Below are 57,671 nucleotides of genomic sequence, written 5' to 3' on the forward strand. Positions count from 1 at the left end.
CTATATATTATAATATTTATTTAAGGAGTTAATTGTAAAAAATAGTAAATATTATGATAAAATCGTTACTTAAGTTCATGAATCATAAAAAATTATAAAAAACCGCCGTCTAAATCCCGTCTAATTGAATAAATTTTGCTTTAGTTTGCGGTAATTATATAAAAACAACAAAAAAATGGAATTTCAAGATATTTGTAGATTACAGCAAGCCAAATGGCAGCAAAAGCAAGTATATAGCGACTTTGGGGTGGTAGGGGTCGCAGGTTCAAATCCTGTCGTTCCGATTCTTTTTTAAGCTTCCATCAGATTAATTTTTTTTAAATAAAGCTCTTGAACCAATACACAAATAGAAGCCGCGAGAGCCGGTGACAAAATTATTCCAAATAGACCTAACGTGCTTCCCGCTATTAAAATAGCTGAAATTATAATTATAGGATGGAGTTCAAGGAATTTACCAAGAATTAAAGGCATTAATAAAACATTTTCAACACGATGTATTACAAAATATGCAACTACTACATATAAAGCGAGCCATGGATTATCAGCAAGAGCTACTATAATTGCAGGAAGGGTAGCTATTATGGGTCCGACAATCGGTACTATTTCCAGAAGTCCCGCTATTAAACCTAATAAAAAGGCAAATTTGATACCCACAATCGCCAAACTAAGAGATGAAAGTACACCGACAGCCAACATAAGCAAAAGCTCCCCTCTTACATAACCGCCAACTTTTTTTGAAATTGTAGCAATTATAAATTCGGTTTTTTCTCTGTAGTTAAATGGGAAAAACCTTAAAACACCCGTTTTTATTTCTTCTTTATCAAGAAGAAGGAATAATACCAGTACTGCAAGTGTAAATGTCATTATAATTCCGGCAAAAATATTGACTGTAAGACTTATTGATTGATTTACTATATCTTTGCTAAAAGCAGTTATATTTGTAAATGCCTGCGAATAATCAGGAATATAGCCGGTACTTTCTATTAAAACTTCTCCTTTATCAATTAAAAATTGAACATGCGTCCAATATTTAGGGAAATCTTTAACGAATTCTTGTGTTTGATCCGTTAAAATTGCAAAAAACGGTACTGAAAGAATAGATAAAATCGTTAGTCCAACAAGATAAATTATTCCAACTGCAATGCCTCGTTTCATTCTTTTGCTCATCCAGTCAACAGTGGGATAAAGAGCGCTTGCAATTACAAAAGACGCAAATAAAAGCAAAATAACATCTTTTGTGTGGTAAATAAAAATAACCAGAAGAGTAAACGCTATTAAAGCTGCGATGCTTTTAGGAGAAATTATTATCTTTAAAGAACTCATAATGTCTTTCCTTTTTGATAATCACTCTATCACTTTAATTATTAAATCCGGTATTTGAGGCTTTTCAAAAGAAATTTCGTAAGCCTGATTTAAAAGTTCCTTTGCATTTTGACCTGATTCTTCAGAATTTGCGTAAATTTTAGCTAAAGGCTCACCTTTAGTTATCGGATCACCTGTTTTTTTGTATAAACGTACGCCCGCTGTGTAATCTATGGGATCTTCTTTCTTTTCTCTTCCTGTTCCAAGAGCTTTGCTGGCTTTTGCTACGGTAAGCGCATCAAGTCTGTTTATATATCCTGAAGACTCAGAAACAAGCTCATATTCAAACTTTGTTCTGATTAAAATATCAGGATCTTCCAAATATGAAACATCTCCATTTTGAGCTTTAATAATTTGTTTGAATTTTTCAAAAGCACTGCCATCTTTAAGTTTTTGGGCTAATAATTCTTTTCCTTCTTCTATAGTTTTAACTTTGCCTGCTTTGATAAGACTAATGGCTCCAAGATATAAGCAAAGTTCGGTTAAATCAGAAGGACCTTTGTTTTGAAGAGTTTTAACAGATTCGTAAACTTCAATACCGTTTCCTACTGTGTTTCCAAGAGGCTGCTCCATTGATGTAATTACGCATATAACAGGTTTCTCCGCTCTTTTGCCTATTTCTGTCATTGTAACGGAAAGTTTTTCGGCTTCCTCAAGAGTTTTCATAAAAGCGCCGCTTCCGCATTTTACATCAAGAACTATAATATTTGAGCCTGCAGCAAACTTTTTAGATACTACAGAAGCTGCTATTAAAGGAATACTGTCAATGGTAGAAGTAACATCCCTTAATTCATAGATTTTTTTGTCAGCAGGAGTGAGATTAGCAGTCTGAGAAACAATTGCAGCTCCGACATTTTTTACCTGATTTATAAATTCTTCGTTAGAAAGCGAAGCTCTAAACCCTTTTATTGATTCAAGTTTATCAATAGTGCCACCTGTAAAACCAAGCCCTCTTCCGGAAATCTTAGCAACGGGGATACCGGCAGCTGCTAGAAGTGCAGCTAAAATAAGAGTTGTTTTATCACCGACACCACCTGTACTGTGTTTGTCAACAATAACATCTCCCAAATCACTTAAATCAATGATATCTCCTGAATTTACGATAGCTTGAGTAAGCATATAGCTTTCATCGAAATTCATGCCTTTTAAGCAAACAGCCATGAGCCACGCAGAAAGCTGGTAATCAGGAACAGTACCATCAAGGATTCCTTTTGTAATAAAATTTATTTCTTCTTGAGAATTAGCATTTCCGCTTTTTTTTATAGCTATAATGTCTACCATTCTCATAATACAGATTTATTCCTGTTTTATCTTTCCGAAGAATTTTATTATACTCTTATTTTATTAACTGTAAAAGCTTTATTTGTATTTAAACTTAGTCTGTTTGCCAAATTAATTGCTTCCAGCATGCTTTGATAATTTGCCTTATTTTGTCCTGCAATATCATATGCCGTCCCATGACTGGGAGAAGTCCTCAGTACAGTAAGGTTTATCGTGGTATTTACGGCTTTATCCATTGCAAGCATTTTAACAGGAATCAAACCTTGATCATGATAGCAAGCTATATAAGCATCATAAGGCAAAGCTTCCCCTCTCAGGTACGAATTTGCTGCTTTTGCCCATAAAGTATCTGCCGGAAAAGAACCTTCTATGGATATTTTATGTTCGTTTTTAAGATTATTTAGTGCAGGTTTAATTAAACAATTTTCTTCATTTCCCAATAAACCGTTCTCGCCTGCATGAGGATTTAATCCGCAAATCGCAATTCTCGGGTTAGTTAATTTAAAATCTTTAATTAAAGAATTATTTAAAGCTAAAATTGATTTTATAATGCCTTTTGTAGTTAATGAAGAAGCAATAGCATCAAGCTTAATATGTCGTGTAAGCAGCATTACCCTTAAATTTTCTGCAACAAAAAGCATTTCAGGGCTTGCATCCGGGTCAGTTCCTAAAAATTTTTCTAAAATTTCTGTTTGACCTGTGTAATGATAACCGGCATTGTTAATCGCCTCTTTTGATAAAGGAGCTGTAACTATAGCCTTAATCTTTTCTTTATTTGCAAGTTCGCACGCTGTTTTAAGAGAAAGAAAAGAATGTTCTCCTGCTTCTACAGTTGGTTTTCCGATTATAATTTTTGAAACATCAAGCGGAATATTAAAAAATTCAATTTCATCAGGTAAATTAAAACCCAATTCGGCGGCAGTGTTAAAAAGTAAATTTGTATTTCCTATAAGTATAATTTCATCCGGACTCACAGAAAGATTCGGGGAATTAAGCGCCTTAATTATTATTTCAGGACCAATCCCGCCCACATCGCCTATTGTTATTGCTATTTTTTTGCTGCGTTCCATTATTTCCTCAAGATGACAAAAAAGAAAACCTAGGGCTGATGCTGCTTAAAGTATTTAAGAATGCTTACCAGCGTGTTTGGCATTCCAAAGTTGCCTGATTTTGTAACAATCCATTGAGCATCCAGGTCAAGACAAAGAGGAATTGCAGGTTCAACTTCGTCAATAAGTTGTAATTGCTTGCTTCCTATAGCATTGCAGCACTTATATGACGTTTCTCCTCCAATGGTAAGAAAGATAAGGTTTTGTTTTTTAATGACTTTATTGCTTAAATTTGCCAGATAGTCAGTAATAATTCTGGAAATCTTTTCTTTTTCCATACCCAATTCTTTAAGTTTTTCTTCTTCATCTTCATCAGAAACATTAATATGCACTGCAACGATTTTTTCTGTTTCAAGATGCTCTAAAATTCTTTTTACAAGCTCTTCAGAAGGTTCTAAAAGTACGTCTTCCAACGAAAGCTCGAGTACATAAGAGTCAAACTCGTCAGATTCCGCGAGTTTTTTAATCTGTGTCTTGGAAAGACTTGCCATACTTCCTGAAACAATAAGAACAGGAAGCTTTGGAATGACTTTAGGGATATGCTGGTATTTTGTATCGGGAAGCCATGATTTTGTAAGTACTTGTGCAAGACCGGCAGAACCGCAAGGAAGAAGGTTATAGTTTGATTTTTCAATAGCGAGGGCTATTTGTTCCATATCTGTTGTAGAAACGGCATCAACAACAATGAGTTTTTTCCCTTCTTTGACAAGCCTGTTAAGTTCTAACAGCACGGGACCTGCACCTTTCATAACCGTTATTAGCTGAATATGACCGATGATTTCATCATTATCCGCCTGTTGTTTTAAAAGAGTCGGTATATGCGACTGAAATATAGGAGAATGCGGATCTCTGGCAACTTCAGTTCTTTCAAGAGGAACCCCTTTTAAAAGATGATAACCTCCTACGGTTGTTCTTCCTTCAGCGGGGAAAGCAGGAACTATAACAGCAGCATCGCCTTTCATTGTGTTTAACACAGCCAAAGTTTCTTTTGCCACATTACCTCTTAATGTTGAATCTATTTTTTTATAGATATATTCTGCATTAAAATTATTTATAAGTTTTTGAGTTGCATCAGTAACTACTTCACAAGCTTCTTTGGCAGGTTTATTTCTTGTTTCAGTACTTATAGACCATGCCTGAGTGTTGGATTTTCCTGAAGGTTCTATAGTGTAATCAAGCAAAATCTGGATATTACAGCCTTTTAAGTGAAATTGCAAAGCAGTATCATTTGCACCGGTTAAATCATCGGCAATTATACCGATAGTTTTACTTTTTAAAGTCAATTATTTTCTCCTTAATAGAATTATTCATTCACAAAGGATGATTCGCCCTTGCCACCAAGAAGACGCAGATTGGTACCTCTTACAAAGTATCTTTCTCTTTTGTTTCCTTCGTTATCTGTCCATCCGCTTACGTCAAGACGACCTTCTATTGCAACAAGACGACCTTTTTTAACATATTCACCGGCTATTTCAGCGCTTTTATCCCATAATTCTATGTTAAACCAGTCAGTTTTATCGCCTTCTTTGGTCCATCTGTTTACGGCAACAGAAAAAGCAGTTTTAACTTTACCGGATTCAAAATATTTCATTTCCGGATCTTGACCGACTCTCCCTACAAGAACAACAGAATTTATCATATAATATCCTCTTTTTTTGGACTTTATTTTTCAACACTAACCATTAATCGATTACATTATACCAAAAACAAAAATAATAAAATTGCATGTGAATTATCTTCATTGTATTGTCATTGCGTAGAATAAAACATACTGTCTTCGCGAACTTGTTTCTGTAGGACAAAGGAAAATTATAAATAAAAAAAGTATAAAAATATAAGGAAATAAACATGACAAACAAAATCAAAGTAGCGGTAAGCGGTGCTTGCGGAAAAATGGGTCAGGCAGTCATAAAAGCAGTTAATGCAGAGGCTGATTTGGAGCTTGTTTCGGCTATAGATGTTATAAATACAGGAAAAGACATCGGTGAAATTGTCGAAAATAAAACCTGCGGGGTTTTAATAGAAAATTCCCTTGAGCATGCTTTAAAAACAAAAAAAATTGATGTTGTTGTTGACTTTACAAATCCTGATCTGGTGTTTGAAAACTCAAAACTGATTCTTGAAAACGGCGCAAGACCTGTAATTGGCACAACAGGACTTACTGTAAGCCAGCTTGAAGAACTTAAAAAATTGTCTGAACAGAAAGAATTGGGGGCTTTAGTTGCACCAAATTTTGCAGTAGGTGCAGTTTTAATGATGATGTTTTCTCAGAAAGCTTCAAAATATTTTTCTAACGCAGAAATTATCGAACTTCATCACAATAACAAAAAAGATGCTCCGTCAGGAACTGCAATAAAAACAGCCCAACTTATGACGCAGGAACGTGCTGAATTCGGAAAAGATAATTGCCCTGAAGTTGAAACCTACAAAGGTTCACGAGGAGGAGTTACAGAATCAAATATTCATATTCACAGTGTGAGGCTTCCCGGATTTATTGCACATCAGGAAGTTATTTTCGGCTCGGCAGGACAGGCTTTTACACTCAGACATGATTCTTTTGACAGAATTAGTTTCATGCCGGGCGTTGTGCTTGGTATCAGGCATGTTGTGAATAACAAAGATTTTGTTTACGGACTTGAAAATATTCTTTAGACAAAATTTATTTGATTGATTCTTTTTGTTTTTCTTGAGGTGCCTTTACTGAAACGCTTTTGGTGAAATAATTGACAACAGCCATTAATCCTCCGCCAATTACAGCTCCTCCAACTATTCTTGAAACATGCTTGAGAAGTGTGGCTTTTTTTAAAAATTGATGTCCTGTTGATAATAATGCCCCGGTAATGATTCCAATACCAATACCAATACGGTTGTGACGGTTGTTTGCGAGTTTTCTTTGTTTCAAAGCTTCTTCTTTAGTTTGTTCTGGAATCACAGGCGGCAGTTCAGCCTCTACATTATCTTCTTTGGGACTTTCTTGAATAACTGTCTGCGGTTCTAAGTTAACAATATCTTCTTTAGGAGGTTCTGGAACAACCGGCGGTTCTTCTGCCTTTACTTCTTCTTTGGGGGATTCAGGAATAACTTGTGATTGCTTTGACTTTACAAAAGCATCTTTTATTTGTTCTTCAAAATCTTTTGGTTGCGATGCTTCAGTGTTTTCTTTTTCTGCCGCAAATCCTACCCTGTTTAAATTTGCTGCTCTATTCTGCAAAAATTGTATTGATGAAACCATAAATTCTTTCCCCTTTTTGTCTTATTAAAGTAAGTTAACATCTAAAAGTTTAAAAACAAAACCTGAAAAATAATTGACGCTTTTATCCACATGCTTTTACAAAACTTTACAAAAAATTTCTCTGAACTTGTTGTTTATAATAAACTTAGTATCATGTAATAAAATTAGAGGCGCAAAGAAAAATGACTGAAGTAAATATTGCAATATTGGGAGCAACGGGAGTTGTAGGAGGAGAAATCCTTAAAATTCTTGAAGAAAGAAGTTTTCCGTATACAGGAATAAAATTTCTTGCAAGTGCAAGAAGCGCAGGAAAAGAAATTGAATTTAAAGGAAAAAAATATACTATAGAAGAAGCAAGACCGGAAGCTTTCGAAGGAATAGATATAGTGCTTGCTTCGGCAGGAGCTTCTACAAGCAAAGCTTTAGCGAATGAAATAGTTAAAAGAGGGGCTATACTTGTTGATAATTCAAGTGCTTTCAGGATGGACAAAGATGTTCCTCTTGTTATTGCAGGGGTTAACGATGAAGATTTAAGGCTCAACAAAGGTATAGTAGCTAATCCAAACTGCTCTACTTCTCAATTAATGCTTGTATTAAAACCTCTTCACGATTATGCAAAAATCAAACGTCTTATAGTAAGCACCTATCAATCAGTCAGCGGCGGCGGTAAAGAAGCCATTGACGACCTTTATGAAGGTACAAAAGCGGCTATAAACGAAGAGCAATATAACTATAAAAAATTCATAACAAAGCCAATCGCCTTTAATTTAATTCCGCAAATAGATGTTTTTTGCGAAAACGGCTACACAAAAGAAGAAATGAAAGTATCGGAAGAAACAAAAAAAATTCTTCACCTTGCTGATGATACCCCTATTTCTTGTACAGCCGTTAGAGTACCGGTATTTATAAGCCATAGTGAAGCTGTAAGTGTTGAATTTGAAACAGAAATCACTCCTGAAAAAGCAACAGAACTTCTATCAAATGCTTATGGTGTTACAGTTATAGATAATCCTGCAAGATCAGAGTATCCTACCCCTCTGGAAGCCGCAGGGAAAGACCCGGTTTATGTAGGAAGAATAAGAAAAGAACTTGCTCTTGATAACGGGCTTGCTTTATGGGTTGTTGCCGATAATTTGAGAATCGGTGCAGCTCTAAACACAGTAAGACTTGCTGAAAAACTTGTAGAAATGAATTTACTTTAGGCAACTATAGATTGCCACTTCAGAGCTAAAACTCTTCCTCGCAATGACAATAAAATGATAAAAAAGGAGAAATTAGTATGCGCATAAACGTAGGTGAAGTAGTTACCGCAATGGTGACCCCGTTTAATGAAAATTTTGAAGTAGATTATAATACAGTTGAAAAACTGGCAGATTATCTTATAAATAATGGTTCTGATGCTATTCTTGTGGCAGGAACAACAGGAGAATCACCAACTTTAACCCATGAAGAAGAACTCGAAATTTTAAAAGTCGTAAAAAATGTTGTAGGAAACAAAGCCAAAGTTGTAATGGGTGCAGGTTCAAACAGCACAAAAACAGCTGTTGAAACTTCTACAAAGGTTGAAAAAGCAGGAGCTGACGCAATTTTATCGGTTGTTCCTTATTACAATAAACCTTCTCAAGCAGGTTTGTTAGAGCATTTCGGGCAAATTGCAAAAGCGACAAGCCTTCCGATAATTTTGTATAATATCCCCGGAAGAACAGGCATAAACATGGAGCCTGAAACAATTTCGAAACTTGCGCAAAACCATAAAAATATTGCGGCAGTGAAACAGAGCAATCCTAATATTGATCTGGTTACCGAAATCAGAATACAAACGCCTGATGATTTTGTTATTTATAGCGGGGATGACAGTTTAACTCTTCCGATGTTAGCAATTGGAGCTTACGGAGTGATTAGTGTTGCTTCTCATATCATTGGAAAAGATATTAAGCAAATAATTACCGAATTTAAATCAGGAAATATTGCAAAAGCAAAAGAAATTCATTTAAAATCATATCCAATGTTCAAAGCAATATTCACTTCCCCCAATCCTATTCCTGTAAAAGCCGTGTTAGCAAAACAAGGACTTCTTGAAGAAACTGTAAGATCACCTCTTGTTAAACTTACAGCTTCTGAAAAGGAAAAACTTTATAATTCAATTGCTGCTTATAGCATTTAATCAAATAAATAATATTCTTAAAAAGCCGACATTTATTGTCGGCTTTTTGTCTTAGCAGAGAAAGCGTTGCAGCGTCTAATAAAATACTTGGTGATTTATCAAGTAAATAATTTTGATAAAAATAAAGAAACAGGGCGGTAACACCGCCCTGTTTCTTGTTATAGAACTAATTTCTAGTATTTTTCTAAATAAGCATCGATTTCCCATGGGCTTACAGCAGTTCTGTAAGAATCCCATTCTCTTCTCTTGGCTGAAATAAATTCATTAAAAATGTGTTCTCCAAGAGCTTCTTTAGCAACTGTGCTTTTTTCAACCAAATCAAGAGCTTCTTCTAAACTGCCGGGTAAAGAATCTATTCTTAATTTTTTTCTTTCTTTTTCGGTCAAGTGGTAGATGTTTGTTTCAGCAGGAGCCGGCGGATCAATTTTGTTTTGAATACCGTCTAAAGCGGCAGTTAAAATCGCAGCAAATGCCATATATGGGTTGCAGCTTGGATCCGGTGATCTTAACTCAACTCTTGTAGCAGGACCGCGTTTTGCAGGGACTCTTAATAAAGCGCTTCTATTAGCAGCTGACCATGCAAGATAAACAGGTGCTTCGTACCCTGGAACTAAACGTTTGTAACTATTAACCGTAGGGTTAGTAATAGCAGCAATACCTCTAATGTTTCTAAGAACTCCACCAATTGCCCAGAGAGCTTCCTGGCTAAGTTGATATGGTTTTGACTCATCAAGGAACGCATTTTTGCCGTCTTTATTAAGAGAGAAGTTGCAATGCATACCTGAACCGTTAACACCAAAGATTGGTTTTGGCATGAATGTTGCATGTAAGCCGTATTTAGCCGCGATTGATTTGACAGCAACTTTGAAAGTTACAACATTATCAGCAGTTGTTAAAGCATCACCATATTTAAAATCAATTTCGTGCTGACCTTCAGCAACTTCGTGGTGGCTTGCTTCAATATCAAAGCCCATTTTTTGAAGGGTGGTAACCATCTCAGCTCTAAGATCTTCTCCGAGATCATCAGGACCGACATCATAATAACCTGCAGCATCATGAGCTACAGCAGTAGGTCTTCCATTTTCATCTTTTTTGAAAAGGAAAAATTCGCATTCAGGTCCAAAATTAATTGTATAACCAAGTTTTCTTGCTTCTTCAAGAACTTTTTTCAGGTTTGTTCTTGGACAGCCTTCAAAAGGTGTTCCATCAGGATTATAAATATCACAAATCAATCTTGCAACATTTGAAGCCTCTTTGCCTCTCCAAGGAAGAATACAGAAGGTTTTTCTGTCCGGATAGAAATACATATCTGATGTTTCAATGCTTCTGAAACCTTTAATTGAAGATCCGTCAAGCATAATTTCGTTATTGAGAATCTTATCAATCTGTTCTGCGGGAACAGCCATGTTTTTAACCTGACCGTTAATATCAACAAACTGTAGTCTGATAAACTTAACGTTGTTTTCTGTTATCAATGATTTGATTTCTTCTTTTGATAACTCTTGTCCTCTTGGTATAAATGCTGAATTCACCATATTTGCCTCCTTAACATGTTTTAATCTAAGCTTTTGAGCTTATATTACTATTTAAACAAAAATATTTCAAATTATTTAATCTGTTTTAATAAATACATACATACCATATATGTTTATATAACATTAATTACTGGTCAAGTACTGATATAATTTGGTAATATCGGAAATTAATCAATATTTTAGTTTTTTTCTAAAAATACATTAAAAACCATGTTTTTTTGAGTCAAAAAACAAATTTGCCTTTAATAAATCTGTTTTTTGACTTTTTTAAACTATTAATTTGGTTTTTAGAAGTTTAAAATTAATTTAAAAAACCTTAACATTTCTTTTTAAACCTTTTTTAACAGTCTTTCCAAACAGGAACTCGCTTTTCAATGAAGCTGTTTGTTCCTTCGGCGTAGTCATGAAGTTTTAGCAGTTCCTCGAGGAAGACTTTTTCTGCAAATTCGATTTTTTCCTTTAAACCGGCATAATTGATTTTTTTATAAGTATTAAGGGTTGTTCTTATTACGCTTGAGCTGTTTTGGATTATGGAATTTATAAATTCATCAGTTTTTTTGTCGAATTCTTCTTCTGAAAAAACATGATTAACAAGTCCTGCGGCTAGAGCGTCTTTAGATAACAGTTTTTCTCCCGTTAAAATAAGCTCCAGTGCTTTTTTGTTCCCTGTTAAATAAGTCAAATGAGTTATTGATAAAGGAGGAAAGCAGGCAAGTTTAATTTCAGGCTGAGCAAAAAAAGCATTTTCTGAAGCGAGAACAAAGTCGCAAAATAAAGCAAATTCGCTTCCTCCTCCAAAACAACCTGATTTTACAAGTGCCAGCGTTGGTATTTCCAAATCTATCATGGTAAAAATCAACTTATGAAAGGCTTTAATTAATTCGGGAGCTTTTTCAGGCAAATGATCCGCTATATCGACTCCTGCTGAAAATATTTGTTGGTCGGACTCAAAAATAATCATTCGTAATGTTTTCTGATTTTTCAATTCTTGTAAGGTTTTATCAAGAAAAATCAGGTCTTCAATGCTGAAAATATTTAACGGAGGCTTTGAAAAAGTTATTTTTGCCCAAGAATCAGTTATTTTTATATTAATATTGTTCATTTCTTAAATTCTAGTCTTTTTTTACCTGCTTGGAATTCATTTTTTTTTCAAGAATAAATTCGGCAAGAATTTTGTCTTCACCAAGAACGTGCTTTCTTATCCAATCTATGAGCTGTACGTTAAAATCAAGATTGAAATCGGATGAAAAGCCTTCTTTTTTAAACAATTTTTCGAGTTTCAAATAATCTTCCGCAAAAGCTGCATGGTCATTCAAATGCTGTTCATAATGAGGATAATTAAGCTTAAGCATGCAATTTTCTTCTGTTGCGAAGTGTTCATTTATGTAATGTTTAATATACTCAAATGTTTCTAGAAGTTTCTCAGTATCTATCCCTTTTAAATAAGACTCATGAAGTGTTTTTATTCTGGAGATAAGTTCCATGTGCTGAGTATCTATTTCTTCGACTTCCGTAAGAAGTTCTTCAGGAAAATCATTAAGCATAAAAAATCCTTTTCATATATATTTAGTTATGATAACGCAGAGTCTTTTTATAAAAAACCTTTTAATACTTAATGTAAAGAAGATCCGCACTTGCCGCAGAAATGAAATTCTTCAGGCAAGTATTTAGTTTTACAGGTTTTGCACTCTTTTAAATTTGCACCCCAGAGTGTTTCAGAGGATTGGTTATTTTTAGCTTTTTCTCTTATTTTTAAGTAATCAGGATTTCTTTTTTCAACAAAGCCTTGCATTCCTTCATGAACTTCAAGAGATGAAAAATGAAGGCTTAGCCAATCTTTTGCATGTCCTATAGTACTATGCCATGCGAAATCTTTCCAAAAATTAAGCTGCTGTTTAGTATATCTGGTGCATTCAGGGAATTTATTTATAAGTTTTTGGGTTAGTTCATTAATTTTTGAATCAAGTTCTTCATAAGGCACAACATAGTTTACAAGTCCCCACTCAAGGGCTTTTTGTGCATTTATAGATTCATTTAATAAAAGAATTTCTCTTGCCCGTCTGTCTCCGACAATAATAGGCAAAAATTGAGTTGCTCCTCCTGCTGCGACGCTTCCTATGCTTGTTCCTACATGTTTTATAGTAACGTGTTCAGCGGCTACCGCCAAATCGCAAGACATGTTAATTTCGTTTCCCCCACCGACAACCATCCCGTTGAGTCTTGCTATTGTGGGTTTTCCGCAATTTCTCAATAAGTCATGAAATTGGTTAAAAACGCCCATCCATTTGTAAAAATCACGCGGTCGGTTTATAAATTCAGAAGCGTATTCTTTTACGTCACCGCCTGTGCAAAAAGCTTTTTCTCCTGCTCCTGTTATTATAATTACTGCAATCCCGTCATCCCATGAGGCATCCTGAAGGGCGGTAATCATTTCTTGAAGGGTAATTATGCTGTAGGCATTGTAAACTTCGGGTCTATTTATTGTGATAGTGCCAACCCAGTCGGATTTTTTATATAGAATTTCTGAAAAATTAAATTCTTCAGGAATTTTAGGTGTAAATTGTTTCATATTTTTCTCCGATTAGCCTTAGTATATCATACAAAACAGGATATTTTAGCCTACCGGAAAGAAAAGAGCTAAACCGCACTTGATGAGGATGATGCTTTTGCGATTTAACATTTAAATATTTAAGAATTAACCTTCGTTGTTAATTTCGTATAGGTTTCTAAAATCCATTTTTTTGTCGCATCAGCGCTTTTAAATATAGGATTAGTTACTTTTTCACCGATTGAAGTAGAATCAAAAAGCTGCTGAATACCGCCAAGCGAGAGAGAAAAGTAAGAGGCAGGAGTTTCCTTTGGTCGATCGACCCCGGATCGATAAAAAACATCGGAATTTGCAGGAACAAAATTTAAATTTAAAGAATCTTTAATTCCGTTGTTAGCCAGTTCGGTTTTTGCTGCATTTGCGCCTGCAATAAATTTTTCAAAGAGTTTGTTTTCTTTTTGAATATTAATCTTTAATTTAGTCCCAAAAGCAATGTTTGATTGTTGAATTTTCATTTTTAGTTACTTCCTTTTGTTACTTAATTAATTAAATTTTGTATCTGCTAATTATAATAATCCTAAAAATAAAAGTTGATAGTTTTATCCATTCGTTTTTACAAATCTTTACAAAAAGTTTTTGTAAGAAAGAGAGAAAGGCATTAAAATTTGCTTAATTTCGGATAATTTTACTGGAACCTTTTTCAGTATTATATTCTATGGTAATTATATTGTCTATTTCATTTTTTATGTCTTCAATATGAGTAATTAAAATTACCTGCTCGAAGTTATTTATGAGATTTCTCAATAAATTTACTACGTTATTCCTCCTATTTTCGTCAAGAGAACCGAATATTTCATCCAAAATTAATAAAGACAGAGTTTTACCTGATCGTTGTGCAATTATTTGAGAAATAGCAAGCCTTACACAAAGATTAACAAGGTCTTCTTCTCCTCCTGAGATAACCGGCTTGATTTCACCGTCATCATGAAGGCATATTTCATATTTTTCGTTTAATTCAAGCTCTGAATATCTTCCATCAGTGAGATCTACAAGAAATTTGCTTGCAAGTTCCGAAATCTCAGGACGTGCCTGATTGTTTAATTTTTCCCAGAATTGACCGTAAAATCTTTCTAATTCGATAAGCAGGTCTAATCGTCCTTGTTTTTCTTTTATATAATTGAGTTTTTCCTTGTTGGAATCTTCCTGTTTTTTAATCCATTCAAGCTTATCTTTTTTATTTATTTCTTGCTCTTCAATTTTACCAAGTTCATTTTTTAAATTATAAAAAGACTCTTTTGTTAATTGAAAAGCCTTTTCGATTTTTAAAAAGCTGTCTTCTGAATAATTAAATTCTTTTAATTCTTTGTCAGCTTGCTTTTTTTTTGTTTCTATTTCTTGTTTCACTCCTATTGAGTCTTGAAGCTCATTTTTAATTTTGTCAAAGTCAGCTAACTCGGCATTTAACGTTAAAATTTGTTCGTAATTATTTCTAAGAGGAAGAATTTTTTCTCTTAAGTTGTTTAAAGTCTTATTATCAAATCCTTCCGGTATTTTTACCAGTTCTTCCTTGATTTTTATTTTTTCAAGAGTTTTAGTTTCAATTTCATTTTTTATAATTAAAAATCGTCTTTTTTCTTCCTCATACTGACCCTGAAAGTTCATTAACTCAGCGTATTCTTTTTCTTTTTGTTCTTTTTTCTTTTTAAATTCAGTTAATTCAGCCGAATTAACATTCAATTTTTCGTATTCTGTCTTTAAAATTTGTATTTCTTTTTCTAAAGTCTTTATCTGGTCTTTAAAATTACCTGTAACTTTCTCAAATTCTCCTTTTAAGGTCCTTTCACAGGTAGGACAAATCCCTTCTTCACCTTTGTTCTTAATCAAAGAAAGTTGTTTTTGCGTTTTTTCCACTTCTTTCTGCTTTTGAGAAATTAAAACTTCGTTTTCTTTTTTACATGCAGTGATTTTCGTTTCAATTTCCTTGATTTTTTCAATTAAATCGGAAATTTCTTCCTTAATAAAAGGTATTTTATCTACAATAAGACGTTTTTCTTTCCCTGACTTAATAACTTCTTCCTGTTGAAGAGTTTTTTCTTTAATTTCTTTGTCTAAACCCTCAATTTTAGAAAGATAAGTTTGCCGTAATGCTTCTTTTTCCTGTAATTTCTCTAATTCCTTGATTTTGAAGTCTGTTTCTTTGTACTCTGTCTCAAATTTACTTATTTCTGCAAGAATTTTTGATTTTTCTTCCAGATTTTCAAATTTTTCCTTTAAAGAAACAATATTTTTTTCCATAAAAGCACTTTTTTCTGTCAAAAATTCGATTTCTCGAGTATTTTTGTCAAATTTTTCCTTAATTTCTTTAATTTTTTCCCATTCAGGTTCAATTTTAGCAATTTCATCGGTGCATTTGTTAAATTCTTTTTGCTTCGCGACTAAATTGTTATTAATTTCTTCCAATTCGGCTCGGGCAATCTTTTTTTCTTCTTTAAGAGAATCCAAATCAGCAATACCTTGCTTTAATCCTGTTATTTCATAGTTAATACTATTTTTATCAGTTCTTATCTGCTCTTGAATTTCTCTTATCTTTTCATAGTTCAAAACTTTGGAAATAAATTTCCTTCTTTCAAGCGGTTTCTGGTTTCCTAGAAAATTTAGCTCTTTCTGACCTGTAAAATAAGTATTAAAAAACTCATCTTTTGTCATTCCCAGTTTGTCTGTCAGGTATTTAGTAACTTCCTGCTGTGTTGTAACAATCGGAGCCTGATTGTCTCCCAAATAAAGCTCTGCTTTGTCCAGAAATCTTTCAATTCTGAAAACCTCGTCATCAAGGTAAAAAATAAGTTCAACCCTGACTTTTGCTCTTGCTTTAGCCTTATTAAACTTTATTGTGTCCTTATTTCCTCTAGCAGCATCAGTTCCATATATTGACCATGTTATTGCTTCAAGAATAGTACTTTTTCCGGCACCATTAGTGCCGTTAATTATAGTAATGCCGTCTGTAAACTCTATAAAAGAGTCTTCATGCTGCCTGAAATTCTCAAGTTTTAATGATTTAAGCTTCATAAAAAATATCTTATCATATACTTACAGCCTTTAAATAATCTTTTGCCAGATTGTTAAACATTTCCTGATTCAACCCCTGCGCCAATTCAAAAACATTTAACTCTGCATCAAGTGCTTCATGAAGGTTTTTTCGTTTTTCGACAGGGTTTCCTTCCTTGTCAAAAGTCAGATTCACGTCCTTTTTTATGAAATTAAGCATGAAATGAACTGCTTTTTTTCTGTATTCCCTGATTTTAGTGTAATTTAGATTTCTTATCGCCAGAGGGTCTATGTTATCAAGGGTTATTCTAACTATAGAATTTTCAAAATCATTTATTTTTGCTACTTCTTCATCAATATAGGCGTTAATTTCCTCTGCGGTGAGAGTATCCGCATTAATTTTTTTTATATCAACCACTGTTCTTGGTGTTTGGAGCGGATGAAACGTTATTTTTTTTGTTTCAAGGTTATATTCAATGAAACCTTTAGGGTCTTTGGCTTCTTGCCAAATATTTGAGCTGGTTCTTTCTATCGCTCCAGAGTAATATATGTTTTCTTCAAGCTCTGTATATTTGTGATAGTGCCCCAGAGCTACATAATCCCACTCTGAACCGTTAATCTTCTCTGAATCAACAAGTTCTTCGGAGCTATGTTTGGATAATTCAGGGCATTTTACGCTGTTATAAGAACAATGCATAGTCAAAACATTGTATTTATAACCTCTATCAGGAGTTAAAGTTGTTTTATTGAGTTCATACAAAGCATTATGCGGAATGCATAAAATGCTTGCATTTAAATTCTCGAAGACAACCTGTTCAATTTGCCCATCTACAACTTTAACATTTGGAATGGTAGTTTCAAGAAGTTTTAGAATACTTCCTGATTCCACCGACTTTGAAGACTCATGGTTGCCTGAAATTAGAACTATAGGAGCATTGCAGTTTTTTCTGAAATTATTAAGAAGCTTAATCGTCAAATAAATTGTGGAATTGCTCGGTCTTGGCTTGTGAAAAATATCTCCCGCCATCAAAACAAGGTCAGGTTTAAGTTCTGAAACCTTATCAAGTGCTTCTTTAAATGTTTTGACAACATCTTTTTCCCGAATATTCAAGCCTTCAGGACTTAATTTATTATATGACCTGTAGCCCAGATGCAAATCGGCAAGATGAATAATTTTCATAGTGTTTTACTCTTTTAACCAGTCGTCAATATCTGTATTGCCTACCGATGGAGAAAGTTTTTCTTCAAAGCTTTCTCTTTGAGGCTTTTTTCGCAATATATTTTTAAAATATTCGAGAGGATTGTCTTTGCCTTTCCTCTCGGTTTCATTGAAAGCCCTTTTTACTTCTTCTTTATCGACATCGCAAATAGCGTTTTTAATATCATTCGCTTTGATTTTATGGTCAAGGCGTTTGAAATTAATAATCATTGCATCTTCAAAATTTCTTTCCGCTACGGGAGGAAACTTTTTAGAGCCGTCCTGACTTGTCATAAAAGGCGGGCGCGGGAATCTTACAAAGATATACTGATTAAAATGCGGATGCCTGATGAGAAGTTTCCCTTTTTCAAGTACTGTTAATTCGGCTTTAATACTTGAAGGCATGACACTGTAGCCCTGAGAAGCCAGTTCGTCCATGTCCATACGTCCGTAAATACTTGTTCCGCAGTTTCCGACAATTCTTTTGTGAACCTGTGATTTAAACTGCTGTGCAGAAAAGAGGATTAAGCCCAAGTATCTTCCTCTTTCGGAAATTTCCAGCAGGGTTTGTTTGAGATAAGAATTTCCAGAGTCGCCGGAAGCGTATTTATTAAGCTCATCCACAAAAATTATGACCTTATCAACGCCAAGTTTCTTGTTTTCAAGCTGTTCTTTCAGTTTTTCAACAGTTCTGGTAAACACCAAATCCTGAGCAATAGGAATCATTCCTGCTATATCTACAACATAAACCCCTTTGTCTTTAAATTCTCCCCATGGTAAGTCATGCATGGAAGAATCATTAGTCACAAGTCCTTTGCAGCGGGTTTTTATGTTCATAAGCCTGTTATAAATTTTTCTTATTGTAGGGATTGCATGCCCTCTCCACTGTTGTTTCCCTTCGCCGTTGCCTTTTTCTTCATCTCCTGCTTCTGCGAAAATCCTCTGAAACCATTCTTCAAGGTCGTTAAAATTCTTTATTTTCTTATGTACGCAATAATGAGAATCCGGTTTATCTTGATTTATCACTTTTTCTTTCATGAAAGAAAGAAAAGCATCCGCCTTTGCATCGATATCATCATTGTTTAAAAGCACCTGCACATGGTCAAAAATCTCTTCCAAACCCCAGCTTAATGGATTTACGTTGTGCATAAGGTGATCATTTGTTCTTAAGGTGTTTAAATTTACTCCGTCATCCTTATAAGGAGCGTAATATTCAACATTTTCAAAAGCATTTACTTCCATACCAAGCTTTTTATACATTTCTTTTTCTTCTTCAGAAAGATTTTCCGCAGGCTGGTCAAGAAACAAAAGGTCATAACCTTTTACATTAAAAAGAACCGTAGCAATTTTTTCATTGTTATCGCTCTGATACTTTTGAAAAATGCTGCTCAAAAGGAATTCTATAATGCTGGTCTTTGTTGCAAGCCCTGAAACTCCTGTAACATTCAAATGTGCGGCTTCCGGCCCTAAAAGGAAATTAGAATCAAGATAAACAGGAGATTGGTTTTCCCCGTTTACGTAAAGCCCGACAGGGATTTGGGAATCTTCAAATTTATCCATTCTCAGGGATTTTTTTACGTCAGCATCCTCCGCCAGAAAGACATTTCCGATCGGGACAGGCTGAATAGGTTCTTCAGGTTCCATTTTTAAGACAGATGCCGTGTAATACCTTATTTCCGGTCTTTCTGTCTGGGCAAGGCGGTTTTCTTGAGGCTCCCTATCGGCACTTATGTAATCATGCATCGGTGATTCCAGGTCGGTGTAGCTTATGCCTTCATTTACAATTCCGTAAATCGTTCTTTTGTATTCCGCATTTTTTTTATCGGAATAAACCCTGTCGCTCTCAATCTTGACAATGGTTCCAATTCCTACAGGAGAGTCAAGATTTGTCCAAAAACTGAAAGTCTGTGCAGTATTAGGCTTTTTTTCAGTTGCAACAACTCTTCCTATAACTTTATTTTCTGTTTCGTTCATATTAAAACCTTATTTTTATACTTATAATAATACTTTAACAATATAAATTTTGTTATAAAAAAATCAAGAAAGACTTTCAATCATTGTCCAACCGGGAGCTTTTGCTTTCAAATAGTCTTCGCAGTATTTAATGGGATAAATCATCCTATCCCAACGTGAAGCAGGAAATCCGACTGGTTTTGTTTCCAGCAAAATCCATGAACTTATCTCATCAACTCTGCTAATAAGTTCTTTTTTAGCTGGAATTTCTACTCTTACAATCCCAAAATCGTTTACACCATTGCGTTTGTCATGGTGCAGTCTTAAATACCATGTAAAAATATCTTTTTTCTTCCCTGTTTTATCATATGGTTGAAAAACGCTTGAACGTTGACCTTTCTCCATAGAATAAAGTTCACACATCTTTTCAAAAGGGAAATAATAAACTCCGTGAGATTTGACTATTCCTGCAATATTTGAACTTTCCAGAATATTTTGGCTTTTAGTATTCAAAGTCCCGTCCACAAAAAGCCAGCCGTCTTTAAATTTTGAGTCCAGCCATTTATTTGTCAGTTTATCTTCAATTTTTCTTCTTTTTTCCTGTATTTCACTGTGAGCCTGTTGGATAAATTCATCGGGGAATACGGGATAGGCTTTTCTTTTTCCCTGATTTGGAATTATGCCGACATTTTTATAATTATTTTTTATTTTTTCGATTTCTTTAAGCTCAAAATAGTGTGAAGGGCAATTATTATTTTCTTTCACAGGAATATAAAAAATTCCCTCCCCTATTTCTAAGTCTGTAGAATGCAAAGTTTTATCAGTCCTTTTTAAAACTGCCGCTCCGACATAACCGTAAATAACAGGGATAGTCCGAAGATAGCAAAGTATTTTTTTTCTTTCAATTCCGTCAAGAAAATAAGAAAACCCTGAAGCAGCTGTTTTTATTTGAATTTTTTTAAATTTTAATTCTCCGCAGGGTTCATCTTCTTTTATAATGTCTGCTTTTCTTTGTTCAAAATCATTTTCAGGTTTGGAAAAGTTATCATTTTCGGAATTAAAAAAAGTTTTGGGGATTTTTATATCTTCCCCGTTAAGTTTTTTTTCTTTTATAAAACCCTGAAAAATTTTTAATTCTAAAGTCATTTAAAACCCTTCTCTTTTGAATTAATTTTAAGGCTTATTATAAAATTTTGAAAGATATTTTTTAAATGAACTTCGCCGATATTTTATTATTTGTAATGACAAAAATATTTTGATTTTAAAATAATATAAAAATTTGCAAAAAAAATGCCGCTCTTTTTGGGGCGGCTACTAGACTCGGGGGAGGAGGTTTGGGTAGGGTCTTTATGACCTTACTTTTACTATATCGGTATTTTATTTTAAAACTTTAATGTTTTTTTAAAATAAAAAGGGAAATTTTTATTCCTGTTATTGAGCAAAAAAAATGCCGCTCTTTTGGGGCGGCTACTAGACTCGGGGGAGGAGGTTTGGGTATGGTCGATTAGGACCTTACATTATTTGTTTCGACATTCTTTTATAAAAACTTTAATGATTTCCTGCTTTTGTTACAACATCTTTACAAAAAAACTCAACTTAAAATAATATTTTAATTAAAAATTTTTTAAAAAAAATACTGAAATTAAAAGAATTTTTAGACCCGATTAATGCCCGACCGTTTAAATTAATAACTCTTCAAAATAACATTATTTTTGAATATTAGACAGGCAGGTTATATAAAATTTTTGAATATTAAACAAAAATTAAACAGTATAAACAGTCGTTTAGTTTACCGTTTAAATACATGAGTATATTTTTGTAGGGAGGAAAAATGAGTAACATTGCGGATGGTTTTTTAAGAATACTAAAAAGTCACTTATATTTGTCATTTCCGATTATTTTGATTTCTATTCTTAATACTTTTATATTTATGTTTTTATTTAAAACTTTTTAAGCAAATAAACATGTTTTGAACTTTATTTATTTTTCGAATTGTTTAATATTGTTAAAACGCTTTTTAGATGCTCTTCCAGTTCTTCTTTAGAAACATTATCCCTTACACCAAATAGAATTTCATTGTAATATTTACCTTTTAATAGCGAAATTAAATGATCAGCATATTTTGAGGGAGAAGAGACCTGTATTAACCCTTTTGCTGCGGCTTTTGAAATAAATTTTTCCAGCATAATGTAGGTTATCGAAGGGCCTATGTTATAAAAATTCTTTGTTATGTTAGGATTAGTAGCCATTTCGCTTAAAACTATGCGATGAACCGCGCATAATTTCTCGTCGATTACAAGTTTTAGAAAATTTTTGCAAAATTTTTCCAGTAAAATATCAAAATTTTCTTCAGTAACTTCTACGTCTTCAATATCTTTATAGTATTTTTTGCTTTGATTAATCACAATTTTTTGCAAAATAATTTGTTTATTTTCAAAATTATTATAAATAGTTTGCTTGGAAACACCTGCTTCTTTCGCCACTTCATCCATAGAAGTGTTATTATAACCGCATTTTAAAAATAATTTAAAGGCGGCATTAAATATTAACTCTGATTTGTTTTTCATAATAATTCGCATTTTCTAGTTCATTGGATCATTTTACAGAAAATAGACTTGACAGTCCAGTCCACTTTCTGTAGTCTTAACAATATTCTTAATAATTTTCAAATGGAGAATAAAAAATGATTAAAAAAAGAGCATATTTTTTTATTTGCTTAATTGCATTGATGTCTAATGTGGGTTGTCTTGCCGTCAGTGCATTTAATTTAATTTCTTTTGATGAAGAAATAGCGCAAATTCGTTATAATGTAACTGCTATCGAACATATATATTCCAAGAACGATAATGCAGGAAAAACCAGAGCGTACGAAGAACTTATCAAAAAAGCCGATAAATTAGTTGTACAATATCCTGATAGGGCAGAACCCTATGTTTGGGAAGGAATAGCTTTATCTGCTCAGGCAAAATACAAAGGAATCGGAGCAATATCAAATGTAAATACAGCAAAAGCGTTGTTGGAAAAATCAGTAAAAATTAATCCCGATGCTTCGGGTGCGGCAGGGCTGAATGCCCTTGGAATGTTGTATTATAAAGTTCCTGCATGGCCTGTTAGCTTCGGTAATGATAAAAAAGCTCAAGAATATTTCTATAGAGCCCTATCAATATCTTCCAACCTCGATACAAATTATAGATACGGTGAATTTTTATTGGAAGAATCCAAAATAAAAGAAGGACTGAGTTATCTTAATAAAGCTTTAAATTTCCCCTTAAGGTCAGGCAGAAAAGAAGATCCGTTAAAAAAAGAAGATATTAAAAAACTAATTGAAAAGTATAAAGGGTAAAAATAAAGTATGACGTGTGTGATAAAAACAAATACTTTGCTTCCTGAATATAAGCATTCTGAGCAGGAAGCCATAGAACAATATAAAAATTGGGTATCGGAAAAAAGCCAATCGTTTCAAAACAAAGCAATAAAAATCTTTGAAAGTGCTGTTATAAAAGAAAAACATACAATTGCACCTGCTGAAGTTCTTTTTAGCAAAAGAACTTTTGAAGAAACAAATAATTTATACAAAGAAAAAGCAGTGGAATTTGGAACAAAAATTTTAGCGGATACATTGCAAAAAACAGAAATTAAACCTGAAGAATTGGACTTTATCATAACCACATCCTGTACAGGGTTTATGATTCCTTCATTTGATACTTATGTGATTAACAGTTTGGGATTGAGAAAAGACATAAAGAAGCTTCCGATAACCGAAATTGGTTGTGCGGCAGGAGCATCAGCATTAATTTATGCCAACGATTTTTTAAAAGCATATCCTGATAAGAAAGCAGCTGTTATTACTCTTGAATTTCCTAGTAATACAATCCAGTTGGATGATTATAGCTGGGATAATATTGTAGGGACAGCATTATTTGCTGATGGAATAGGATGCGCAATACTGGGAGAAAATATTCGGGGGTGTCCTGAAATTATTGATTCACAAATGCATCAGGTGGTCGATACAACTGAAATTTTAGGTTATAACATTACAAACACAGGTTTGAAAATGAATCTCGATAAAACTATTCCGAATGTGATTGAAGAACATTTTGAACAGATAGTTTCGGATTTTTTAAACACAAATGGCTTAAAAATAGAAGATGTAGACCATTTTCTGATTCATCCGGGCGGAATAAAAATTCTTAACAAAATTGAAAATATTCTTTCTAAATATAATAAAAATGTCGATATTTCCAGAAAAATTATGGAAACATACGGCAATTTATCGAGCAGTACAATACTTTTTATTTTAAATGAATATATGAATAATACTGCCGCTGGAGAAACTGCTTTAGTATTGAGCTTTGGTCCCGGATTTTCAGCGCATCAGTTACTTTTAAGATGGAATTAAAAAAAATGAACAAAAAGAAAAAAATATTATTAATAGACTTACACCCTGACAGTCAAAGTTTTTGCTCTGTTATGGCACAAAAATACGTAGACGGTGCTATTGCTTCAGAATTTGAGGTGAAAATTATCAAGGTCAGAGAATTGAATTTCGATAATGTGCTTCATTTCGGTTATAGAGAAATTCAAGCTCTTGAACCAGACTTGATTCAAGCACAGGAAGAAATTAAGTGGTGCAGCCACCTTGTATTTATCACTCCAGTGTGGTGGGGCTCTATTCCTTCCAGTGCAAAGGGCTTTATTGACAGAGTTTTATTAAGCGGATTTTCTTATAAGTTTGATATAAAGAAAAAAAGACCTGTCGGTTTACTGAAAAACAGGTCGGCAAGCGTGATTTATACACAGGGAGCGCCTTTTATTTACAGCAAATTTTTTACAGGAGATGCCTTCTGGAATTTTATGAAAATTTGTATTCTTCAGTTTTGCGGCTTTTCAAACATTAAAAGAAAATGCTTTGATAAAGTAAAGTCGGGAACAGATAAAGAAAGATTGAAAATTTTAAACGAAACTTATGAACTTGGAAAAAAAGGATTTTAAGATATGACTATTCATGACAACAAGTCCAAATTACAACTTCTGGAAGATGTGGGATTTGTAAAATATTTTACCGGAAACTCATGGAGTGAGTATAACAGGAAATTTTTTGATAATCTTGCCAAAAAATATGATGCCACAAACGCTTTGCATAGCTTTGGCACGAAAAGTATTATTGACAAAAAATCAATTGAAAAAATCCATTTTCCTGTAAACGCCTCTGTGCTTGATTTATGTACAGGAAGTGGAGATATCTGCATTAGGATAGCAAAGAAACATCCTGATTTTAAAATTATAGCTCTCGATGCATCGGAAAAAATGCTTGAAATAGCAAAACAAAAAGCAAAAGGCTGCAATAATATTGATTTTGTAAAAGGTGACGCCTTAAGCCTGCCTTATGAAGATAATTCATTTGATGTTTTAATAATAAGTTTCGGACTTCGGAATCTTGAAAATATTCAGGCAGGACTTAAAGAAATGCAAAGAGTTGTAAAATCCGGCGGTTATGTAGTTAATATTGATCAGGGAAAACCTGAAAATCCTGTCTTTAAAGCTCTTTATCAAGTTTATTTTTACGGCATAGCTCCATTAATAGGGAAATTAATTTTTCATATGGGAGAATTTAATTCTTTCAAATATTTGCCCGAATCTAACAAATATTTTCCTTCCCAGCAAGAACTTGTGAAAATTTTTGAAGAAGTCGGATTTAAAGATATAAATAATTACAATTACTGGCTTGGCGCGATTTCTCAACAAATTGCGAGGGTCGAATAATGAAATTATCGATTGCTACAAATTTTGATAATGAATTAATAGAACAAATAAAAGATTATCCTGTCGAAGAGCTTTATGGAAAACTTTCAAAGGACTTTGTCGGAGGAGGAAGATCTTCCTATATGCTTGCACCTGTTGAAAAAAACATATTAGTAGAACATATAGCCCATGCAAAAAAATACAATATAGGATTCAATTATCTTTTGAATGCAAGTTGTATAGATAACCTTGAAACAACCAGAGATGGGCAGAAACAAATCAGAAAATTGCTGGACTGGCTTACAAAAATAGGCGTAACTTCACTTACTGTGTCGACTCCATTTTTATTGCAGACAATAAAAAAGAGTTATCCGCACTTTCGTGTGAGAATTTCTGTTTTTGCGTGTGTTAATAACCTTAGAAAAGCACAATACTGGGAAGAAATGGGTGCAGATATAATTGCGCTTGATTCGCATGTATTAAACAAAGATTTTAAAACACTCAAGCTTTTAAAAGAAAAACTTTCCTGCGGGATGGAAATTTTGACTAACGGAAATTGCCTTATGAATTGCATGATGGCTCATGTGCATCCGAATTTAATGGCTCATAGCTCGCAATCAAAGCATACTTCCGACGGATTTGTTATAGACCACTGTTTTTTGTACTGTCAAAAAAAGAAAACGGAAGAACCCGCAAATTATTTAAAGTCAGACTGGATACGCCCTGAGGATATACATTACTATGAAGAAATAGGCTATGAAAACTTTAAGCTGGTAGAAAGAAATATCAAAACGGAAGAAATGGTAAAAAGAGTAAAAGCTTATTCCAATCGTTCTTATGACGGAAACTTACTTGATTTGGTTCAGGGGTTTGGATTTAAGGACCAACAAAAACTTTCAGCAAATTCAAAGTTTAATAAACTGGCATTTTTCTTTAAACCTACAAAAATTAATATGTTTAAATTAAATAAAATTAAAGAACTCTGCACAAGAAAAGGAATGTTGTTGCCGCTTAAATCTGTTCCCGTTTATATTGATAACAAAAAACTGGATGGATTTATTGAACCTTTTTTAAAAAGATCCTGTATGGATTTAAATTGCGGGATTGACTGCAAACATTGCGATTACTATGCCGACAAAGTTATCACAATTGATACTGCATTTCAAAAAGATTGTATTCAACTCCATAAAGATATAGATGATGATATTTATTCAGGAAAAATGTGGAAATAATATCCGAATTTTTATAAATTATTGATATTTATTTTCGTTGTCATTTGAGGAATCCAGTGTTTCTCCTGTAGGAGCAATAGTTTTATTCTTCCTGAAATTTTCCCTTAAAGACAGAACTAAAATATAAAAAACAGGAATAAAAAGCAGGTTTAAAACTGTTGAAACCAGCATTCCGCCAAATATAGCTGTTCCCATAGACTGACGGCTCGCAGAACCGGCTCCGGTTGATAAGACTAACGGCAAAATACCAAGCATAAATGACAGTGATGTCATTAAAATGGGGCGAAAACGAATGGCTGCTGCCTGCATTACCGCATTTTTTATTGATAATCCTTTTTCATGAAGCTGATTTGCAAATTCAACTATTAAAATAGCGTTTTTGCTTGCAAGACCAATCAGCATAACCATACCAATCTGACAAAAAACGTCATTTTGAAACCCGCGTGTAAATTGTGCCAATAATGCCCCAAAAATAGCCACCGGTACAGCCATTAAGATTATAACAGGATTCATAAAGCTTTCATATTGGGCTACAAGTATTAAAAATATAAATATAAAACTTAAAGCAAAAATAAATGTGGCTTTAGAGCCTGATTCCATTTCTTCTAATGCAGTTCCAGACCATTCAAAAGACATTCCCTGAGGGAGAACTTTTTTGGCAATAGACTCCATTTCCTTAATCGCTTCGCCTGAACTGCGTCCAAAGAAAGGAGAGCCGTTTATTTCAGAAGATCTGAACAGGTTGTAATGACTTATTGTCTGCGCAGTATATGTTTGTGAAGTTGAGATAAGGTTTGAAAGCTGAATCATAGAGCCGTTTTGTGAACGGACATAGAATTGACCGATATTGTCAGGATTGTTTCTGAATTGCTGATCAGCCTGAATATAAACTCTGTATACCTTGTTAAGATAGTCAAAATCATTGACGTACATTGAACCTAAAAATACTTGCATAGTCGTATAGATGTCCTGCAAGGAAATATTTAATTGTTTTGCCTTGAATTTATCAACTTTAACCATTACCTGTGGGTTGTTTGCACTGAAACTCGAAAAAAGACCGAGCAGGACAGGTGATTTGCTTCCTGTCGCAATGACAGACTGAGTTGCCGAACTTAATTCATTAAGAGTATGTCCGTCCTCATCTTTAATTTCAAACTGAAATCCTCCGATATTTCCGACACCTTGAATTGCAGGCGGTTCAAACGGCATAATAATAGCGTTCGGTATTCCCATGAGTTGACCTCTGAGTCTGTTTACAACGGCATTTACAGAATGTTCATTGCCGCTTCTTTCCCTGAGAGGTTTTAAGGAAATAAACTGGATGCCTTTATTAGGTCCGTTTCCCATAAAGCTAAAACCTCCTATGGAAACGGCATAAGCAATTTCAGGAGTTTGACGATAAATATATTCGGCCTGATCAAGAACTTTTTCAGTTTGAGAAAGAGAAGACCCTTCAGGTGTTTGAATAATTGAAACAATAAATCCCTGATCTTCATTTGGAACAAAGGCTGAAGGAACTATTTTGAACAATAAATATGTTGCTCCGATTAAAAGACAAAATATAGTCAAAGTGGGCTTTATATGCTGAATAACAAAGTTGAGTAATTTGTTATAAAAATTTCTGGTATTTTGAATAAAAATATTTACTTTGTCAAAGAACAATGATTCTTTATGTTGATGAGAAATTAATAAAGCCGCCAAGGCAGGGGTTAATGTTAATGCATTAAATGTCGATATTGCGATAGAAAAGGCAATTGTGAGAGCAAATTGTTTGTACAGCTGACCGGTTACTCCGGGGAAAAAAGCAATCGGGACAAAAACGGCTATAAGTACAAGAGATGTTGCTATAACTGCGCTAAACACTTCTTTTGTTGCTTCTACTGCTGCTATAGCAGGAGGCATGCCCTTTTCTTTTATAAAACGTTCAATATTTTCAATAACAACGATTGCATCATCAACAACAAGACCTGTTGCCAGAGTTATTCCAAACAATGTAAGTGTATTTATCGAGAATCCAAAAAGCTTCAAGAAGGCAAAAGTTCCTATTAAAGAAATAGGTATTGTAATTGCCGGAATAATAGTTGTTCTCCAGTTTTGAAGAAAAATATAAATTACCGCTATAACAAGTAAAATTGCGCCTAAAAGAGTGAAAAGAACTTCCTTGATGGACTCATTGACAACTTCTGTCTCATCAACAATTTGCTTGTACTTCAAACCTGCAGGAAAGCTTTCAGAAATCTTTTGCATTTCTTTTTTTACATTATTGCTGACTTCCAACGCATTGGCATTTGGAAGCTGGAAAACACCTAAAGCAATAAATTCCTGCCCCATAAATTTGGCTGTTGAAGAATAGTTCTCTGCACCGAGTTCTGCATAACCGACATCGCTTAATCTTACAAAACTGCCGTTTGAGCCTGTTTTTATTATAAGATCATTAAATTCTTTAACAGTTTGTAATCTTCCGGAAGTTTTAACACTCATTTGTATTGATTGATTGCTGTTAACGGGGGGTTGACCTATTTGACCCGCTGCTACCTGAATATTTTGTTCTTGAAGAGCTTTAATCACGTCACCGGCGATTAATAATCTGGCTGCAAGTTTCCCCGGATCAAGCCAAAGTCGCATTGCATACTTTCTTTCTCCGAATATATTAACTGAACCAACGCCTTTTACCTGTTTTAACCTGTCTTTTATAAAACGATCCGCATAATTGCTTATGAAAGAATTATCGTATTTGCCGCCATCCGAGTATAAACCGTAGATTAAGAGCATTGCGGTTGAATTTTTTTGAATGCTGATGCCGGTTGATTTAACTTCAGCAGGGAGTCTTGCCTCTGCCATTTTTACCCTGTTCTGTACTTCCATCAAAGCCGCATCAAGGTTTCTGTTCAAATCAAAGACAATATTAATAACGCTTGTTCCATCGTTACTGCTGCTGGAAGTAATATATTTCATTCCTTCTACGCCGTTAATTTCCTGTTCTAAAGGCGTAGTTACAGAAGATTCAACAGTTTGTGAATTAGCTCCGATATAATTTGTTGTTACTGTGATTTGAGGGGGAGCGATTTGTGGATATTGGGCAACAGGAAGCATCGGAATACAAATAGCACCTATTAACAGAATTATTGCAGAACAAACTCCTGCAAATCGTGGTCTTTTAACAAAAAAATCTATAAACATTGATTAATTACCTTTTTCAATAATTGCGACAGGAGCGCCATCCATTAATTTCTGTATTCCCTGTGTTACAATTTGCTCACCTTGAGTCAAACCGCCGAGAATAACGTATTTGTCACCTTGAATATTACCAAGTTTAACCGGTTTTTGTTTTACAAAAGGCTTTTTGTCTTTTAAATTAACGACATATACAAAGTCCTGACCGCCAAAATTAACTATTGAACCTGTCGGAACTAAAATTCCTTTGATATCACTGTAAACAACCCGTGCTTTAACTGATTGATCGGCTTTTAAAATCCCGTCAGCATTAGAAATAATTGCTTTAACTAAAATTGTTTGAGTGTCTTTATCTATAACAGGGGATACAAAAGAGATTTTTGAACGTTTGATTACATTATTGTCGTTATCTAAAATCTCAACAGACAAGCCATTTTTAACATCAAACACCTTGTCTGAAGGCAATCCGACATTGGTTTCCAGCGTATCATTTTGTGTAATGCTTAATAAAGGCGTGGTTGGATTTACATAACTTCCTGTTTTTACCGGAATATCGCCAACAATTCCATAATAAGGAGCTGTAATTTTGTAATATTGAAGCTGTAGTTGCTGTTCTTTAATGGCAAAATCGGCTTTTTCAATTTCTGCTTTTTGCGCTTCAATTTGTGCAGCATTAGCCTCAAGATCAAATCTGGCTTTGTTATAGCTGTCAGTATATTTTTCTAAATCCTGCTTACTGACGGTATTCTTTGAATATAAAGCTTTATATCTTTCATACATTTGTTTGTTATATTCAAAATTTGATTCTGAAATTTTTCTTTGAGCCTGATAATTATAAAGAGCTGCCTTTGCCGCAGAAACATTTGCCTGACTTGAATTTAAAACTGATTCCTGTTTGCGTTTGTCAATAAGCATTAATAATTGACCCGCTTTGACATGTTCACCTGCTTTAACGTAAATATTCGCAATTTGACCCGAAATTTGGGGTTGAAGAACAACCGAATAGCGAGAAATAAGATTTGCCTGATAGATCTCGGAATTTATAACTTTTGATGCTTTTATAACAGTTGTTTCTACCGGCATGGGAGGCATTGCCCCCATAAACGGAGGTTTGTTGCATCCTGTCAAACCGATTAATGAAACAATCATTAATGAAATTAAAGTTAATTTATTTTTAGCGCTATTCATATTTATTTAACTCCTGTGTTTTAAGAAACAAGTATAATACGTTATTCATACCTGAGGGCATCTATCGGGCTGAGCAAAGAGGCTTTGTATGCAGGATAAAACCCGAAGAAAATACCCACTACCCCTGAAAATCCAAATGAAAGAATTATTGATAAAGGCGAAACCATTGTAGGCCAACCGGCAGCAGATGAAATTAAGTTCGCTCCGAGTATGCCGATTAAAATTCCGACAATGCCACCTGATAATGACAGCATGAGGGCTTCTATAAGAAATTGAAGGCGAATATCCCATGTTTTTGCGCCTATTGCCATTCTTATTCCTATTTCTTTCGTTCTTTCAGTGACAGAAACAAGCATTATGTTCATAATTCCTATACCTCCGACAAGCAAAGAAATAGACGCAATTGCTCCAAGCAATAAAGCCATTACATTTGATGCCTGTTGAGCCATTTGCATCATCTGAGTGAGGTTTCTTATGCTAAAATCATCTTCCTGTTTCAGCCCAATATGATGTTTTTCTTTTAATAAAGCCGTTATTTCTTCTTCCGAAGTGCTTAAGGCTTCTGCATTATTTGCTTTTACCATAATAATCCTGACCATTCCTGGAAATTCAGAGCCAAAAAGTTTTTTCTGCCCGGTTGTCAGAGGAATATAAATCCCGTCATCCTGATCTTGACCGACCATAGATTGTCCTTTTCTTTCAAGAGTCCCTATAACTTTGAACGGAATCCCTTTTATCCTGATGATTTTTCCAAGAGGATCAAGGTCGCCAAAAAGGTTTATAACAACAGTTTGCCCTAAGATACAAACTTTTGTGGCATTTTTTACGTCTTCATTAGTGAATATATTGCCTGAAGAAAGTCCCCAATCTCTAATATCAAGTAAATTAGGGGTTGAGCCTATAATTTGTGTAGACCAGTTCTGGTTTCCGAATACAATTTGACCTGTGCCCGAAACAATCGGAGCAACATTAGCAACAGAAGAACATTCTTTTTTTATAGCCTCGGCGTCTTTTACTGTTAAAGTCGGTTTGCTGCCCATGCTCATTCTCGTTCCTCCGGAAGTTGTTGCTCCAGGCATTACGATAAGAAGATTACTTCCCATTGTTGAAATCTGGTCTGAGACTTGCTTGCTTGCTCCAGAGCCTACTGCAAGCATTATTATAACGGCGCTAACCCCTATAATTATCCCGAGACTGGTCAGGATTGAGCGCATTTTATTGACTTTTAGGGCTCTATATGCAATTTTTATCGTGGAAGAAAGGTCAATCATAATTATTTGCTTTTTCTCTCTTTTATTACCGGTATTTGGTTTTAATTTCGTCGCTTACAACGTATCCGTCTTTAAATCTTATAATTCTTTTCGAATATTCGGCAATTTCTGGCTCATGAGTTACCAGAATTATGGTTTTTTTTGATTCCTTATTAAGTTTAACAAACAGTTCCATTATTTCACAGCTTGTTTTTGTGTCCAAGTTTCCTGTGGGTTCATCTGCCATAATTATAGGCGCATCATTAACTATAGCCCTTGCTATTGCCACTCTTTGTTGCTGCCCGCCGGAAAGCTGATTAGGTGTATGATGAATCCGTCCTTCAAGACCTACTGTTTTAAGGGCTTCTGTTGTTTTAATTTTTCTTTCAAATAAAGATTTGCCGCTGTATATCATAGGCAGTTCAACATTTTCCATTGCAGAAGTCCTCGGCACAAGGTTAAAACCCTGAAAAACAAACCCTATCTTTTCGTTTCTGATGCTTGCAAGTTCATCTCTCTTTAAATTGCTTATATTTATGCCGTCAAGCAGGTATTTTCCTTCTGTAGGTTTGTCAAGGCAGCCGATAATATTCATAAAAGTTGACTTGCCTGAGCCGGATTGTCCCATTATTGAAACAAAATCGCCTGCTTCAATAGATAATGAAACATCTTGAAGCGCATTAACCTCAACATCGCCCATTATATAGGTTTTTCTAAGCTGACTTGTACTTATAAGTGACATACTACCGCATTCCCATTCCCATTCCCTGAGGTCTGCTTTTTTGCCCTTTTGCTTTATCTATTTCGTGTATAATCACTTCTTGACCTTCATGGAGCTTTCCTGAAACTATTTCAATGTTTTCTCCGTCGCTGATGCCTGTTTTTATTTTAATTCTTTCAGGTTCTTTATTTTTTAATATCCAGATTCCTTGATCTTTATATTTAGGGGCATCCTCGTCAGTATTTGGAGTAAATCTCAAGCCTGCATTAGGAATCATCAATATATTTTTCTTTTTAGAACTAATTATAGACACATTTGCGGTCATACCCGGTTTAAGTTTCAGGTCTTTGTTATCTACATTTACGACAACATCGTAGGTAACAACGTTTTGGACAGTTGTCGGAGTGATTCTTATTTGCTTTACCTTTCCTTTAAAAGTCATATCGGGATACCCGTCGAGAGTATATTCAACATCCTGATTGAGTTGAACTTTGCCTATATCCGCTTCTGCCACGTTTGTGTCAATCTGCATTTTTGTTAAATCTTGTGCTACAAGGAATAATGTCGGAGTTTGAAAGCTTGCTGCCACAGTTTGACCGACATCTACGTTTCTTGTAATAACTATACCGTTAACAGGTGAGATGATTCTTGTATATCTTAAATTTGTCTGATTGTTTCTTAATGCCGCGGAAGCCTGTGCGATTTGCGCCTGTGCTGAAGCTATCTGAGCTTTGTCGGAATTATAAGTTGTTTCCGCCAGATCAACCTCGCTTTTGGAGATAAAATTTCTTTCATACAGCGATTTATTGCGATTATAAGTTTTTTCATCGTTTATTAAAATACTTTTTATCTTTTGAAGATTTGCCTGAGCATTGTATACATTTGCGCTTCCTTGAGCCACCTGGGCTTCAAAGATAGACGGATCAATCTGAGCCAGCAGCTGACCCTTTTTTACGGGAGAATTAAAGTCTACATACAAGTCTTTAATGGTTCCTGAAACCTGGGTTCCAACGCTGATGCTGGTTACGGGATTTACTGTTCCTGATGCGGTAATTGATTCAATTATATCTCCTTTAGCAACAGGTTCTGTTTTGTATTTTACAGGGCTTTTTGTTCCTTTAATTATAAAAATCGACAGAGAAACAATTGATATTAAAACGATTATGCTGATAATTATTTTTTTCATTTTACCCCCATTGCATTTTCAAGGTTTATGTATGCTGTATTATAATCATAAAAAGCTTCTACATAAGATAATTGAGCATTATTGTAACTTATTTCCGCATCATTAACTTCTATAGAACTTCCAACACCCACTTTATACCTTCCGTTAGCCAAATCAAAGTTTTCCTTTGCCTGTTTAACTGTTAATTCTGTAATAGGTATTCTTTTTTCCGCTTCCGTAAGACTTATATATGCCTGTTTAACCTGTAAATATATATTCTGTTTAAGTATTTCAATGTTTAATTTTGCAATATCCAGATTTGTTCTGGCTTCAGCTACTTGATTTTTTGTTAAAAGCCCGTTAAAAACAGGAATATCAACATTTGCGCCGAAAGACCAGCCGTTATCAAGAGGAAATTTCTGACCGCCGATGCCATAATTTGCATAACCTGTTAAAGCAGGGTAATAGTCTTTCTGAGCAAGTTTTATTGATTCGTTTGCTATGGTTTCTTTTGTTATTAAAGATTTTAAATCATAGCGATTCTCAAAAGACTTTTTAAGAGCTTCTTCGAGAGTTATATCGAATTTTTTAAAAGAAAGATCGCTGATAATACTGTGTTTTTCAACTGCTGATTTTAAAACAGTACCTTTAGCTGCTGATTCTATGTTGTTTTTGGCTTTATATGCTATTTTTATATCTTTATTTGTTATGTTTTGGGGTCTATTAAAAGTAATAGTGTCTGCAACATCATATTCCGGAGCATCAAATATTCCCATTGCGTTGTTTAAAGCGGCTATTGCTGTTTTGTACGAATCTGTTGCTTTGATATAATTTAATTTTGCATTGCTAAGATTGACTTCTGCTGTTGTTACGTCAATTTTTGACCTGATTCCTATTTCAAAAAAAGCATTTGCCTGTTTTAAATGTTTTTCGTACTGATTAATAGACTGTTCAAAGATATCCCTGTTTATTTTTGATAAAAGTGCGGAATAATAAGCCTGTTTGACATTATATGCTATTTGGACTGTTTTATCTTCAACATCAGAGGTAGCCGCATTTAAATTCAATTTTTGAATGTTAGTTTTTGTAGGTGTTTTCCCAAAATCATAAATAAGTTGATTTACGCTTATGTTACCGGAATACTGGTTGCTGTTTTTGTCAATTGGTGAACTTGTAATGGCATTTTGTCTGCCATAACCTGATGATACATTTAATTGAGGGAAATAATTTGATTTTGCTTGACCTATTTTACTTTGATAAATTTTTGTTGTGCTCTTGGCAAGATCGATATTAGGATTATTTTGGAAAGCTATATCAAGACAGCGTTCTAAAGTAAGGACTTCATTTTTTTTTATGGTGAGATTTGTTGTTTCTTTAGCAGGGGAGATAGCCTGATTTTCGTGTGCTTTCCCTGATGCTGATTTGGAAAGCTGTAAATTGTTTTCTGCCAATGCTTGAAAATTCAGGACAAAAATCGATGAAATGCTTAAAAATGTTATTATGACTTTATTCACGAAAAATTTATATCTCATTTTAATTAGCCAATAAATTAATTTTAGTACAAATCCATAATAATAACGAAATCAAAATTTTTAAAGTTCATTTATTTACGAAAATATTGCTCATAAAGAATCAATGTTATTATAATAACAATTACCATAATAACATTGTTTTTATGGACTTACAAGAAAAAATTTCAAAACTATAAGACTTGTAATTATTTCAAGAGAAGAAACCGCTGAGTTGCTTTCAGTGTTTAGGAAATGGATGAAATTAAATATGCCTCTATTATCCTGTCTAATAGAGGCATATCTTTGAATTAAACTTAATTAAATTTAATTTATAATAACAGGAACGATTGTTGAACCGGTTGATTCACCTGCCGAGTTAAAAGATGTTACTTTGTAATAATAAGAGCCTGCAATAGTTTGAGGATGAATTACCATTACTGTGTTTTTGTCGGTTACTCCGGCATTAGTGAAAGGTCCGCTTTCCGAAGTGGCAAAATAGATTTTAAAGCCCTGTTCATTAATCGAATTATCTGCCCATGACAGAATAACAGCAGGTTTGTTATTTGTATCTTTCAATCCGACTGCTTTTAATTTAGAAGGATTTGGGGAAATATATTCTTTAACTGTTGTACTTGCTACGTTTGAGCTTTGAGTGGTACCATCGGCAAATTTAGCAACAACTTTATAATAATATGTTCCATATGGTGGATTTGCTCCTATGGTGTACGTGTTGTTAGCGCTGCCTGTTCCTGCAAAAGTAGCTGTACTGCCGACCAGTTTGAAGTTATTGGTGTCAGTAACAGATTGATATATATCATACCCTGTTTCATTAGTGGCACTGTCTCTCCAGTTAAGTATTGCCATATACGTACTTGTTGAAGTTATTATCCCTATTTTTGCAGTTAAACTTGATGGTGGTGCTGTTGTTGCAGGTGTAGTTGTAATATTAGTGTTCACCACATTTGAGGGTTGCGATTTCCCCGCAGTGTTTACCGCTAAAATTTGATAATAGTAAGCTCCCTGCGTTGGTGTTGCCCCGAGATTTATTCCGGCACCGGTACTATTTTGCGCAGGAGTCGCAATAGTCTGGAAGTTGGTAGTAGAATTTATTGATTGTTGTACCTCAAAACTGGTTTCATTGCTGGAATTATCAGACCAGCTGAGATTTACAACATAATTTCCTGTTGTGGCTCCTTTTGTTACACTGGTTACCAGAATATTAGAAGGAGAGGCAGGAATAGTTACTACCGGAGGAGTTGAAGGTGCGTTTTTTACATAAATTGGAGTGCCTGTCAAATTAACTGACTGTCCGTAAACAGTAATTGCATGAGCCGTCCCTGTAGTCCATGCTACAGTAGTTTTTGCTCCTGAAGTGTTTGTGTATTCAAAAATGTAATCAGAAGCAGCAGAAGAGAGTCTTCCTGAATAAGTCATACCTGATAATGTCTGATTAAAAGTTTGAACAGCGGTGTATGCTAATTTTAAACTGTTATCAGCTTTGACTAAGCCAAAATTGTGTTCAGCATTGGTTGAATCTGTTCCATCATTCTTAAAATCATAAATCATTGAGACAGGAATGCTTTTATAATCGTGATATGCAAGTTGACGAACCAAATATTGCGCCTCTGTAGTTTCATTTTGTATATTTGACCATGTTGTGCTAAAACCGAATTCTCCGCCGATTATAGGTAAATTTGGATTGCTTGGATTATATGTTTTTATTTGATTTCTTATTGTGTCGTATAAATAATCAAGACCTCCGTTGTCAGGAGCAGCATTTTGGTAAGGATGAACGCTTATTGCATCTACAAGCCCATACAAGCCTTGTTTTCCGCACCCATCAAGGAAAGAAAATGTATTTGCAGTAAAAGCTACTGCGGGAGCTATAACTATTGCATTGGGATCAGCAGCTTTAATTGCAGGAACTGCTGATTTTAGCAGTGTCATATACTGATCGACGCTATTGGAAGGATTCCAAAATGTATCAAGGTTGGGTTCATTCCATATTTCCCAGATTATACCTTTTCCTTTATAACGGGCGGCAGCAGCAGCGGCAAAATTGGTGAAACCTTGAACTTGAGCAGGAGTACATATACCGACAAGTTCGCTTTGTGCCAGATAGTTAGGATTGTTGTAATCAAGAATAAAATAAGGTCTTATTCCTCTTGATGTTAAATCATTTACCAGCTGGTCAGCGGCTGCCCAGTTATATTGACCTTTTACATTTTCGACTTGACCCCATTTAAAATCTGTACGCGCTATAGTAAAGCCGGCAGCTTTTACCATATCCAGGTCTTGTGCAGCGCCGGAATGAATACAAACCCCTATCCCTTTTGGTATCGGTACGGTTGCAAAACTTGCATTTGTACAAAAACCAAAACAAAGAAAAGCTGCGAAAAGAAATAATAGTAACTTTGATCTCAAAATAATCCTCCTTATTTTAAATTTTAACTTGTCTGTTTTTTTCAAGTAACCTCCACCTCTATATAGTTTGAGTTGCTAAATAAATTAATCGTTCTGTCATTGCGAGGAAGCTCGAAGAGCTGACGCGGCAATCTATTTAGGTTTTAAACAAATATTATAATTCGATAGATTCGCACGTTCCTTTTAGTCGCTCAGAATGGCAATGTCAATGTTCATGCTGATTTTCGCTAAACAGCAATTTGAGTTATATAATTTTTTGCTAATTACAAACACCCGACAAAGTTTACTAATTAAAATTCTGGCATATTAATAAATATAAAAAAATTCCAAACCGTATATATGTTTATAAAAACAAATAAACTTTTTGTTACGTAAGCGTTTGAGGCTGTAAAATTTGTTTTAACATTTCTTCATAATGTCCAATCAGGCAATATTTTTATACATTGTCGGGTAATTTACCAATAAGTTTTTTTTAGTGTCCAATTAAATAATTCAACAAAAAATAAAAGGAAGTTAATGAATGAAGAGCAGGTTGCATTGGGTTGATTTTGCAAAAGGGCTGGGAATAATTCTGGTAGTCTACGGGCATGTTCTCAGAGGATTGAATTCTGCTAATCTTTGCAACGGTCTTTTTTTTAAAGTATCGGATAATTTGATTTATGGTTTTCATATGCCTTTATTTTTCTTTTTATCAGGCATTTTTACAGAAAAGTGGGTATTAAAAGATTTTAAAAACGCTTTTTCGGATAAACTAAAATTTTTAGTTTATCCGTATTTTGTTTGGTCGCTCTTGCAGGGGAGCTTCAATGTTTTATTATCAAAATATACAAACAATGCAATTACTTGGGGGACTTTGTTAAACATATTTTATCAGCCCATTGGGCAATTCTGGTTTTTATATGCATTATTTTTTGTCTTTTTTATCTATTACTTATTGAGAAAAAAGTTTAACTTAATCCAAATTTTTATGTTTTCACTGGGTTTTTATTTTATTTCTCCGTTTACAAGAGTGCAAATATTAGGAAATATTTTTAAAAATTTCCTCTTTTTTGTATTTGGCATTTTGTACGTAACAAAATTGGATTATAAAATTGTTATTTCCAAATTATCTGAAATAAGACCGCTAATTATAACCTCTTGCCTGTTCATTTTAGCTAATATATTTTATCTGTCGGTTTATTCTGTATTAGGTCCTATAAAACTAAAATTAGTGCAGATTCCAATTGCATTGATAGGGATTTTGTTTGTTTTATCAATATCTTCGCATCTTGAAAAACTCAAAAGCTTTAATTTCTTTAAATATTTAGGGATGTTGTCAGTTGTAATATATGTTGCTCATATATTAATAACTGCTTCAACAAGAATATTTCTTATGAAGTTTCTGCATATTAGTAATTTATATATTCATATTGCAGTAGGAACTACAGTTGGTGTGATTTTGCCTGTTGTTTTTTATGCTCTCATAAAAAAATTTCAAATGGTCCATGTTTTATTCGGTAAAAATATAGAGAAAGCATAAAAAAGATTTGCTTTAACATTTCTTCAGAATGTCCAATCAGGCAATATTTTTATGCATTGCAGGGTAATTTACCAATGAGGTTCTTTTAGTGTCCAATTAAATAATTCTGTAACGATAAAAAAATAAAGAAGGGTATCAATGAAAATTGCTGTTTTGATAGATTCTTTTAAATTGCCTAGTTGGAAATCTAAAATTATAGAGGACTTATATAACAATGAATCTACAGAAGTATATTTGATTGAGTTAAAATACAGTCCCATACAAAAACTCTTTAATTTTTTAAAAAAGTTTAACTGCATTTTATTTTATTTTTATGAAAGCCTGGATTATCTGGTTTTTAGCAAGAGCAATAAATTTAAGGAAATAAAAGACCAAAAAGATGCATTACAAAAAATCAATATAAAAAACCCGAAATATAAAACAATTAGAATTGAATTTAGGAAAAACAAACTGCTTTGCATTCATAACTGTCCTCATAAAGAAGAGTTGGATTTTGATTTGATTGTAGATTTGACTAAAACATTAACAAAAGATTTTTATGAAAATTTTATTGCGCTTTCAAAAAAAGGAATTTGTTTTTTTGAATTAGGTGAACAATCTGACTCATTTGTTCATTTTTTCAAAGAAATTTATTTTAACATTCCGACAATAAATGTTTGTTTAAGCATTACTGATGGAAAATATAAAAAAACTTTGTATGAATCTTGTTCTGAAACATTCAATATTTCTTTTTACTTAAACAGTAATAAAAACCTGTGGAAAATATCGAATTTTATAAAGAGAAAAATTGATAAAATCAATGATTTTTCTCTTTCTGATTTTAATTCCGATGACAAATGTTTTCGATATGATATCAAAGTTCCGTCAAACGGTTTAATGCTTAAATTTATCTCTAAAATTTTAAAAAACATATTAAAAACTAAATTATTAAATTCAAAATTCAAAAGCCAGTGGTTTTTAGCCTATGAAAAGACAAATCCGGAAATAGATTTAATAAATGAAGATAAATCAAATTTTAAAATTATAGCTCCACCTGATGATAAATTTTTTGCTGACCCTTTTATAGTTAATGAGAACAATAAAAGTTATGTGTTTTTTGAAGAATATTGTTATTTAAAACAAAAGGGAATGATTTCCTATTTGGAAATAGACGAAAATGAAAAGATTTCATCTCCTCAGGTTATTCTTGAAAAGGATTATCATATTTCTTATCCTTTTGTTTATAAACATGAAAACAAGTATTATATGATACCCGAAACACTTGCTAACAAGACAATAGAGTTGTATGAAGCAACAGATTTTCCTGAAAAATGGGAATTAAAGAAAGTTTTGTTTGACAATATCAATGCCGTAGACAGCTCTCTGGTATTTTATAATCAAAAATTCTGGTTATTTACTAATGTATCAACAAGAGGAGCTGCTTTAGCAGATGAGCTTTTTATTTTTTATTCAGAGTCTCTTTTGGGAGAATGGCAAGCGCATTCTAAAAATCCGGTTGTCTCAAATTCAAAAACGGCAAGATCTGCCGGAAAATTTTTCTTTAACAAAGGCAGACTTATAAGACCCAGTCAGGAAAGTTCCTTGCGTTACGGCTATGCTTTAAATTTTAACAATGTGGATATTCTTACAGAAAATGATTATCAGGAAACCTTGATAAAAAACATAAAGCCCGAATTTATTGATGATAACCTCGCGATACATACTTTTAACAGTAACAATATTTATAACTTTATAGACGGAATGAGACTTATAAAAAAATAAGGGAGAATGAGCAAAATGTCAGGCGTTATTATAGAAAATTTAACCACTAAAAAAGTGTTGTTTAATAATGCTTTAATAAGCTTATTTGTTCAGGCAGGACCTGCACTTATAGCATTTTTTACTATTCCTGCAATGATAAAAGGGCTCGGTACTGAAAAATTCGGGATTTTAACTATTATCTGGTCTATAATAGGCGCTTCCAGTATTCTTGATTTTGGGTTAGGTCACGCATTAACCCAATTTGTTTCCAGAAAAATTGGCTTAAAAGAAACAGACGAGCTTCCAAACTATATAATTACAGCTATTATCTTTATTTTTATGTTGGGAATTATTGCGACAATTCTTGTATATTTATTAGCGCCGTTAATAGCCGGAAAGTTTATGCATACATCGGCGGCTTATATTAATGATGTTATCAGTTCATTCAGGCTGCTTGCAATAACCATACCGTTTTTAATGATTAATATATGTCTGGTGGGCTTTCTTGAATCCTGTCAAAAATTTGGAATAATCGGCATACTTAAAATTCCTATTCTTTTTTGCAATTATGTCGCTCCTTTATTTGTTCTTTGTTTCTTCAAAAGTTTAATTGCGGTTGTAAGTGTGCTTGTAATAGGAAGGATTATTTCATGTGCCGCATATTTTTGGTTTAGCATGAAAATAATTCGTACTTTTGCCAAAAAAATAAAAATAGATATTAAATGCATAAAGCCTTTATTAAGTTTTGGCGGATGGATGACCTTAAGTAACATAATAGTTACGCTTGTTTCAAATATTGACCGTTTTGTTATTGCAGGATTGATTTCTGCTAAAGTGGTCGCTTATTATACAACACCTCTTGATACTTTAGTAAAAATATGGACAATACCCTTTGCGATTATGAGTGTAATGTTTCCTGCGTTCAGTTCCGAGTTTTTTGCGAACAGGGAAAGAGCCAAAAGGCTTTATTATAAATGTCTTCAAACAATATTTATTATAATTTTCCCGATATGCCTTATTCTTTTTATATATGCAAAACCAGGGCTTACTCTCTGGATAGGGAGCGAATTTGGTGAAAGAAGCTGTCTTCTGTCAAAAATAATAATAGTAGGGGTGTTTTTACACAGTTTAAATATAATTAATTATACTTTTATACAGTCAACAGGAAAATCCGAGATACAGGCAAAAATACATCTTGCTGAGCTTCCGGCTTATTTGGCTATTTTGTGGTTTTTTGTAAAACATTTTGGACTGATAGGAGCTGCTTTTGCATGGTTGGTTAGAATTATTATAGATTTTGCATTGTTTAATTTTTTCTCATTATATCTTATGAAATCAAAGATCCCCTCTGAAGTTGAAGAACCTGATTTGAATTTAGTTTAAACAAACAATCTTATAAGAAGGAAATTTGTGATGGAGAAGAAAGACTCTGTATTTTTAACAAAAAATATAAAATTAGTTATTTGGGATTTAGATGAAACCTTCTGGAAAGGGACATTGTCAGAAGAAGGTATTCATATAATAGAGAAAAATCCGAATATCGTAAAACATCTTGTTGATAGAGGCATAATGAATTCCATAGCCTCAAAAAATAATTATAATGATGTAAAAGATATCTTGATTAATTTAAATGTCTGGGATTATTTTATTTTTCCCTGTATAGATTGGGTTGGCAAAGGTGAAATGATAAAATGGATACTGGAAAAAGCTCAATTAAGAGATGAAAATACTCTGTTTATTGATGATAATCATCTGAATTTATCTGAAGCAAAGTTTTATAATCCTGAACTTAATATCGCGAGTCCTGAATTTATCGATGAAATATTATCACATGAATCTTTTTTAGGAAAAGACGATAGGAATCATTCAAGGCTAAAACAATATAAAATCCTTGAGAACAAAGAAGAAAGCAAAAAGTTTTTTTCAAATGATACAGAGTTTCTCGTTAGTTCAATGATTAAAGTTGAAATAATTAAAGATACAAAAAAGCATTTTGACAGGATATTTGAACTAATAGAGCGAACAAACCAGCTGAATTTTACAAAAAAAAGAAGGTCAGAAGATGAAATAAGAACACTTCTTAGCAATCTCGATTTTGAGAATGCCTGTATACAAGTAAAAGATAAGTATGGAGATTATGGTATTGCGGGATTTTATTCTTTAAATAAGCAAAATAATGAACTGGAACATTTTTTGTTCTCTTGTAGAGTATTAAATTTGGGTATTGAACAATATATTTATGCTTTGCTCGGCCTCCCTGAAATAAAAATTGTCCCCGAAGTGGCCTCTCAACTGGATAATAAGGAAAAGCCATTCTGGATTAATTCTGATGACAAAGCAGAAAAAGTTTTTGTAAAAAAGAAAAAAAAGAAACAGTACAACTTGTTGCTCAAGGGCGGGTGTGATTTAGAACAGATATTTCACTATTTGCAGCATGAAAATATTAATCTTAAAACAGAATTTCCCCTGACATTTAAGAGCCATCATCAATTACGAAGCGACTGCACTCTGTGCATGAGAAATTCTGTCGAATTGAAAAGAGAAATTCAGGATAAATTAATAAACGAAGTTCCTTTTTTGGGCAGGCATTTATTTGAAACAGAAGTTTTTAATAATGATTATGATGTCCTAATACTTAGCCTTGTAAATAATTATTGGACAGCGGTTTATAAAGAAAAAACTTCCGGAATAAAAATTCCGTCTGTTCACAGGATATTTGATGAAGCCACAGGCGAATTAGATGAATATTTTATAATAAGAGGTATTCAATATGATAATGAGCTGCTAAAAGTGTTTAAGGAACGCTATGACTATGAGGGAAAGTTATCACCCGATGAATTTAAAGCTAACCTGAAATTTTTACTCCAAAAAATAACAAAGCCTGTAATATTTATTAATGCAACTGAAATTCCTTTTGTGGATCGAGGATTTACATCTGAAGCGGCGAGAATAGATATTTCAACAGATAGAATTATTGAAATGAATCGGGTGTTGGATGATATTATTGCCGGAAATAAAAATTGTTATCTTTTAGATATGAGAAAAATAGCTCTTAAAAATACTGATATGAAGATTTCACCTTTTCATTACAGAAGAGAAATTTATATAAAGATGTCTGAAAATCTTTTTAGAATGATTGAAAATTTTGATAATTCCGGATTTAAATTAAACAGGGTAAATTTTGTCGGAGCTGTTATTTTAAAGTTTTTTACAGATGGCAAAGATAAAATAAAATATTCGATAATTGATTTATATAGAGCTGCTAAGTCCAAACTAAGCAAATTTAGACTTTAATTCTTTTAGTGAGTGATATATAAAATCATATTTTTTCAAAAGAGGTGTATTGGTTTTTATACATAAAACAATAGATTCGGAATTTATAAAATTATATTTATAAGAGTAGGCTCCCACCCCAAAATCAATAAGAGAACAATTTTTCTCAAAAGCTTTATTGAAAAAATGATAATGAATTAATAAACTTGGCGAAATAATTTCAAAACTCGGATCAAAAGCAGAAGCCATTATTGAAATTTTATCAAAATATTTGTAGGATAGCTGAAAAGAAATTGAATTTTGTGTATTTTCATGTGAAAGCCTTGATAACAAAAGTAAGTCAGTATTATAATAAAGATCTTTTATAAAAAGTTCTTTTTCTTTTGATCTAAATAGAGACCATCTTTTTTTGTGGAAGGAAAGCATTTTTTCAAAAAAACCGGAATCTTTCGAGGTTTCATATTCAAAGTTTAATTTTTGATTATATTTATTGTTTGAACTCGTTATTTTTCTTTTTATTCTAGAAGAAAAAGATTTTTCAAATTTAAAATCAGAGTCGGCTTTAGGTTTTAAAGTACTGGAATATATTTTTTTTGAAAAATTTTTATTGTTTTCAATTTCTCTTAAGAAGACTTTTATAAAATCACTTTCAGGATTAACAAACCTGAAGTCAACTTTCAGCTCTTTATTCAGGATATCTTCAACAAGATTATTTATATAATTAATTGAAGTTGATAAAATATTGAATTCATCATAAAAATCAGGCTTTGAACCTATTAAACAAAGAACTTTGCCGCTTAGATAAAACGGAGCAACCAATTTTAGATTGTCATCTTCCCATGCGGTATAAATAAAAAGTTTTTTATTTTTGTCTCCAAAATATTTAAACCATATTGAACACCATTCAGGACTAAGATTGTAAGCTCCTTTTAAAAGTTCAAAAAGTTTTTGCCATTCTGTTAAAAGATTTTCATCAAACTCATTATATATTTTAAGAATAGTTGTATCTTTCATTTTTTACTCCAAATAAATTAGTTGCCGGAAAAACACAAGCTTTAGCAAGAGATATTCTTAATAATTTTTAAATTTTTCCCAACTGTAAGCTGTTTTGCAAATAAGCTCTATATCGTTATATTTTGGAAACCACCCCATCTCAGTTTTGATTTTAGAGTTATCTGCAATTACAATTTCAGGATCGCCTAATCTTCTTAAAGTGGTTTCTGTTTTGAAATTAATTCCGCTGACTTTTCTCATAGTGTTGACAACCTCTTTAACGCTGTAACCTGTTCCGTATCCGCAATTAAAGATATTACTCCTGTTTGTCTTCAAATAATCAAGAGCTTTAATATGCGCATTCGCAAGATCTTCAACGTGTATGTAATCTCGTATTGCCGTACCGTCATTAGTGGAATAATCTTCTCCGAAGATATATATTTTCCCCCTTTTACCTGCAGCTGTTTCGGCTGCAACTTTAATAAGATTTGTAGCATTTGGAAAAGATTGACCGATTTTGTTGTTAATATCTGCACCGGAAACATTAAAATATCTTAGAATCACGTATTTGAAATCAGGATGAGATTTTCCTGCGTCTATAATAACTTTTTCGCTCATTAATTTACTCATTCCGTACGGATTTATCGGATTTAGAGGAACACTTTCTTTTACGGGAGTATTATCGGTTTCTCCGTATACGGCAGCTGTTGATGAAAATATAAAGTTTTTAATTTTGTGTTTAATACAAAGGTTCACAAGATTTATAGTGTTAGCCGTATTATTTAAATAATATTTCATAGGATTTTCAATAGATTCAGGGACGGTTATCGATGCCGAAAAATGTATTACAGCGTCAAAATTGCCTTTTTCTATTATTTCTTCAACCTTTTTTGTATTTGATAAATCTTCACGAATTAAGTTTCCGTACAATACAGCCTCTGCTTTTCCTGTAGACAAATTGTCCAAAATTTTAAGCGAATGCAAAGTGTTTTCTCCAAGCTGTTTAACAACATGGCTGCCTATATATCCTGCTCCGCCGGTAATTAAAATATTCATTTTCAGCTACAGCTTCAGCGAATTACTTGATAACGATTTTAAGCGTTCTTCCCGGTTGATTTTTGAACCATATAAAGATAACTCCGGTTTTTTCTTTGCATAATCGCTGTAAGCTTTTTGCCATGAAGGTGAAACTGCTTTAAGTTCGGACTCATCCATTATTTTTGACTCAAAAAAACCGCAGTATCCGCATAATAAGCCCAATTGTGTTCTGAATTTTTCTTCTGTTATTTCATTAAAATTCTTTATGCCGATGTCTAATCCTAAAACCCTGTCAACGCTTGCAGCAGCGCCGCATGAGTAATAGCCGTACCTCGTTAGCGCAGAACCTGCTGTTGATACTGTTTTACATCCTTTTGAAAAATCTGTTTCAGTATTACTGTATTTTTCCATGTCAATAGGTGCAATATTAAAGGTATAAAATAAAGTGTTTTTTATTGAAGTTTTACTGCTGTTTTCATGATGGATAATATCGGGTAAATTTGCTAAAACTTTTTTTGTTTCATCGGTTAAGCCATTTGTGGATATAGTTATTTTGGTATTAGGGGAATGTTTTAACTTATAGTCAACAAAAAGATCGCATATTTCATAGATATTAGGGTGCAAAGTTGGCTCGCCCCCTATTAGTACTATAAAAAGCCATTTATTATTTGTTTTTATACTTTCATCAATAAAATATTTTATTTGATCAAGAGTCATATACTCATCGCTCGGAGCCTGCCTGCATGACCTGTCGCAGTGATAACATTTCATGCTGCACTTTGTGGTAATTTCGAGTTCGATTTTGTTTTTATGAATAAAAAATGGCAGGTTTCTGTTTTTTTTATACTTTATATTTAAGCTTCTATAAAGTTTAAATATACCTTGCCAGTAAGCAATATAATTTAAAAAAGATAATTTTCGCAAAATTGATTTTGGGAAACTATAATTTTTGTCGATAAAACGAAATTCTTTTTCCAGAAAGTTTAAGCATTTTGCAACCGTTAATTTGTAAGAATAAGACATAATAAATACCTTTAGCTGTTAATTCAGTAAGACTTAAATTTTATTTTTAAATTTAATTATTTTTAATTACCCTGTTTTATATTTTTTTGTGTAGTTGCTTTTATAAAAAATAATTAACCTTATTGTGCAATTCCTTTAACTCCTGAATTGATTGAAAATTTTTTCAATGTACTTATTGATAAAATTTGAGGAAATAATATATCAAAAAATGAAAGTGATGCTTATAAACAATACATTTGGAGATTTTGGCGGGGGCGACGGAAAAATAACTTATGACACAGGAAAGCTTCTGCGTGAAAAAGGTTTTGAAGTTTTTTTCTTTTCAAGTACTAAAAAACCTTATTATGAAGAAAATTATGAATATAGCCCTTTTTTCCCTAAAGAGTTTAAGAAATTTCAAATGATTAATCCGATAAGAATATTTTATAATTTTGAAGCGGAAAAAAAATTATCAAGATTAATACAAATAATAAAACCTGATATTGTTCATATTAATAATATTCAGTACAATTTAACGCCTTCAGTTCTTGTTTCCTGCAAAAAAAATAAAATACCTGTAGTAATGACTTTTCACGATTCTCATTGTGTTTGTCCTACGGCAACTTTAATAAAAGGAAAAAGCGGTTACTGCAAAAACAGAGAATGTAGAAGTGGAAACATTCTTTCTTGCATAATAAATAAATGTTTCAGCAGCAGTTTTTTAAAAAGTTGTATAGCAGGATTTGAATTTTTATTCAGGAAAAAAATGAATTTTTATGATATTCCCGATGCTTTTATTTGTCCGAGTAATTATGTATATGATATTGCACTCAAATCAGGGATTAAAAAGGATAAACTGTTTGTTGTAACCAACTTTGTAAACAGTGAATATTTAGATATTCAGCCTTCATATACCAATCAAAATTATTTTTTATATGTAGGCAGACTTGTTAAAGAAAAAGGTCTTGATTATTTATTGAAAGCCTTTAAAGACTTGCCTGAAATAAAACTTAAAATCGTAGGAGACGGTAATTATAAAAATAATCTTGAAAAGCTTGCAAAAGATTTGAATTTATTAAATGTTGAATTTCTCGGATTTAAAAATGGAATTGAACTTGAAAATGAATACAAAAACGCTAAAGCAATATTTTTACCCAGCATTTGCTCGGAAAACTCCCCTTTGACAATACTGGAATCATTTGCCTGGGGAAAATCGGTAATTGCAAGTGATATTGGAGGTATTCCAGAAATTGTGATTAATAATTACAATGGTTTTACAGTTCCTCCCTCAAATTCAATGGAAATAACAAAAGCTGTCAGAAAACTTCACGGCAACAAAGAACTCGCTTTGAAGTTGGGGGTCAACGCAAGAAAAACTCTTGAAAAAAAATACAATTCCGAAATTTATTTTGAAAAGTTAAAAAATATTTATTATTGTGTATTAAATAAATATTCAAATTGCGAAAATAAAACAGATTTTCCCGAAAAAACCAATGTTGAATATAAAAGTCTCATTAATAAATAAAAGACAGTGAAACTCGAATTGTTAAATTGCCAAAATCGTCATTGTTCGCAAAGCGAAGCAATCAATAAAAAACAAAACGGATTGCCTTGTCTAGCCTAAAGCCTCTCCTTGCAATGACGCGTAAATTAAATTAGCAATTCGAGTTACTGAATAATCAGAACTAAACGTATTCTTTAGTCAAAACTTTTTTCTCAACAGAAATATGATTATTTAGTACGGTCATTATCAGATGAGTGATCATCATGTGTAAATCTTCTGTTATTTGCATATTATTAACATTAACGTTAACGCTGTATCTGGCAATTTTCTTTAAATTGCCCCCGTCAAAACCTGTTATTCCTACGGTTAGATTGTTTTTCTGATTAGCATATTCTATTGCTTTTAAGACGTTTTTTGAATTTCCGCTTCCTGAAATACCGATGACCACGTCATCTTCTTTTAAAAAGTTTTTTAACTGTTCTACAAATAAAGAGTTATAATCAATATCATTTGCATAAGCCAGCATAGTAGGTATGTTGTCGGTTAAAGATAAAACTCTGAACTTTTTAAATAAATTGGAATTAATTCCTTTATTAAAATCACAGGCAAAATGCGATGCAGTAGAAGCACTTCCTCCGTTGCCAAAAATATAAATATTGCTGCCTTTTTCATAAGCGTCTATTAATATTTTGATAAAATTATTAATTTCATTTAAATCTAACATGTCTATAGCTTGTTTTGCAGAAGCCAGATATTTGCTTATTTCATGCTGCATTTTTTAATCCTTCCTTAAGTCGTAATAAAAATAATTTTGAAAAATATATAGTACGGAAGATATACTATACTTCATTGAAAATAATTAAACCCTCCTTGTGTATATAACTTTCTGTTCAATTTTATTTTAAATCTTAATTATCCTCTATTATTAAATATGCAAACTAATAAATATTGCTATAAAATTCGAATTGCTAAATCGCCAAAATCGTCATTGCGAGCATAGCGAAGCAATCTATAATAAACAAAATAGATTGCCAAATCGAGTCAAAAGCCTCTTCTCGCAATGACGCGTAAATTTAATTAATTCGAGTTATAACAGAAAAAATCTCCTTATTTGTTGTTTATGCATAAGGAGATTTTTATTTTAACTTTGGTTCTTTTTAAAAATAAAAAAGATTTGGCTGTGGGAACTGTTAGTCAGCGTAAATTACAGTAGTCCCAATGCTTTCAAATTCAAAATCAAGTTCGTTTAAGTCTTTAAGAGAGTCTCTGAGTTGCTTATGCTTATTTTCTTTGGCATAGAATAATAAAAAACCATTTTTGCCTGCGCCGAGTAATTTTCCGCCGGAGGCTCCGTTTTTCATCGCCAAATTATAATAATAATCTATTTTTTCATTGGAAATTTGGGAAGAAAGTTCTTTTTTGTACAGCCAACCTTTATGGAGAATTTCTCCAAAATCGTCAATATTTCCCCTTAAAAGCTCATCTCTTAATTCATAAGCCAGCAGCACCATTTTTTGAAGATTTTTAGTTTTTTTGCTGTCAGCTATATTTTCCTTTTGTTCTTTTAATATAGCGCTTGCTGAGCGCTCTGAGCCGGTATAAAACATAAGTAGATTATTTTGAAGTTTAGCGGATTTGTCTTTATCCAGTGCGATTTTTTCTGTAGTGACAACATCATCCTGATTAAAAGATATAAAATTTAATCCGCCGATTGCACAGGCGTATTGATCCTGCTTTCCAATTGGTTCTTTGAGTTTGTCTATTTCAATTTCACAGGCGTAGCTGGCAATTTCAGTTTTTTTCATATATTTTTGCGTATAAATATTGCACAAATTAATCAACCCTGCGGTAAAAGCGGAAGAAGAGCCAAGACCTGTTCCTGATGGAATATCTGCGCTTGAATTAAAATCTATTCCCATTATTTTATAATCATCAAGAACACGTTTTATAATTCTGTGTTGAATTTTATTTATATTATCCACACATTCCAGATTTGAATATTTTAAAAAGTACCCGTCTTTCTGGAAGTAAGGGTGCATTGAAAGATAAATATATTTATTAATGCTTGTGCTCAGGACTGCACCGCCGTAATTTTGATAATAATCTTTTAAATCACTGCCGCCTCCGGCAAAGCTAATTCTGAAAGGAGTTCTCGTAATAATCATAACTGTTCCCTCATAATAAAATTAAAGTTTCGCATTTGTTATTAGTACTCAGAAAAGAATTAGCAACGTCGATATTCATCTGCTGAACAGTTTTTTCTATTTCATGAATAAAATTAGCATCCAAATAAAAAGTTTCATCTATATAAGCATTTTTCTGCCCGAAGATAGTTTCTATTTTTTCCTGCAAATTATTTTCAATATATGAAGAAGCTGATTTTCTTATCATTATGGACAAATAATTACTTTTATTTATTTTTTTAACAAATTCCTGTATGTCGTTAATGGCTTTTTGATCATTTATATGGGGATAGTCAGCAAATAGATTTTCAAGATATTCGTCTAATTCGAAAAATACAGCTTTTCTTTTGTTTTTTTTGTTGCAGCTGGAGATTTTTCCGAAAATAAAGTCCTGCTTAACTTCCTCAAACCTGTCAGGTGTGCCCAGATCTTTTAGATATTCGCTTGTTTTATAAGCTTTTATTTTTATTTTTTCTTTTAATAATGCAGGAAAGATGTCTTTTCCAAAGTCCTGAGCTTCATTTTCTTTTATATGATTTAATATATCACGAGAAAGGATATATACAGCGGCATTTACAAGGTTTTTGCGGTATTCATTCTTGTCTCTCGGCTTGGGATGAAAAGCAGTTACCTCTTTTTTATCGTTTATTTCCAGCAAATCACTGTCATAAGGATAATCATTAGGCTGAACTATAACTGTTGCTATGGCTTCAGAAGTTCTGTCAGATTCAATAAAACTCTCTATATCAAAGTCTAAGAACAGGTCTCCATAAAAAATTAAAAATCTTTCATCAATAATATTTTTTATTAATTTAAGGCATCCTGCCGTTCCGAGAGGATAAGGTTCTGTTATGTGGGTTATATTTACCCCAAAATCCTTGCCATCGCCAAAATAATCAATAATAACACCGGATAAATGCCCTGAAATAATAATTATATCTTTAATTCCATATTTTCTGGCAAGGTTAATCTGGTGCTCGAGGATACTTTTATCGCCTATTTTTACCATAGGCTTTGGAATATCCGTCAATCCAAGACGGGTTCCCATCCCTCCTGAGAGAATAACTAACTGCATTTTATTGTACCCCCTTCTAATATGTTTCTCACGGACTTTTTAACGGCTTCTGAAGACGTTATTTCAAGATTCCAACCTAACTTATGAATTTTATCAAGTTTGTATTTGAAAGCAGGCACATCGCCAACCCAGCCTGCTTCCTGCTCCTGATATGTTATTTCCGGACAAAGCCCCATCTCTTTTGCTACTATATCTGCTATTTGTTTTACTTTTACGGTTGAATTAACCCCTATGTTTATATAATTAAGCTTTTCGCAGCAGTTTTCCCTGATAAAACAAATTGCTTCTACAACATCTTTAACGTACAAATACGGTTTATCCTGGTTTCCGTTTCCAAGAACTGCCAATTTCTTATTATTTCGGGTTAATTTGTTTATAAAGTCATGGATAACCCCATGGGTAGCTCTTTCCCCGACCACGTTCGGAAATCGTATTATCCAGGCGTTAAAACCGTAATTTTCAACAAAGCTGGAAATAAATCCTTCACATGAGAGTTTTGCAGCTCCATAATGAGAGATTGGAAATAACGGGCCTGAATCTTCATCGATTATCTTCTGAAAATTTCCGTAAATAGCGGAACTTGACGGAAAAATTATGTTTTTAACACTATGTTTTTTCATTAGTTTCAAAATGTTATAAGTTGTTAAAAAAGTATTTTCAAAATCAATATCAGAGTCGGCAAAACTCGATTTTATGTCTGAATTTGCAACAAAATGAAACACATTTTTAATTTTTTCCCGCGCAAAAATATCATCAATTGCATCAAAATTTAAAATATTTTCTTCATAAAATTTAAAGTTTTCATTTTTAAAATTATGAGATATATTTTCTATCTTTCCGGCGGATAAATTATCTGCTACAACTACTTTATGACCTTTTTTTAACAGGCTATCCACAAGATGGCTGCCTATAAAGCCTGCTCCGCCGGTAACTATTGATTTCATACGCTTTACCTGTAATATTGTTGTAAATTTTCATACTTTAGCCCCTGGATAAACATTATAAAAAACACCGGCTTTATAAATAAGTATCTTGAAGCATTATAGGAAAGTATAAAATTCAAGATAAAAAATAGTAATTTTGTCTTAGCTAAAATGGGTTTGCTTTTAAACACAAACTAAAGAATTATAAATATTTATAAGATTTTTATAATGCATCTCTATACTATAAAGATTTACAGCCTTTTCCCTGTTTCTTTTTCCCATTTCAACCGCAAGTTCTCTTTCTTTATATAATTTGTTTATTGCGGATGCGAGTTCATCAATATTTTCCGGTTGAAAAACAATTCCGTTCGAATAATTTTCGATAAGTTCCGAAATGGCCCCGATTTTGCTTGCTATAACGGGTTTTCCGTAAGCATAGGATTCAACAATAGTTAAACCGAAAGTTTCAAACCAATTACACGGAAGAATAGTTGCAATACAGTTTTGGTATTCCCTTTCCACTTCTTTATCCGATAAAAAACCAAGAAAATTAACATTTGAAGTGTTTAATTTTTTGGAAAGTTCAATTAAATTCTTTTCTTCAGGACCTTTTCCTGCTATATGCAGTTTTATCTCAGGGAATTTGCTGATTGCTCTTATTAAATAATCTATGCCTTTTTCTTTCGATAATCGGCCTATGTATAAAAAATAGTCTTTATCGTTATATTGAGGGGTAATATTAAGGAAGGATTCCTTGATAAAACTGTTTAAAACAATAAGTTTATCGGGATTTATGTCTGAATTTATTGCCAAATTGCGCATTGCATGGCTCGGGCATAAAAAAACATCTATTAAATCGTAATATCCCGTTATTTTATTATATAAATTCTCTGCTGTTGCAATAAAACTTGCTTTAAAATTGTTATCTTTGCATTTGTTCAAAAGACAATGAAAAATATTTCCGGAAAGGCAAAGTTCTTTTTGGCAGTACGTACGGTTTTTATACATTAATGTTCCGCTCGGACACATTAGTCTCGGGTCATTTAAGGACATTACAACAGGAATATTTCTTTTTTTGCACGGCTCAATGACAGAAGGTGTCAAATGGTAATAAATGTTATGGCAATGAATAATATCAGGCTTCAGTACATCAAGATAAGCACCCAATTTGTTTTTTGCATCGGAGTTATAGAATGGTTTTAACAGATATTTGAACATATCCGATTTTGTCAAAGACCTGTAATCTACATGTTCAGGGAAAAAATGTGAATATTCGTAATCTTCTTCAAAATAAGGTCCTTTGTTTGTGGCAAAAAAGAAAACTTCATGACCGTTTTTTTTGAGTATAGAAGCTTGATCATACATAGTGGATTCAGCTCCGCCGTATGACGAGAAAAAATTATTAACAAACAATATCTTCATTTATTTTAACCTGTTATAGCATCCATATCATGTGATTTTAATGCTGCATTTATTACAGCTATACATAAATTATCAAAATTAGCATTTTTAATAATTTTATAAGAATTTTCTCCCAGTTTTACTGAATCTTTTGCGACTTGTAAAATGCATTCCGAAAGCTTTTCTGAGTCTTGAAACGGGAAGATATAGCCGTTAACACCATTTTTTATAAGGTCTAAAGCACATCCAACCTTGTCTGAAACAATTACAGGCAGGTCAAAATTCATTGCTTCGTTTATAACAAGTCCCCATGGTTCCCATTTTGAAGGCAACACGAAAATATCAGAAATTGTATAAAACATACTTAATTTCTTAAACTGCATAAAGGGGACAATTTTTATGAAATTTTCAAGTTTTTTATCTTTTATTTGATTAATAATACTCTTTTCAAGATATCCCCCTCCAACAAGTAAACAAAGGACGTTTTTTTCTCCGTTGTTAACTATTCTTTCAATAGAATCAATTAAAGTAAAAAGATTTTTCTCGTCTACAAATCGTCCTACAAATAAAACAACTTTTTTTTCAGGCGAGATTTTGAGTTTTTTTCGCATTAAAGCTTTTTTTGGTAAAAGTTTTATATATCTGTCTCTAAATTTTTCATTCTTAACAGGGCTGCAAGAAAAAAATATTTTGTCAGAAACATCTTTGTTAAATTTTTCAATTAGTTCTTTAACATGTGTTCCGTAAACTACAAAACTTGAGAAAAGGTTTTTGTTTACATACATTGCCCTGATTAACAGTTTCATAAAGGTTTCTGTTGTTTCAAAACCGTTTTCTTCCCACAAAACGGTTTTGATTCCTAATAGCTTTGCCAGAAAAGCGTAAAAAGGACCTATAAACCTCGCTCCACCTTTAAATACTATGACATCGTATTTTGATATTTCTTTAATTAAACTAAATCCTCCTAAATAAAAAAATCTATTTTTTTTTGTAGTTTTAAATAATTTAGCGTCTTTTAAAATTTCAAATTTATAATTTGCAGATTTTAGAAAATCAAGACTCCATTCTCTGTCAGGTTCTATATAAGAACAAGCCACAACTTTGAAATCAACTTCTTTTGAATATTTCGAAAGAGTGTTAAAAAAAGCATCCATATAAGGAGAAATACTATTTGTGATAAATAAAATTTTTAATTTTTCAGAAAAATTTTGGAATTTTTTTGTAGTCATCTTTTGAATCCTCTTTAACCTTAATAAAAGACATCTTCACTGATTCAAGAAATCCTAAAAGAGAGAAAAATGTTATATGTGTAATCATGGAAGGGCTTTCCGCAGTGAAAAATACCAGAAAAAAGGCAATACAAGACAGGCTTATAGTGCTAAAAAGCTTAACTGCTTTATCTGTTGATTTTTTTACAATATCAATAATGTTTTTGCATAATATAACCAGAGGCGGCAGGAAATATAAAAGAGCGACAAACCCCCAGTTGTAAAAATATTCAAGATACAAATTATGAATATGGGGCTGTTGAAAACTTTTGTCAGGCTGCATAGCAGATAAAAAGAAGCAGGTTTCTCTGGAAGAATCTGTTCCGAATCCGAATATGGCGGTAAACCAAGTTAAATTATCTGCCCAGTTCTTCATATAATAATACCAGTTTGTTTCTCTGACATCCAAAGTAGTTGTAGTGCCAAATCTGTTTGAAATATTATAAAAGAAATCACCCATAAAATCTTGATTTAGAAGGAAAAACGGCAAAGTCAAAATTAAAGGTAATAAAATTATATAAAACAGATTGCGGAGATTTTTTTTAGGTTGGCTTATAGCTTCTGTGTCGGTTTTTTCTATAAAAAAGAAAGAGCAAATTTGTATAATTATAAAGCCTGTTAAAAAAGAGACTATGGTGCCTTTTTTTATTCCAAGAATAATTAAAAGTGACAGAATAACCATATTAATATTAATAATATATTTTAACCAACCGGTTGAAAGATCGGGTTTGAAATTTGAAATATATAAATTAAATCCAATAAATAAAAGTAAAATTAATCCTTCAAAATCTCCTCCCGTAAAGCCGTTATCTATTGCAAGACGGTTTTCCATAAACATTAAGGAAGCTGTTCCGATTAAAATACAAGAAATTAAAATGCAAAAATAAGAAAGATAACCGAAAGAAAAAAGTTTAATAATATCTTCAAGTTTTTTCTTTGTTTTCTCAATGGTTTTAAGACCATAAAATGACATATAGCCGATAACAAAAGAAATAAGAGGTATAATTGCGGTCAGATATTTAAGAAACTTTGTTTCTTCAGATCCAAATTCCCTCGAGGCTGCGCCATAACCAGAACCAATCGAAGCATATTTTAAACCTAAATTGTTTTGTATCCATATGTCTATATAGCTTGAAGATCTAAAATCAGAGCTGTAAAAAAACGCATAAAATATAATGAGTATAAAAAACAAAAGCAAAAGTCTGAATTCAAGATTAGACCATAGATACTTAAAGTTTGTAAAAATATAATAAAAAGTAATTAATAAAGAAATTGAAAAGATAATAACATGAGGCTTAAAATTTAATCCCAGAGGGCTAAAAATATCCTGATTGAAGAAAATCCAAATATTAATAAACTGAAGTAAAAAATATGGAATTATTTTGTTATCTATACATTTAGAAATTAAAAAGATGACAACAAATAAACCTGTAAATAATACAGAGCCGGCTAAGATGGGATTTGCTTTTTCAAAAAGACCTAAAATATTCGCACCGGCCAGTGAAAAAATTATTCCCAGAATAACTGCTGCTATTTTAAAAAAGCGGGTATTAATAAAATTTTTAGTTTCGTTGTTGTCTATACTCTTTTCGATGTTATACATGATTTTTATTTTGCCTTTTCTAAATCCCCCTCAGGGGGAAATTTATTTATTTTTTATAGATTGCTTAGCTATGCTCGCAATGACTATTTTGGCGATTTAGCAATTTGAGTCAATCAGCAACTTAAATGTGAATTTATGAATAATTACGTCCGTATAATTCACTTTCTTCAATAACTTTATAGTTTTTGCTGCCCGCATCTCTTGAAATCACATAAGGAATATTAAGGTTTAAATCTTTTAATTCATTAATTGTATTAGCCATTGATTCAGGAGAGTCAGAATTGTTAGCTATCATTATATTTAAGTCGGTTTTTT

At 32.9% G+C, this 57,671-nt stretch carries 47 protein-coding genes (1 of these 47 only partly in view); 13 read left to right on the forward strand and 34 right to left on the reverse strand.

Translation table 11 applies throughout. From position 1 onward, the window contains the following. Nucleotides 1-291: 291 nt before the first annotated feature. The 5 genes from WCG23_00330 to ssb are packed head-to-tail and all read right to left on the reverse strand — an operon-like array spanning nucleotide 292 to nucleotide 5,391. On the reverse strand, nucleotides 292-1,323 hold the full coding sequence (locus WCG23_00330) for an AI-2E family transporter (protein ID MEI8388305.1): 1,032 nt from the start codon (nucleotides 1,321-1,323) through the stop codon (nucleotides 292-294). Between the two features lie 21 nt (nucleotides 1,324-1,344). After that, complete coding sequence (locus WCG23_00335) at nucleotides 1,345-2,649, reverse strand: thymidine phosphorylase (GenBank protein ID MEI8388306.1); 1,305 nt, start codon at nucleotides 2,647-2,649, stop codon at nucleotides 1,345-1,347. Between the two features lie 41 nt (nucleotides 2,650-2,690). Beyond that, the gene (gene pdxA / locus WCG23_00340; protein ID MEI8388307.1) at nucleotides 2,691-3,713 is read right to left on the reverse strand and encodes a 4-hydroxythreonine-4-phosphate dehydrogenase PdxA; all 1,023 of its coding nucleotides are present in this window, start codon (nucleotides 3,711-3,713) and stop codon (nucleotides 2,691-2,693) included. 29 nt (nucleotides 3,714-3,742) lie between these two features. Then, nucleotides 3,743-5,035: a four-carbon acid sugar kinase family protein gene (locus WCG23_00345; protein ID MEI8388308.1), complete on the reverse strand. Its 1,293-nt coding sequence runs from the start codon at nucleotides 5,033-5,035 to the stop codon at nucleotides 3,743-3,745. Nucleotides 5,036-5,055: 20 nt separating this feature from the next. Next, complete coding sequence (gene ssb / locus WCG23_00350) at nucleotides 5,056-5,391, reverse strand: single-stranded DNA-binding protein (protein MEI8388309.1); 336 nt, start codon at nucleotides 5,389-5,391, stop codon at nucleotides 5,056-5,058. A gap of 221 nt (nucleotides 5,392-5,612) precedes the next feature. Between ssb and dapB the strand changes: the two genes are divergently transcribed. Beyond that, entirely contained in the window at nucleotides 5,613-6,404 is a 792-nt protein-coding gene (gene dapB / locus WCG23_00355; protein ID MEI8388310.1) for a 4-hydroxy-tetrahydrodipicolinate reductase, read from the forward strand. A gap of 7 nt (nucleotides 6,405-6,411) precedes the next feature. Here the strand turns inward: dapB and WCG23_00360 are convergent, their stop codons facing one another. Continuing rightward, nucleotides 6,412-6,984, reverse strand: coding sequence for a hypothetical protein (locus WCG23_00360; GenBank protein MEI8388311.1), 573 nt, complete (start codon nucleotides 6,982-6,984; stop codon nucleotides 6,412-6,414). A 182-nt stretch (nucleotides 6,985-7,166) separates the two neighbouring features. Between WCG23_00360 and WCG23_00365 the strand changes: the two genes are divergently transcribed. Both WCG23_00365 and dapA read left to right on the forward strand, forming a co-directional pair. Then, nucleotides 7,167-8,186 (forward strand): aspartate-semialdehyde dehydrogenase, encoded by a 1,020-nt coding sequence (locus WCG23_00365; GenBank protein MEI8388312.1) that lies wholly within the window; start codon nucleotides 7,167-7,169, stop codon nucleotides 8,184-8,186. 77 nt (nucleotides 8,187-8,263) lie between these two features. Then, a complete protein-coding gene (dapA, locus tag WCG23_00370; GenBank protein MEI8388313.1) occupies nucleotides 8,264-9,148 on the forward strand; it encodes a 4-hydroxy-tetrahydrodipicolinate synthase in 885 nt (294 codons plus the stop codon). 173 nt (nucleotides 9,149-9,321) lie between these two features. Here dapA and glnA read toward each other — a convergent pair whose 3' ends face one another. The 10 genes from glnA to WCG23_00420 form a co-directional block, all read right to left on the reverse strand. Further along, nucleotides 9,322-10,683 (reverse strand): type I glutamate--ammonia ligase, encoded by a 1,362-nt coding sequence (gene glnA, locus WCG23_00375; GenBank protein ID MEI8388314.1) that lies wholly within the window; start codon nucleotides 10,681-10,683, stop codon nucleotides 9,322-9,324. A 340-nt stretch (nucleotides 10,684-11,023) separates the two neighbouring features. Then, the gene (locus tag WCG23_00380; protein ID MEI8388315.1) at nucleotides 11,024-11,785 is read right to left on the reverse strand and encodes an enoyl-CoA hydratase/isomerase family protein; all 762 of its coding nucleotides are present in this window, start codon (nucleotides 11,783-11,785) and stop codon (nucleotides 11,024-11,026) included. 10 nt (nucleotides 11,786-11,795) lie between these two features. Next, complete coding sequence (locus tag WCG23_00385; GenBank protein MEI8388316.1) at nucleotides 11,796-12,227, reverse strand: hemerythrin family protein; 432 nt, start codon at nucleotides 12,225-12,227, stop codon at nucleotides 11,796-11,798. A 68-nt stretch (nucleotides 12,228-12,295) separates the two neighbouring features. Beyond that, nucleotides 12,296-13,252, reverse strand: a complete 957-nt coding sequence (locus WCG23_00390; protein ID MEI8388317.1) for an enoyl-CoA hydratase/isomerase family protein — start codon at nucleotides 13,250-13,252, stop codon at nucleotides 12,296-12,298. A gap of 119 nt (nucleotides 13,253-13,371) precedes the next feature. Beyond that, the gene (locus WCG23_00395; GenBank protein ID MEI8388318.1) at nucleotides 13,372-13,746 is read right to left on the reverse strand and encodes a hypothetical protein; all 375 of its coding nucleotides are present in this window, start codon (nucleotides 13,744-13,746) and stop codon (nucleotides 13,372-13,374) included. A 154-nt stretch (nucleotides 13,747-13,900) separates the two neighbouring features. Next, a complete protein-coding gene (locus WCG23_00400; GenBank protein ID MEI8388319.1) occupies nucleotides 13,901-16,297 on the reverse strand; it encodes an AAA family ATPase in 2,397 nt (798 codons plus the stop codon). Between the two features lie 13 nt (nucleotides 16,298-16,310). Continuing rightward, on the reverse strand, nucleotides 16,311-17,456 hold the full coding sequence (locus tag WCG23_00405; GenBank protein ID MEI8388320.1) for an exonuclease SbcCD subunit D: 1,146 nt from the start codon (nucleotides 17,454-17,456) through the stop codon (nucleotides 16,311-16,313). A 6-nt stretch (nucleotides 17,457-17,462) separates the two neighbouring features. Further along, complete coding sequence (locus WCG23_00410; protein MEI8388321.1) at nucleotides 17,463-19,448, reverse strand: ATP-binding protein; 1,986 nt, start codon at nucleotides 19,446-19,448, stop codon at nucleotides 17,463-17,465. Nucleotides 19,449-19,511: 63 nt separating this feature from the next. Continuing rightward, the gene (locus WCG23_00415; GenBank protein ID MEI8388322.1) at nucleotides 19,512-20,573 is read right to left on the reverse strand and encodes a hypothetical protein; all 1,062 of its coding nucleotides are present in this window, start codon (nucleotides 20,571-20,573) and stop codon (nucleotides 19,512-19,514) included. An 830-nt stretch (nucleotides 20,574-21,403) separates the two neighbouring features. Continuing rightward, a complete protein-coding gene (locus tag WCG23_00420) occupies nucleotides 21,404-21,994 on the reverse strand; it encodes a TetR/AcrR family transcriptional regulator (protein ID MEI8388323.1) in 591 nt (196 codons plus the stop codon). 116 nt (nucleotides 21,995-22,110) lie between these two features. Here WCG23_00420 and WCG23_00425 point away from each other — a divergent pair, with 116 nt between their 5' ends. From WCG23_00425 to WCG23_00445, 5 genes are read left to right on the forward strand one after another with little or no spacing between them, the layout of a single operon-like run. Next, entirely contained in the window at nucleotides 22,111-22,770 is a 660-nt protein-coding gene (locus WCG23_00425) for a hypothetical protein (GenBank protein MEI8388324.1), read from the forward strand. Between the two features lie 9 nt (nucleotides 22,771-22,779). Beyond that, nucleotides 22,780-23,826, forward strand: coding sequence for a 3-oxoacyl-[acyl-carrier-protein] synthase III C-terminal domain-containing protein (locus WCG23_00430; GenBank protein MEI8388325.1), 1,047 nt, complete (start codon nucleotides 22,780-22,782; stop codon nucleotides 23,824-23,826). 5 nt (nucleotides 23,827-23,831) lie between these two features. Next, a complete protein-coding gene (locus WCG23_00435) occupies nucleotides 23,832-24,419 on the forward strand; it encodes an NAD(P)H-dependent oxidoreductase (protein MEI8388326.1) in 588 nt (195 codons plus the stop codon). A 3-nt stretch (nucleotides 24,420-24,422) separates the two neighbouring features. Beyond that, on the forward strand, nucleotides 24,423-25,190 hold the full coding sequence (locus tag WCG23_00440) for a ubiquinone/menaquinone biosynthesis methyltransferase (protein MEI8388327.1): 768 nt from the start codon (nucleotides 24,423-24,425) through the stop codon (nucleotides 25,188-25,190). Next, nucleotides 25,190-26,401, forward strand: a complete 1,212-nt coding sequence (locus WCG23_00445; protein MEI8388328.1) for a U32 family peptidase — start codon at nucleotides 25,190-25,192, stop codon at nucleotides 26,399-26,401. The genes WCG23_00440 and WCG23_00445 overlap by 1 nt, the downstream gene beginning before the upstream one ends. An 18-nt stretch (nucleotides 26,402-26,419) precedes the next feature. Here the strand turns inward: WCG23_00445 and WCG23_00450 are convergent, their stop codons facing one another. The 7 genes from WCG23_00450 to WCG23_00480 all read right to left on the reverse strand — a co-directional run bounded on the left by WCG23_00450 (nucleotide 26,420) and on the right by WCG23_00480 (nucleotide 37,834). Further along, nucleotides 26,420-29,581 carry a multidrug efflux RND transporter permease subunit gene (locus WCG23_00450; protein MEI8388329.1) on the reverse strand — a complete coding sequence of 1,054 codons (3,162 nt, stop codon included), beginning with the start codon at nucleotides 29,579-29,581 and terminating at the stop codon, nucleotides 26,420-26,422. Nucleotides 29,582-29,584: 3 nt separating this feature from the next. Then, nucleotides 29,585-30,763, reverse strand: coding sequence for an efflux RND transporter periplasmic adaptor subunit (locus tag WCG23_00455; protein MEI8388330.1), 1,179 nt, complete (start codon nucleotides 30,761-30,763; stop codon nucleotides 29,585-29,587). Between the two features lie 41 nt (nucleotides 30,764-30,804). Then, nucleotides 30,805-32,034, reverse strand: coding sequence for an ABC transporter permease (locus WCG23_00460; protein ID MEI8388331.1), 1,230 nt, complete (start codon nucleotides 32,032-32,034; stop codon nucleotides 30,805-30,807). Nucleotides 32,035-32,059: 25 nt separating this feature from the next. Beyond that, nucleotides 32,060-32,755: an ABC transporter ATP-binding protein gene (locus tag WCG23_00465; GenBank protein ID MEI8388332.1), complete on the reverse strand. Its 696-nt coding sequence runs from the start codon at nucleotides 32,753-32,755 to the stop codon at nucleotides 32,060-32,062. Nucleotide 32,756: 1 nt separating this feature from the next. Beyond that, nucleotides 32,757-33,920, reverse strand: a complete 1,164-nt coding sequence (locus tag WCG23_00470; protein ID MEI8388333.1) for an efflux RND transporter periplasmic adaptor subunit — start codon at nucleotides 33,918-33,920, stop codon at nucleotides 32,757-32,759. Further along, entirely contained in the window at nucleotides 33,917-35,413 is a 1,497-nt protein-coding gene (locus tag WCG23_00475) for a TolC family protein (protein MEI8388334.1), read from the reverse strand. The genes WCG23_00470 and WCG23_00475 overlap by 4 nt, the downstream gene beginning before the upstream one ends. A 321-nt stretch (nucleotides 35,414-35,734) precedes the next feature. After that, complete coding sequence (locus WCG23_00480) at nucleotides 35,735-37,834, reverse strand: hypothetical protein (protein ID MEI8388335.1); 2,100 nt, start codon at nucleotides 37,832-37,834, stop codon at nucleotides 35,735-35,737. Between the two features lie 520 nt (nucleotides 37,835-38,354). On the opposite strand from WCG23_00480, the gene WCG23_00485 reads away from it, so the two are divergent. The 4 genes from WCG23_00485 (at nucleotide 38,355) to WCG23_00500 (ending at nucleotide 44,387) form a co-directional block, all read left to right on the forward strand. Continuing rightward, nucleotides 38,355-39,353 carry an acyltransferase gene (locus tag WCG23_00485; GenBank protein MEI8388336.1) on the forward strand — a complete coding sequence of 333 codons (999 nt, stop codon included), beginning with the start codon at nucleotides 38,355-38,357 and terminating at the stop codon, nucleotides 39,351-39,353. Nucleotides 39,354-39,491: 138 nt separating this feature from the next. Next, a complete protein-coding gene (locus WCG23_00490) occupies nucleotides 39,492-41,114 on the forward strand; it encodes a hypothetical protein (protein ID MEI8388337.1) in 1,623 nt (540 codons plus the stop codon). A gap of 15 nt (nucleotides 41,115-41,129) precedes the next feature. Beyond that, a complete protein-coding gene (locus WCG23_00495) occupies nucleotides 41,130-42,476 on the forward strand; it encodes a flippase (protein ID MEI8388338.1) in 1,347 nt (448 codons plus the stop codon). Between the two features lie 30 nt (nucleotides 42,477-42,506). Further along, nucleotides 42,507-44,387, forward strand: a complete 1,881-nt coding sequence (locus WCG23_00500; protein ID MEI8388339.1) for a hypothetical protein — start codon at nucleotides 42,507-42,509, stop codon at nucleotides 44,385-44,387. On the opposite strand, the gene WCG23_00505 is transcribed toward WCG23_00500, so the two are convergent. From WCG23_00505 to WCG23_00515, 3 genes are read right to left on the reverse strand one after another with little or no spacing between them, the layout of a single operon-like run. Continuing rightward, on the reverse strand, nucleotides 44,367-45,380 hold the full coding sequence (locus WCG23_00505) for a GNAT family N-acetyltransferase (GenBank protein ID MEI8388340.1): 1,014 nt from the start codon (nucleotides 45,378-45,380) through the stop codon (nucleotides 44,367-44,369). The two genes, WCG23_00500 and WCG23_00505, sit on opposite strands and share 21 nt — an antisense overlap. Before the next feature lie 57 nt (nucleotides 45,381-45,437). Then, nucleotides 45,438-46,415, reverse strand: a complete 978-nt coding sequence (galE, locus tag WCG23_00510; GenBank protein MEI8388341.1) for a UDP-glucose 4-epimerase GalE — start codon at nucleotides 46,413-46,415, stop codon at nucleotides 45,438-45,440. Nucleotides 46,416-46,421: 6 nt separating this feature from the next. Continuing rightward, nucleotides 46,422-47,420: a radical SAM protein gene (locus tag WCG23_00515; GenBank protein ID MEI8388342.1), complete on the reverse strand. Its 999-nt coding sequence runs from the start codon at nucleotides 47,418-47,420 to the stop codon at nucleotides 46,422-46,424. Between the two features lie 208 nt (nucleotides 47,421-47,628). Here WCG23_00515 and WCG23_00520 point away from each other — a divergent pair, with 208 nt between their 5' ends. Further along, on the forward strand, nucleotides 47,629-48,924 hold the full coding sequence (locus WCG23_00520) for a glycosyltransferase family 4 protein (GenBank protein MEI8388343.1): 1,296 nt from the start codon (nucleotides 47,629-47,631) through the stop codon (nucleotides 48,922-48,924). 160 nt (nucleotides 48,925-49,084) lie between these two features. Here the strand turns inward: WCG23_00520 and WCG23_00525 are convergent, their stop codons facing one another. The 8 genes from WCG23_00525 to WCG23_00560 form a co-directional block, all read right to left on the reverse strand. After that, on the reverse strand, nucleotides 49,085-49,678 hold the full coding sequence (locus tag WCG23_00525; protein MEI8388344.1) for an SIS domain-containing protein: 594 nt from the start codon (nucleotides 49,676-49,678) through the stop codon (nucleotides 49,085-49,087). Between the two features lie 415 nt (nucleotides 49,679-50,093). Further along, nucleotides 50,094-51,068 (reverse strand): GHMP kinase, encoded by a 975-nt coding sequence (locus tag WCG23_00530; GenBank protein MEI8388345.1) that lies wholly within the window; start codon nucleotides 51,066-51,068, stop codon nucleotides 50,094-50,096. Nucleotides 51,069-51,078: 10 nt separating this feature from the next. Further along, entirely contained in the window at nucleotides 51,079-52,161 is a 1,083-nt protein-coding gene (locus tag WCG23_00535) for a nucleotidyltransferase family protein (protein MEI8388346.1), read from the reverse strand. Next, nucleotides 52,152-53,105, reverse strand: coding sequence for an SDR family NAD(P)-dependent oxidoreductase (locus WCG23_00540; protein MEI8388347.1), 954 nt, complete (start codon nucleotides 53,103-53,105; stop codon nucleotides 52,152-52,154). Before WCG23_00540 ends, WCG23_00535 begins: the two co-directional genes overlap by 10 nt. Before the next feature lie 162 nt (nucleotides 53,106-53,267). After that, nucleotides 53,268-54,506: a glycosyltransferase family 4 protein gene (locus WCG23_00545; protein MEI8388348.1), complete on the reverse strand. Its 1,239-nt coding sequence runs from the start codon at nucleotides 54,504-54,506 to the stop codon at nucleotides 53,268-53,270. 5 nt (nucleotides 54,507-54,511) lie between these two features. Next, entirely contained in the window at nucleotides 54,512-55,714 is a 1,203-nt protein-coding gene (locus tag WCG23_00550; GenBank protein MEI8388349.1) for a glycosyltransferase family 4 protein, read from the reverse strand. Further along, a complete protein-coding gene (locus tag WCG23_00555; GenBank protein ID MEI8388350.1) occupies nucleotides 55,683-57,356 on the reverse strand; it encodes a hypothetical protein in 1,674 nt (557 codons plus the stop codon). The genes WCG23_00550 and WCG23_00555 overlap by 32 nt, the downstream gene beginning before the upstream one ends. A gap of 133 nt (nucleotides 57,357-57,489) precedes the next feature. Next, nucleotides 57,490-57,671: the 3' end of a hypothetical protein gene (locus tag WCG23_00560; GenBank protein ID MEI8388351.1), read on the reverse strand. It continues 1,996 nt past the right edge of the window; the window shows 182 of its 2,178 coding nt (coding positions 1,997-2,178); its start codon lies beyond the right edge, outside the window; the stop codon is at nucleotides 57,490-57,492.

The organism is bacterium (genome assembly GCA_037147175.1).
Taxonomy (GTDB): Bacteria; Cyanobacteriota; Vampirovibrionia; order Gastranaerophilales; family UBA9971; genus UBA9971.

Coding starts and splice junctions, on each gene's coding strand:
- WCG23_00425 (MEI8388324.1), top strand. CDS start 22,111: ATGATTAAAAAAAGAGCATATTTTTTTATTTGCTTAATTGCATTGATG.
- WCG23_00390 (MEI8388317.1), bottom strand. CDS start 13,252: ATGAAACAATTTACACCTAAAATTCCTGAAGAATTTAATTTTTCAGAA.
- WCG23_00530 (MEI8388345.1), bottom strand. CDS start 51,068: ATGATTATTACGAGAACTCCTTTCAGAATTAGCTTTGCCGGAGGCGGC.
- WCG23_00520 (MEI8388343.1), top strand. CDS start 47,629: ATGAAAGTGATGCTTATAAACAATACATTTGGAGATTTTGGCGGGGGC.
- WCG23_00460 (MEI8388331.1), bottom strand. CDS start 32,034: ATGATTGACCTTTCTTCCACGATAAAAATTGCATATAGAGCCCTAAAA.
- WCG23_00440 (MEI8388327.1), top strand. CDS start 24,423: ATGACTATTCATGACAACAAGTCCAAATTACAACTTCTGGAAGATGTG.
- WCG23_00555 (MEI8388350.1), bottom strand. CDS start 57,356: ATGTATAACATCGAAAAGAGTATAGACAACAACGAAACTAAAAATTTT.
- WCG23_00365 (MEI8388312.1), top strand. CDS start 7,167: ATGACTGAAGTAAATATTGCAATATTGGGAGCAACGGGAGTTGTAGGA.
- WCG23_00435 (MEI8388326.1), top strand. CDS start 23,832: ATGAACAAAAAGAAAAAAATATTATTAATAGACTTACACCCTGACAGT.
- WCG23_00465 (MEI8388332.1), bottom strand. CDS start 32,755: ATGTCACTTATAAGTACAAGTCAGCTTAGAAAAACCTATATAATGGGC.
- WCG23_00500 (MEI8388339.1), top strand. CDS start 42,507: ATGGAGAAGAAAGACTCTGTATTTTTAACAAAAAATATAAAATTAGTT.
- WCG23_00490 (MEI8388337.1), top strand. CDS start 39,492: ATGAAAATTGCTGTTTTGATAGATTCTTTTAAATTGCCTAGTTGGAAA.
- WCG23_00550 (MEI8388349.1), bottom strand. CDS start 55,714: ATGACTACAAAAAAATTCCAAAATTTTTCTGAAAAATTAAAAATTTTA.
- WCG23_00415 (MEI8388322.1), bottom strand. CDS start 20,573: ATGACTTTAGAATTAAAAATTTTTCAGGGTTTTATAAAAGAAAAAAAA.
- WCG23_00515 (MEI8388342.1), bottom strand. CDS start 47,420: ATGTCTTATTCTTACAAATTAACGGTTGCAAAATGCTTAAACTTTCTG.
- glnA (MEI8388314.1), bottom strand. CDS start 10,683: ATGGTGAATTCAGCATTTATACCAAGAGGACAAGAGTTATCAAAAGAA.
- WCG23_00450 (MEI8388329.1), bottom strand. CDS start 29,581: ATGTTTATAGATTTTTTTGTTAAAAGACCACGATTTGCAGGAGTTTGT.
- WCG23_00545 (MEI8388348.1), bottom strand. CDS start 54,506: ATGAAGATATTGTTTGTTAATAATTTTTTCTCGTCATACGGCGGAGCT.
- WCG23_00525 (MEI8388344.1), bottom strand. CDS start 49,678: ATGCAGCATGAAATAAGCAAATATCTGGCTTCTGCAAAACAAGCTATA.
- WCG23_00335 (MEI8388306.1), bottom strand. CDS start 2,649: ATGAGAATGGTAGACATTATAGCTATAAAAAAAAGCGGAAATGCTAAT.
- pdxA (MEI8388307.1), bottom strand. CDS start 3,713: ATGGAACGCAGCAAAAAAATAGCAATAACAATAGGCGATGTGGGCGGG.
- WCG23_00470 (MEI8388333.1), bottom strand. CDS start 33,920: ATGAAAAAAATAATTATCAGCATAATCGTTTTAATATCAATTGTTTCT.
- WCG23_00360 (MEI8388311.1), bottom strand. CDS start 6,984: ATGGTTTCATCAATACAATTTTTGCAGAATAGAGCAGCAAATTTAAAC.
- WCG23_00400 (MEI8388319.1), bottom strand. CDS start 16,297: ATGAAGCTTAAATCATTAAAACTTGAGAATTTCAGGCAGCATGAAGAC.
- WCG23_00385 (MEI8388316.1), bottom strand. CDS start 12,227: ATGCTTAATGATTTTCCTGAAGAACTTCTTACGGAAGTCGAAGAAATA.
- WCG23_00455 (MEI8388330.1), bottom strand. CDS start 30,763: ATGAATAGCGCTAAAAATAAATTAACTTTAATTTCATTAATGATTGTT.
- galE (MEI8388341.1), bottom strand. CDS start 46,415: ATGAATATTTTAATTACCGGCGGAGCAGGATATATAGGCAGCCATGTT.
- WCG23_00430 (MEI8388325.1), top strand. CDS start 22,780: ATGACGTGTGTGATAAAAACAAATACTTTGCTTCCTGAATATAAGCAT.
- WCG23_00330 (MEI8388305.1), bottom strand. CDS start 1,323: ATGAGTTCTTTAAAGATAATAATTTCTCCTAAAAGCATCGCAGCTTTA.
- WCG23_00535 (MEI8388346.1), bottom strand. CDS start 52,161: ATGCAGTTAGTTATTCTCTCAGGAGGGATGGGAACCCGTCTTGGATTG.
- WCG23_00405 (MEI8388320.1), bottom strand. CDS start 17,456: ATGAAAATTATTCATCTTGCCGATTTGCATCTGGGCTACAGGTCATAT.
- WCG23_00380 (MEI8388315.1), bottom strand. CDS start 11,785: ATGAACAATATTAATATAAAAATAACTGATTCTTGGGCAAAAATAACT.
- WCG23_00540 (MEI8388347.1), bottom strand. CDS start 53,105: ATGAAATCAATAGTTACCGGCGGAGCAGGCTTTATAGGCAGCCATCTT.
- WCG23_00445 (MEI8388328.1), top strand. CDS start 25,190: ATGAAATTATCGATTGCTACAAATTTTGATAATGAATTAATAGAACAA.
- WCG23_00395 (MEI8388318.1), bottom strand. CDS start 13,746: ATGAAAATTCAACAATCAAACATTGCTTTTGGGACTAAATTAAAGATT.
- WCG23_00410 (MEI8388321.1), bottom strand. CDS start 19,448: ATGAACGAAACAGAAAATAAAGTTATAGGAAGAGTTGTTGCAACTGAA.
- dapA (MEI8388313.1), top strand. CDS start 8,264: ATGCGCATAAACGTAGGTGAAGTAGTTACCGCAATGGTGACCCCGTTT.
- WCG23_00420 (MEI8388323.1), bottom strand. CDS start 21,994: ATGAAAAACAAATCAGAGTTAATATTTAATGCCGCCTTTAAATTATTT.
- WCG23_00485 (MEI8388336.1), top strand. CDS start 38,355: ATGAAGAGCAGGTTGCATTGGGTTGATTTTGCAAAAGGGCTGGGAATA.
- WCG23_00495 (MEI8388338.1), top strand. CDS start 41,130: ATGTCAGGCGTTATTATAGAAAATTTAACCACTAAAAAAGTGTTGTTT.
- ssb (MEI8388309.1), bottom strand. CDS start 5,391: ATGATAAATTCTGTTGTTCTTGTAGGGAGAGTCGGTCAAGATCCGGAA.
- WCG23_00505 (MEI8388340.1), bottom strand. CDS start 45,380: ATGAAAGATACAACTATTCTTAAAATATATAATGAGTTTGATGAAAAT.